Raw genomic sequence first — 55,883 nt, forward strand, 5'->3', positions numbered from 1 at the left:
ATCCGCTGGGACAGCTTCGAACATTTCGCCAACAACCCGAAAGTGAAGTGGGCGATCCCGATGTCCCTGGGTGATTCCCATCGCGGCTATCGTGTGATGGGCACCACCGAGGCCTATTTCGAGCACTACCAGTACGGCCGCCAGCAGCATCTGCAACTGGCCGATGGTCGCGCCTTCGCCACCGATCCGTTTGAAGTGGTGCTGGGTGCCGAAGTAGCCGAGGCCCTGCATTACAAGCTCGGCGACCAACTGGTGCTGGCTCACGGCGTGGCGGCGATCAGTCTGGTCAAGCACGACGACAAGCCGTTCACTGTGGTCGGCATTCTCAAGCGCACCGGCACCCCGGTGGATCGCACGCTGCACATCAGCCTCGGTGGCATGGAAGCAATTCACATTGACTGGCACAACGGCGTGCCGGCGCGGGGCAACGGCCGGATCACGGCGGATCAGGCACGCAACATGGACCTGACGCCGCAAGCGATCACCGCGTTCATGCTCGGCCTCAACAGCAAGATTTCCACCTTTGCCCTGCAACGCGAGATCAACGAGTTCCGTGGCGAACCGATGCTGGCGATCCTGCCGGGCGTGGCCCTGCAGGAATTGTGGAGCCTGATGAGCACTGCTGAAAAAGCCTTGTTCGTGGTCTCGCTGTTCGTGGTGCTGACCGGGTTGATCGGCATGCTCACGGCGATTCTCACCAGCCTCAACGAGCGGCGTCGAGAGATGGCGATCCTGCGTTCGGTCGGCGCACGGCCGTGGCACATCGCGAGCCTGCTGGTACTGGAAGCCTTTGCCTTGGCGTTGACCGGGGTGATCGCCGGGCTGGCGTTGCTGTACATCGGCATCGCCGCTGCGCAAAGTTATGTGCAGGCCAATTACGGCTTGTATCTGCCGCTGGCGTGGCCGAGCGAGTATGAATGGACGCTGCTCGGTGGCATTCTGGCGGCCGCGCTGCTGATGGGCAGCGTGCCGGCCTGGCGCGCGTATCGCCAATCTCTGGCCGATGGCCTGTCGATCCGTTTATGAGGATGTTCACCATGCCCCGCGCCGTGCTTGCGCTGTTATTGCTGGTCGCCCTGCCCGTTTGGGCGGCGGCGCCGAAAGACCTGACCTGGTCGGAAATGATCCCCCCGGACGCCGCGCCGGAAGTGCCGAACATGACCCCGCTGCACGACCTGTCGAAGATGAGCGATGCGCTGTCCGCTGAATCTGCGCCAGCGGCCAGACAGGACATGCCGAACGCGCCGGTGGTGCAATCACTCGACGGTCAGAACATTCGTTTGCCGGGCTACATCGTGCCGCTGGAAGTCAATGAAGAAGGGCGTACCACGGACTTCTTGCTGGTGCCGTACTTCGGCGCGTGCATCCATGTGCCGCCACCGCCGTCGAACCAGATCGTGCATGTGAAAAGCGAACTCGGCGTGAAGCTCGATGAGCTGTATCAGCCGTATTGGGTCGAGGGGCCGTTGCAGGTCAAGGCGTCGAGCAGTGAACTGGCGGATGCCGGGTATCAGATGGATGCCGACAAGATTTATGTGTATGAGCTGCCGGAGTGAGCCCGACAGGTCTGTTTTTTTCAAGGGCCCCATCGCTGGCAAGCCAGCTCCCACAAGTATCTCTGGTGACTACAAAATTTGTGAACGACTCGGTCACTGTGGGAGCTGGCTTGCCAGCGATAGGGCCGGCAAAGGTTCAACAGAAACCCTCTCCTTCACTGTTTCATTGAGCTGAGTCAAAAGACCGTATCAGTTGGCTTCGTACCATAGGACATCAAACATTTTTAACGTCCTTTCGGAGCCCCCATGAACAAGTCCTTGCTCAGCGCTTCGCTGTTTGCTCTCGCGCTCGCAGCCCCGCTCGCCCACGCTCACGATGCCGGTGACATCCTGATCCGTGCCGGTGCAATCACCGTCAATCCGAAGGCCGACAGCTCCAGCGTCAAGGTCGATCAGGGTCCGCTGAGCGGTACCAACCTGGGCGGCAAGGCGACCATGAGCAGCGACACTCAACTGGGCCTGAACTTCGCTTACATGCTCACCGACCACGTCGGCATCGAGTTGTTGGCGGCCACGCCGTTCGAGCATGACGTGAAGATCAAAGGCACTGCCCTGCCAGCCGCCAACGGCAAGCTGGGTACGCTGAAGCACCTGCCACCGACTCTCAGCGTCGTCTACTACCCACTGGATTCGAAGTCGCCGTTCCAACCGTATGTCGGCGGCGGCATCAACTACACTTGGATCTACGACGAGCACGTCGGCAGCGAAGCCAGCGCCAACGGTTTCAGCAACTTCAAGGCGAAAAACTCTTGGGGTCTGGCCTGGCAGGTCGGTGCTGACTACATGCTGACCGACAACATCATGCTCAACGCCCAGGTGCGCTACATCGACATCGATACCCGCGCGACTGTGGAGAACAACGCCGTTGCGCCGGGCACTCGTGCTCGGGTGAACGTAGACGTTGATCCATTTGTGTACATGGTCGGTCTGGGCTACAAGTTCTAAGGAACATTCGCGTGGTGGTGAATGCGGGCTAATGTGGCGAGGGAGCTTGCTCCCGCTGGGCTGCGAAGCGCCCCCAAAACAGGCACTAGCGGTGCTTCAGAAAAACCGCAGATTGGATTGTCGACTGCTACGCAGTCGAGCGGAAGCAAGCTCCCTCGCTACAGGGATCGCATCTGAGTCAAAGCGATACCCCGCCCACAAAAAAGGCGCCTGCAAAGGCGCCTTTTTTGTTTCTGCGTTTTATCTTCCCAGCAACCGCGCCAGACCCACGCTCATCGGCGTCTGCTCTGGCATCTTGAATCGCTCCAGCAGGCGCCCGTTGTTCGCACGCGAATGACGGATGTCGCCGGAGCGAGCCGGGGCGTAGCTGATCGCAGGCAGCTCGCCGACCACTTTCTGCAATTCGGCGAGCATCTGCTTCAGGCTCATCGCCTGATTCCAGCCGGCATTCACCGGACCGACTTCCACTTCAGGCTGCTCGAGCGCCTGCACCAGAAGAGCAACCAGATCCTCGACATAGAGAAAGTCGCGCGTCTGCTCGCCATCGCCGAACACGGTGATCGGCAAGCCTTTCTGCGCACGCTCGCTGAAAATGCTGATGACGCCGGAGTACGGCGAGGACGGATCCTGGCGCGGGCCGAAGATATTGAAGAAGCGGAAAATCGCCGGCTCCAGACCGTGCTGGCGGCGATAGAAGTCGAAGTAATACTCGCCCGCCAGTTTGTCTGACGCGTAGGGCGTCAGCGGCGCTTTGGGCGTGTCTTCATCAATCGATTCGCCCTCGCCATTGTTGCCGTAAACCGCCGCACTGGAGGCGTACACCACGCGTTTGACGCCGGCCAGACGCATGGCGTCGCAGACATTCAGCGTGCCGATGAAATTGCTCTGATGAGTCTTCACCGGATCGTCCACCGACGCCTGCACCGAGGCGACTGCTGCCAGGTGAACGACCGCGCTGCAACCTTGCACCGCCTGGGCAACCAGTGCCGCATCGGCGACATCGCCGACAATCAGCTCGACCCGAGGATTATCCAGCGGCAGATTGCTGCGTTTGCCGGTCGACAGATCGTCAAGGATTCGCACCGAGTGCCCCTTGGCGAGCAGGGCATCCGTCAGGTGCGAACCGATGAAACCGGCGCCGCCGGTGATTAAAACAGTACCTTCAGCCATGGCGATAAAACCTATCCAGTAAGCCCGGGAGAGCGGCACGCCAGGCGCGCGGCTTGATCCCGAAAGTGTGTAGAATTTTTTTGCAGGCGAGCACCGCGTGTTGCGGTTCCTCGGCTGCGTCAGGGCGCGCGGCGTGAGCCTGCGCGGTGGGTGCTTCGATGGCCAGCGCATGCAGGCTGCGGGCTTCGGTCAGAATCGCCTGGCCCAGCGCCAGCGGGGTGGTCGCCTCGTGGCCGGCGTAATGATACGTTCCCCACAGCGGCGCCGCGCAATCGAGTTGCTTGAGCACCGAGATAATCACCCGGGCGGCGTCGTCGACCGGGGTCGGATTGCCCCGGCGGTCGTCGGCCAGGAGCAATTCTTCCGGTTGTTCGGCACGGGCGAGGAAACGTCCGAGGGTGCCATCAGGGCTGTCATCGAGCAGCCAGCCGAAACGCAACAGAACGTGCTGCGGGCAGGTCGCGCGCACGCTTTGTTCGATCCGCCACAACGCCTGACCGCGCAGGCCCAGTGGCACCGGTTCGTCTTTTTCGCTGTATGCAGTGGCACGCGAACCGTCGAACACCCGATAACTGGACGGTTGCACGAGGACGATATTGTGGTGCTGGCACAGTTCGGCGAGCCGCTCGATGGCGCGTTCCTGCCCGGCCATGCGGCTTTCGCTGACCGTCTCGGCCTGAAACCAGTCGAAATAGTAGGCGAGATTGATCAACGCATCGGGACGAGTATCGTCGAGAAGTTGCGTCAGGCTCGCGGCATCCCAGCCGTCTTCGGGCGGGCGGGGGGCGAGGAAACCGATGTCTTCCTCCGCACCGAGGCGAATCAGCGCCTGCCCAAGGGCATTTCCGCCGCCCAGTAACATAAGGCGCATTCGCATAAAGTCAGCAGGCCCAGTCTGATAGGAACGATGGCTTTGGCGACGGGACTTGTGGAACCGTCGTCGATAATTGCCGGAATCGTTGCATTTTGCGGGTTTAGTGCGCAACCGTCATCCGTAAAGTGTAGATCCCCTGATTTATGCTGTGGCTATTGGCCCCATCGCTGGCAAGCCAGCTCCCACAGGATTTGTGTACAGCGCCAACCCTGTGGGAGCTGGCTTGCCAGCGATGAGGCTCTGATAGCCAGTGGAGATCCCAGCGGTACTTGCATCTTCCCGCCCTCACCCGCATAACTTGTCCCATGAATCTGCCCCTTCCCACGGACGCGGCGCTGGCAGGCTTTCACCCCGCCGTCAGCGCCTGGTTCAGCAGCACTTTCCCGACGGTCACCGCCGCCCAGGCCCGCGCATGGCCGCTGATCCGCCAGCGCCACTCAACGCTGATCGCCGCACCGACCGGTTCCGGCAAAACCCTCACCGCATTCCTCGCCGTGCTCGACGATCTCGTCCACCGGGGCCTGGCAAACCCTGACGGACTGCCCGATGAGACCCTGGTGGTCTATGTCTCGCCGCTCAAGGCGCTGTCCAACGACATTCGCATCAACTTGCAAAATCCGCTGGCCGGGATCACCGAGCAACTGCGCCAGATGAACCTGCCGGAACTGCACATCACTACCGCCGTGCGCACCGGCGACACCTCGCAAAAAGAACGCGCCGCCATGCGCAAGACCGCGCCGCACATTCTGGTGACCACCCCGGAATCGCTCTACGTGCTGCTTGGTTCAGAATCAGGCCGGAAAATGCTCGGCACCACGCGCACGGTGATCATCGACGAAATCCACGCGATGGCCGCCGGCAAGCGCGGCAGTCATCTGGCCCTGAGCCTGGAGCGGCTGCAAGCGCTGTGCGCCGAACCGCTGACCCGCATCGGCCTGTCCGCCACGCAGAAACCGGTCGCAGCCGTGGCGCAATTCCTCGTTGGCAGCGGTCGCCCCTGCGAAATCATCGACATCGGCCATGCGCGCCCCCGGGATCTGGGGATCGAAGTACCGCCCGTGCCGTTGTCGGCGGTCATGGCCAACGATGTCTGGGAGCTGGTTTACGAGCGCCTCGCCGAACTTGCCCGCGAACACCGCACCACACTGATTTTCGTCAACACCCGCCGCCTCGCCGAACGCCTGAGCCGCCACCTCAGCGAGCGTCTCGGCAAACACGCGGTGGCGGCGCACCACGGCAGTCTGGCCAAGGAATTTCGTCTCGACGCCGAACAGCGGCTCAAGCGTGGCGAACTGCAAGTGCTGATCGCCACCGCGTCACTGGAACTGGGTATCGATATCGGCGAAGTCGACCTGGTCTGCCAGATTGCCTCGCCGCGTTCCATCGCCGGATTTCTGCAACGGGTCGGGCGCTCCGGCCACCAGGTCGGCGGTACGCCCAAGGGGCGCTTGTTCGCCACCACCCGTGACGACCTGATCGAGTGCGCCGCCCTGCTCGACTGCGTGCGCCGTGGCGAACTCGACACCCTGCACATCCCCGAAGCACCGCTGGATGTACTGGCGCAGCAGATCATCGCCGAAGTCAGTTGCCAGGAATGGCCGGAAGACGCGCTGCTGGCGATGTTCCGTAAAGCTTCGCCCTATCGCGATCTCGATGAAAAACACTATCAGGCCCTACTGGCGATGCTCGCCGAGGGCTACAACGGCCGACAAGGTATTCGCAGCGCCTACCTGCATCGCGACGCGGTCAGCCGCACATTGCGTGGCCGGCGCGGCTCGCAACTGACGGCGGTGACCAGCGGCGGCACTATCCCGGACAACGCCGATTACAGCGTGATGCTCGAGCCCCAAGGCCTGAACATCGGCAGCGTCAACGAAGACTTCGCGGTGGAAAGCATCGCCGGCGATGTATTTCAGCTCGGCAACACCTCCTACCGAATCCTGCGGGTGGAAACCGGTAAGGTGCGGGTCGAGGATGCGCAAGGACAGCCACCGACCATTCCGTTCTGGCTCGGCGAAGCGCCGGGGCGCAGCGATGAACTGTCCTCCGCGGTGGCGCGCCTGCAAGCGACGCTCGACAAATTGCTCGGCGCCAGCCCCGGCAATCTGCAACCGGCGCTCGACTGGCTGACGCAAGCCCTCGGCCTCAACCTTGCCAGCGCCGAACAACTGGTCGAATACCTCGCTCGCGCACGCCAGACCCTTGGCGCCCTGCCCTCGCAAGACACGTTGTTGATGGAGCGGTTTTTCGACGAGTCCGGCGGTACCCAACTGATCATCCATTCGCCGTTCGGCAGCCGCATCAACCGTGCCTGGGGTCTGGCCCTGCGCAAGCGTTTCTGCCGCACCTTCAACTTCGAGTTGCAGGCGGCGGCCAGTGAAGATGCGATCGTGCTGTCGCTGTCCACCAGTCACAGTTTCGAGCTTGATGATGTCTGGCGTTATCTGCACAGCAAAAACGCCGAGCACACCCTGATTCAAGCGGTGCTTGATGCGCCGCTGTTCGGCGTGCGCTGGCGCTGGAATGCCGGCGTAGCGCTGGCGTTGCCGCGTTTTACCGGCGGACGCAAAGTCGCGCCGCAGTTGCAGCGCATGAAGAGCGAAGACCTGATCGCCAGCGTGTTTCCGGATCAGATCGCCTGCCTGGAAAACCTCGCCGGCGAGCGCGAGATTCCCGAGCATCCGCTGGTGGAGCAGACCCTCGACGATTGCCTGCACGAGGCGATGGACAGTGAAGGCTGGCTCCATCTGCTGCGGCGCATGGAAAGTGGCGAGGTGCGCCTGATCAGCCGCGATCTGCCGGCGCCGTCACCGCTGGCGGCAGAGATTCTCAGCGCCCGCCCCTACACCTTTCTCGATGACGCGCCGCTGGAAGAGCGCCGCACCCAAGCGGTGATCAACCGACGCTGGAGCGATCCGCAATCCACCGATGATCTGGGTGCGCTGGATACCGACGCGATCAACGCGGTGCGTGAAGAAGCCTGGCCGACGCCCGCGAACATCGATGAAATGCATGAAGCACTGATGAGCCTTGCCTGCATCAGCGACCGTGAAGTTCAGGCGGGCGAACACTGGCGCGAATGGCTCGACACGTTGACTGCGAGCGGTCGCGCCTGCCACTTGCAGATCGATTCACAGCGCTCGTTGTGGCTGGCCCGAGAGCGCCTGACGTGCCTGCAAGCGCTTTATCCACAGGCCACGCTGCAACCGCCGCAACAAGCACTGCCCGGTTTCGATGAGGTCTGGACGTTCGATGACGCATTGGTTGAAGTGATCCGCGCCCGACTCGGCGCCTTCGGTCCGCTGCCGTTAGCCGCCATTGCCGAACCACTCGCGTTGCCGACACCGCAGGTCAATCAGGCCCTCGCGCAACTGGAACGCGAGGGTTACGTATTACGCGGCCAATTCACGCCGGGATCGGCAGTGGAAGAATGGTGCGAGCGCCACTTGCTGGCGCGGATTCATCGCTACACGGTCAAGCGCCTGCGCCGGGAAATCGAGCCGGTGGCGTTGCAGGACTTCATGCGGTTTCTGTTCGACTGGCAGCATCTGTCCCCCGCCACGCAAGGCCAGGGCAGCGCCGTGCTGCCGGCAATTGTCGGTCAGTTCGAAGGCTATGCGGCGGCCGCATCGGCGTGGGACAGCGACATCCTCCCGGCGCGGCTGAAGGACTACTCGCCGAGCTGGCTGGATGATTTGTGCCGCAGCGGCAAACTGGTGTGGACGCGCCTCAGTGCCCGCCAGAAAGTCAGCGGCACGGCATTGCGCAGCACGCCGATTGTGCTGCTGCCGCGCAGCCAGGTCGGGTTATGGAGTGCACTGGCCGAACAGACGCCGGCCAGCGAACTGTCGCCGAAAACCCGGAAGGTGTTCGAAGCATTGAGTCAGCACGGCGCACTGTTTTTCGATGAGTTGATTCATGAGGCGCATCTGCTGCGCAGCGAACTGGAAATCGCCTTGCAGGAACTGGTCGGTGCCGGATTGGTGAATGCCGACAGCTTCGCCGGCCTGCGCGCGCTGATCCCCCCGGCCAGCAAACGCCAGCAGCGTAGCAGTCGTCGCGGACGCGGCGCGTTTGTCGGCGGCATGGACGATGCCGGGCGTTGGGCTTTGCTGCGGCGCGGGCAGGCTGTGGACAACAACCTAATTCTGGAACATGTCGCGATGACTTTGCTGCGCCGCTACGGCGTGGTGTTCTGGCGCCTGCTGGAACGTGAGGCCGATTGGTTGCCGAGTTGGCGTGAGTTGCTGCGTACCTTTCATCGACTGGAAGCACGCGGCGAGATTCGTGGCGGGCGGTTTGTCAGTGGCTTGGCCGGTGAACAGTTTGCCTTGCCCGAAGCGATTCCGTTGCTGCGTGAAGTACGGCGGCGGCCGCACGACGGGAGTTTGATTGCGGTGTGCGGGGTTGATCCGCTGAACCTGGCCGGGACGTTGTTGCCGGGGGTGAAAGTGCCGGCGCTGGCGAGCAATCGGTTGGTGTATCGGGATGGGTTGCCAGCGGCGGCGGTGATTGCCGGCAAGCAGCAGATCTGGCTGGAGCTGGATCAGATCTCGATGGAACAAATGCGCAGCAAACTGATCCGGAATTGAGGTTGGTGGTTCTGGCCTCATCGCTGGCAAGTCGAATCGTCGCACCGCATCTCCCACAGTGATTTGTGGTGTGCCTTCTATTCCAGCATCACCCGGTACCCTGTGGGAGCTGGCTTGCCAGCGATAGGGCCAGCACTCACACCACAAATCCCCCAGTCAAGTCCGCGACTCCTGCGGCAACTCGGTCGCGATTACCTCCTGCGGCTGCCGCTTCGGCAACAAAACCTGCTGTGGATAAGTCTGCGCAAAGTGCACCGTCGGGTTGTTATCCACAAGCTTCTTCAACCGCTGGTTGAACGCACGACTCACCGCATACTGCCCGCCCGACACCGTACGGAACTGCGCCGTCAGTACCACGCCGTTCAGATCCATCTTGTCCACGCCAAACACATCCAGCGGCCCTTGCAGGTTGTACTTGAGGAACGGGTCTTCGCGGATCGAATCACCGGTCTCGCGGATCAATTCGATAGCCTTGTCGACATCCGTGTCATAGGTGAACTGCACCGAGAAAAACGCATAGGCGAATTGCCGCGATTGGTTGGTGACAGCCTTGATCTGGCCGAACGGCACCGAGTGCACAAAACCCTTGCCGTCACGCAGGCGCAGGGTGCGGATGGTCAGCCCTTCCACTGTGCCGGCATGTCCGGAATCGAGCACCACCCAGTCGCCGATCGACAGAGTGTCTTCAATGATGATGAACAGACCGGTGATCACGTCCTGCACCAGTTGCTGTGAGCCGAAGCCGATGGCCAGACCGACCACCCCGGCACCGGCCAACAGCGGCGCGACGTTGATCCCCAGATTGGCCATGGTGGTGATCGCGCAGATCACCACGAGAATGATTTTGATCGCATTGCGCAGCAGCGGCAGGATGGTTTTCACCCGAGTGCTGGGCTGGCGTGCGGCGCGTTTACTGAGTGGCGGTTTCAGGGCTTCCTGAATCGCCGTGTCGAGCACCACCCACAACAACCACGTCACCAGAAAGATCAGGCCGATGCTGCTCAAGGCGTTACTGATTGCCCGCCCGACCGTGCTGCTCTGGGCGAAATCGAGCAGCGATACGCCCCAGATCCGCCCGAGGATATCGATGAAGGCAATCGCGATAACGATCCGCAGCAACGCGTGCAATAGGCTGAGAAAGCGCTCCTTGTAGGCGCTGCTGCGTTGTAACGCCTCGGCTTTTCGCGACTTGAACAGATGCTGCAGGATGGTGCTGAGAAACACCGTGCCGATCAACAGCACCGTGGTGAACAACGCGCAGCGCAGGGCCTTTTGATTGTCCTCGCCAATGCCGATCAGATTGACCGCCGAGACCAGCACCATCAATACAATCGGCCAGTACCAAAGCCCGGAAAAAATCCGCAGCGACTCCTGCAATGAGGGTTGTTTCAACCGCTGGTTCAGCGGCCGGTTGCGGATCAGATGCGCCACCGGACGGCGCAGGCGAATCACCAGCAAACCGAAGATGATTGAGGCGATCAGCCCGGTGAACACCGCGATGCTGCTGGTGATATTGCCGCCCAGTTGCCGGGCGATCTGCGGGCTGGTGAGCGCATCGCTGAGGGCGGCGAGGAAGCCGATCAGGAACAATGGGCGCGGGCAGTAGTCACGAATGATCTGCGCCGCCGGGCGTTTGTGGCCGACGTTGAACATCACCACCACGCACAACAACATCGAGGTGGAAAAGATGCCGCTGCTGGTGGCGTAGGCCAAGCATAGCGCCAGCGCACGCCCCACCGAAGCTTGCAGAAAATGGCTGACGTACAGGGTCAGCGGCAAGCAAATCAGCGCCGGCACGGTGTACGGCAGCAAATAACCGAGCAGATCCTGGCTGCGCTGACGGGTGCGAAACCAACGGCTCTCGCGCAGGCGTCTGGCCGACAGGCTGCCGAGCACGGTCAACAATGCAAAAGCGCCCAGCCATACGCCGGACAACGTCAGGAAATCACCGGCAACGCTCCAGCCCGAGCGGTTCGAGGGTTGATTGACCAGTTTGTCGACTTCGTCCGCCGCACGATCGGCACGCAGGCGCCAGGCGTCGACCAGATGCTCGTTGAGATCGAGTTTGTCCTGGACGTCGTCGATGCTCGAACTGATGGCGCCGAGCAGGCCGCCCTGCACGATGGGCTCGGGTTTGGCCGGCTCTTCAGCAGCGGCCGGAACGCCCGGCAGCGCGGCGGCTTCGAGTTCGTTGGCACCTAGAAACAACAATGCTCCCAGCAGAATGGCGATCCTGAACTTGATCAAAACTCCGATCTCCCGTTGGCTGAACGTGTAAGGAACTGATCGGTGAATGGCGGACAAGTTCGGTTTTTGCCTCAATAACCCACTGAACCCACAGTAAGCCCTCTGAATGCCATTTTTTTGAAACCTTCCCCTGTGGCGAGGGGATTTATCCCCGATAGGCTGCGAAGCGGCCCCAAGCCTGAATTCCCTTTTTCCAGCTAGAGCGAGTTGGCTGGTTTGCGACTGCTGCGCAGCCGATCGGGGATAAATCCCCTCGCCACAAAGGCTCTCTCCAAGATGATGATTTCAACAATGACAGTCATCTGGCATTGGGATATTTGCGCTCAAGACAAATATCAAATGCCCATCCCCGTATTTTTCCGCACAACCCATACCCCGACACTGCGCTCCATCGAAACCTCTACTGGATTGCCGTCATGCCCATTGCCTTGCTCGCGCTGACCCTCAGCGCTGGTCACTGATTCAAAAAAAATCCCATGTGCAGGGGCTTTTGCGGTGTTTTCAAGAATGCACCGTCCGTAACGCCGTCGAAACTTTCCCGAACCGTGCGCAGTCATCAGCAGACAGAGGCTGTACGAGGGCTTTCAACGGGAGGGTGGCATGGCAACGATTCACATCGGTATTTCCGGCTGGCGCTACGCTCCGTGGCGCGGGGATTTCTACCCGAAAGGACTGGCGCAAAAGCGCGAATTGCAGTTCGCCTCGCGGGCCGTCAACAGCATCGAAATCAATGGATCGTTCTACGCCCTGCAACGGCCCGAACGCTATGCGCAGTGGTACGTCGAAACGCCCGATGACTTCGTTTTCAGCGTCAAGGCGCCGCGTTTCATTACCCACATTCGCCGCTTGCGCGAGATCGAAAAACCGCTGGCGAATTTCTTCGCCTCCGGGGTGCTGGAGTTGAAGGAAAAGCTTGGCCCGATCCTTTGGCAATTCCCGCCCAACTTCAAATTCGACGCCGAACGCTTCGAGCATTTCCTCGCCCTGCTGCCCCACGACACCGAGGCGGCTGCCGCCCTCGCCCGTCAGCACGATTCCCATCTGCATGGCCACGCCAGCCTGAAGGCTTACGGCAAGAAACCGTTGCGCCACGCCGTGGAAATCCGTAACGACAGCTTCATCGACCCTGACTTCGTGCGCATGTTGAAACGCTACAACACCGCACTGGTGATCGCCGACACCGGCGGCAAGTGGCCGTACCGCGAGGACGTGACCAGCGATTTCGTCTACCTGCGCCTGCACGGTGCCGAAGAACTGTACGCCAGCGGCTACACCGCCCCCGCGCTGAAACGCTGGGAAGAGCGGATCGACGCCTGGCACCACGGCCAGCAACCGAAAGACGCGCACTTGATCGCACCACGGGTAAAACCCCGGGCGCGAAAATCCCGCGAAGTATTTTGCTATTTCGACAACGACATCAAAGTCCGCGCGCCGTATGACGCACGTGATCTGCTGCATCGTTTCGACCTCGATGGAGGACTCGCCACCACCCCCGGCGAACCCGCCGGCGAAGGGGTGCTGGCATGAGTATTCCAGAGCCGGTCGGTTTCACTGACGAAGGTGCCGAGGTCGCGTCATCCGTGCGCTGTTTCACCGTGCTGACGGTCAACACCCACAAGGGTTTCACTGCACTGAACCGGCGTTTCATTCTGCCGGAGTTGCGCGAAGCAGTGCGCAGCGTAGCCGCCGACGTGGTGTTTCTGCAGGAAGTCCATGGCACCCACGAGCACCATCCCCAGCGTTACGACAACTGGCCGAAGATGCCGCAATACGAATTCCTCGCCGACAGCCTCTGGCCGCAGTTCGCCTACGGGCGCAACGCGGTCTACCCGGAGGGTGATCACGGCAATGCGCTGCTGTCGAAATTCCAGATCATCCGTCACGACAACCTCGATGTGTCGATCAGCGGCCACGAGAATCGCGGCTTGCTGCATTGCGTGCTGCGCCTGCCCGGTGACGGCGTCGAGGTCCATGCGATCTGCGTGCATCTGGGCCTGCGTGAAAGCCACCGCAACGCGCAACTCGGCTTGCTCATGCAACGCCTCGCCGAACTGCCGGACGACGCGCCGGTGATTGTCGCCGGCGATTTCAATGATTGGCGCCAGCGGGCCAGCGAATTGCTCAAACCTTGTGGTCTGCGCGAAGTATTCGCCGAGCATCACGGCAAACCGGCGCGAAGTTTTCCGGCACGGCTGCCCGCGCTACGGCTGGACCGCATCTACGTGCGCAACCTCAAGGCCCGCCAGCCGAAAGTCCTGGCGAACCGGCCCTGGTCACACCTTTCCGACCACGTACCGCTATCGGTGGAGATCGAACTATGAGCAGCGCACCGCTGGAGAAGTCCGCCGTGGAACCGATCAGCATCAATCCGCCGATCCGCGAGCCCGGTCAGGTCGATGTCGAGTACCACTGGCAGGGCAACAACCGCGTCGAACTGTTGGAAAACGGCGAGGAATATTTCCCGCGAGTGTTCGAAGCGATGCGGGCGGCGAAGAGTGAAATCCTGCTCGAGACCTTCATCGTTTTCGAAGACAAGGTCGGCGCCGAACTACAGGAGATTCTGATCGATGCCGCGCAACGTGGTGTGCGCACCACCGTCAGCCTCGATGGCTTCGGTTGTGGCGAACTCACCAGCGGTTATCTCTCGGCGCTGAGCGATGCCGGCGTACACCTGCAAATCTTCGATCCGGCCCCCAAACACCTAGGCTTTCGCACCAACTGGTTCCGCCGTTTGCACCGCAAGATCGTGGTGGTCGACGGCTGGATCGCGTTCATTGGCGGGATCAATTTTTCCGGCGATCACTTGTTGGATTTTGGCCCGGAAGCCAAGCAGGATTACGCAGTCGAAATCCAGGGACCGGCGGTGGCCGACATCCATCATTTCGCCCTGCTGCAAAGCGGTCGTCCCGGACGAGCGCGGTTCTGGTGGCAGCGCCGGCGCCAGCGCCGCGCAGATATGGCCTTCACTGAACACGACGGCCAGGTACGACTGGTGTTTCGCGATAACGATCAGCACCACAGCGATATCGAAGAGGTGTATTTGCAGGTCCTGCGCCGGGCCAAACGCCGAGTGGTCATTGCCAACGCCTACTTTTTTCCCGGCTATCGCCTGCTGCGTGAAATCCGCAACGCCGCACGGCGCGGCGTCGAGGTGCGGCTGATCCTGCAAGGCCAGCCGGACATGCTGGTGGCGAAACTCGCGGCGCGCATGACCTACGACTATCTGCTCAAGGCCGGCGTGCAGATCCATGAATACTGCCAGCGGCCGTTACACGGCAAAGTCGCGTTGGTGGACGAGGAATGGAGCACCGTCGGCTCGAGCAATCTCGACCCGCTGAGCCTGTCGTTGAACCTCGAAGCCAACGTGCTGATCCGCGACCGCGCGTTCAATCAGGAACTGTTCCGACGCCTCGAAGACCTCAGCCAGAATCACTGCAAAGCCATGGACGCCAGCAAGTCGCCGCGCGGGCGGGTCTGGCACATGACCGTGGGTTTTCTGGTGTTCCACTTTTTGCGGCATTTTCCGGCGATGGCCGGTTGGCTGCCTGCGCACAAACCGAGGCTCAAGCCGTTTCGAGGTAATCGCTCATGAGCCGTTCCGCAGTTCATCCGCATCAGCAATCAGCGCCAGCCACTCACTCACGCTGGAGTAAATGGAAGCGTCCGCTGACGGTGCTGTTTTTTCTCGCATTGATCGTGCTGCTGACGATGTTCGCCCGCCGCATAGAATGGGCCGAAGTGTTGCAGACCCTCGCTGATTTCAAAGTGCGCACGCTGATCATCGCCGCCAGCGTGACGTTGCTGAGTTTTCTGACTTACGCCAGTTTCGACCTGATCGGCCGTACTTACATCCGCCAGGACCTGACCTGGAAACAGATCCTGCCGGTGGGGATCATCAGCTACGCGTTCAACCTCAATCTCAGCGCCTGGGTCGGCGGCATCGCCATGCGTTACCGGCTGTATTCGCGCCTCGGCGTAAGCAAAAGCAACATCGCCAAGATTCTCGGCCTGAGCCTGGCGACCAACTGGTTTGGCTACATGACCATCGCCGGCGTGGTGTTCAGCAGCGGATTGGTGAGCATGCCGCCGGGCTGGAAAATCAGCACCACGGCGTTGCAAGGCATCGGTGTGCTGTTGCTGCTGATCAGCGCCGGGTATCTCGCGGCGTGCCAATTTTCCAAGCGCCGTGAATGGTCGATTCGTGGCGTGGAAATCAACCTGCCATCGCTGCGCATGGCGGTGTTGCAGTTGCTGCTGGGCGCGTTGAACTGGTCGCTGATGGCCGCGGTGATCTTCACGTTGCTGCCGAGCAAACTCGACTATCCGTTGGTGCTTGGCGTGTTGTTGATCAGTGCGATTGCCGGGGTCATCACCCATATTCCGGCGGGGCTCGGGGTACTGGAAGCGGTGTTTGTGGCGCTGCTGCAACATGAGGCGTCGCGGGGCAGTCTGGTGGCGGGGTTACTGGCGTATCGGGCGATTTATTTTCTGTTGCCGTTACTGATTACGCTGGTGATGTATTTGCTGGTGGAGGCGAAGGCCAAGTCGCTGCGGATCGAAAAGAAACCTTCCTGACATTCCTGTAGAGGCCGATGGCCTCATCGCTGGCAAGCCAGCTCCCACAATGGAATGCATTTTCCTGTGGATTGTTGAGGCTGAAGGCACCATCGCTGGCAAGCCAGCTCCCACATTTGGAATGCATTTCCCTGTGGATTGTTGAGGCCGATGGCCTCATCGCTGGCAAGCCAGTTCCCATATTGGAATGCATTTCCCTGTGGGAGCTGGCTTGCCAGCGATAGCGTCAGGAAGAACAACACAACCTATGAAGACTGGATGATGCTCAACCGCTCACCCACGACCATCTCGGTAATCCAGTCCACCAGAATCGACGTATACGCCTGCTGCGAAACCGGGTCGCTCAACGCATGATCCGCGCCATCAATGATCCGGTGCGTCAACGAATGGGTCTGCTGACACGCGGCGCGGTAACTCATGATCGTCGCGTGGGGCACGTAGGCGTCGGTTTCCGACTCCACCAGCAACACGTCTCCGGTGAATTGCGAACATGCGTGCAGTGCCCGATTGCTGTCGGCACGTACCAGGGTGCCGCGATAATCACGCAAGTCAGCCTTGTCCAGATCACGCTTGGGTGTGTGCCATTGCTCGTCGCGGTACAGCGCCGGCACTCGCAGCGCCAGCCAGCGTACCGGGCGTAAGGAGGTGAGGATCGAAGCCAGATAGCCGCCGTAACTGGTACCAACCACGGCAATCGCGGAGGTATCCAGCGCCGGGTGCGAAAGCAAGCGATCGTACGCTGCCAGAAGATCGCGCAGATTGTCCTCACGCGTTACCCGCGTCAGTGGAATCCCGGTGCCGCCCGTGTGCCCGCGCAAATCGAAGGTCAGGCACACACAACCCAGGCCGGCAATCCCTTTGGCCCGCTCAAGATCGCGCTCCTGGCTACCGCCCCAACCGTGGACAAACAACACTCCCGGCACCTTGGATTTGGGACTGAGAAATGTCCCGCTCATCTGCTCGTCATCAATGTCGATTTGAATGCTTTCGCTTCTAGCCGTCATAGGATTTGACCGTTACGTACTTAAGGAGAAATTCGCTGTTCTCTGCCGGGCCGCGATACACCTCGATGGCGTCCGCCGGCAGCGGCTGATCAATATAGGTTTCCACCGAAGACACGCGTATCGCGCGCATAGTCGGGTCGTTGACGAAACTTTGCAGCGCAGCCACTTCGGCGCTGCTGGCGCCGCCCATGCGCCAGGATTGTTCGAGCACGCCGCTGCGGGTTTGGCCATTGCTGTCCAGCCCCTGAGCGATGTCGTAGTTGCGCCGCGAGGCGTAGAAGCGCGGGTAGGCTTCATCGGCGGCGCTGTCGAAAACCTGCGCCTGTTCGATGGCCAGGCGCACAGGATCAGGCAGCTCCAGTGTCAGCAAATCCTCGTAGCCGCCCTGCACCACCAGCAGATTCGAGCCGCCGTAGACGTCTTCACCGTGAGCGTCCTGGGTCAAGTATTGATCACCGCAGTAGCTCAGCACTTTATCGCCGATGAATGACTGGCCGACGCTGTGGGTGATGACCTCGCTCAAGTCCTGCTCCAGCACCACGCCTTCGCTGAACAGCGCTTGAGCTTCGGGGCGGGCGAGGATTTCATCGAAGGCATCGAGGCTTTTGATCACTTCCTGACCGCGACCGGCGCAGGCGTGAATCGGCTTCAATCGAATCGGTCCGTTGTACAACAAATGCTCGGCGGCAGGTCGCGCATCGTCGAGGGAAAACACACTGAGACCGTCGAGAACCACGTTACGCACGCGTTCGGAAAACAGTGGCGACCAGCCTTTCGGTGCGTGAGCCAAATGACTGCGCAAACCATGGCTGATGGCTTTGGTGCAGATGAAATCGTGTTCGACGTAACCGCCCCACAGATCATCCGGGCCTTTGATGCCTAGTTCGTGAGCCTTGGCGGCGCCGACAATGGTCTGCGTCGGCAACAGATAGAGGTCACGGCCACGATGTTTTTCAGCGTCGTAACTGCCGCCAAATTTGAGCCCGAGAATCTGCGCCAGCCAACGGGCCAGGGCCTTGTTGGTCTGCACTTCATGCTGGGGCGCGGTGGCGCGTACCGAATGGGCGACGACTTGTTTTTTGCTCGGTATCGGGGTCATGCGTTTCCCCTTACATCGACGCGTGAATGTAGTGGAAAGGGGTGCAGAGATCAGGCCAACGGTGCAGCTGGGGAAAATGCCGGTGAATCAACTGCTTGCCAAAATCGTGATGGCACCGCGCCCGTTTCAATCTGCACGACCCTCTATAAAATCCCGGCAAATTGCACGACCCACGGCATCACGCAAAACCCTGTGGGAGCTGGCTTGCCAGCGATATCGGTGGGTCAGCCACCGACCTGTCCATCTGAAAGGCCCGAATCGCTGGCAAGCCAGCTCCCACAGGTATTGAGGTGAGTCGGTTTACCGCGTTGAACCAAACCGTGCGCGATACTCACTCGGCGCCAGGCCCGTGACTTTCTTGAAGATTGCACGAAACGCCCCCGGGTCCTGATACCCCACCGTCCACGCAATGTGATCAATCGTGCCGTTGGTAAATTCGAGCATTTCCCGAGCCTTGCCCACGCGCAGATGTTGGCAGTATTCGGTCGGTTTCAACCCGGTTGCCGCGCGAAACCGGCGCAGGAATGTACGTTCCTCCAACCCAGCCCGCTCGGCCATCGTTGTCAGCGAGACCTCCGTGGCGCCGGTACCTTGCAACCAATGCTGAACCTTGAGAATCGGCGCATCGCCATGGCTGAGAATCGGCGCAAAGTTACTGCCGCAGGCACTGGCGCTGTCGCTGTGTTCGACCACGAGAAACCGCGCGGTGCCGGTGGCGATGCTCGGCCCGAGCAGACGATCGACCAGACGCAGCCCCAGTTCCGACCAGGCCATCAACCCGGCTGTGGTGATCAGATCCCCGTCATCGACAATCGGCGTATCGGCCTTGAGTCTGATCTTCGGATAGCGCTCGGCGAAGGCTTTGGCCGACGTCCAGTGCGTGGTGGCGCTGCGGCCGTCGAGCAAACCGCTTTCGGCCAGCAGCAGCGAACCCACGCAGACGCCACCGAGGGTGGCACCGCGAGCGTGTTGATCACGCAGCCACTGCAATAAACCGGTGGGCATCTGTGCTGCAGAAAACCCGCCGATCGACGGCGGAATCAGTACCGCCAGCAAAGCACCTTCACCACCCGGGCCGCTGTCGAAAACCCGCTGCGGCGCCTGATCGCCTTCAACCTGCCAGTGACTGACGCGTAGCAACGGCAACTGCGCCGACTGATGTTCGGCGGCGATCCGGTTGGCCACCGCGAACAGGTCGGTCAGGCCATGCACCGCCGCCATCTGCGCACCGGGATAGATCAACACGCCCAGTTCGCTAATGGCAGGTGCGCCGGCGGCCTTTTCTGCGACCATTGTCAGTTTTCCCCTGTCTATTGTCGGTGCGGCCAATCCTCGTATTAACCGGCAGCGCCAATACTGAAGCCACTTCCAGCCAACTCACGAGGACACACCCATGGCCCAGCAAGCGCTCATCGTAGTCGATATCCAGAACGACTACTTCCCCCAAGGCAAGTGGCCGCTGGTCGGTGCGGACGCCGCCGCCGACAACGCCGCGCGACTGATCGCGGCCTTCCGTGATGCGGGTGATTCGGTGATCCACATCCGCCACGAATTCACTTCAGCGGACGCACCGTTCTTCACCCCGGGCTCTGACGGCGCCAAGCTGCATCGCAAAGTGCTGAACCGCGCCGACGAGCCCGTGGTGCTCAAGCATTTCGTCAACGCGTTCCGCGAAACCGAATTGCAGTCGATCCTTGACGAAAAAGCCATCAAGGAACTGGTGGTGGTCGGCAGCATGAGCCACATGTGCGTCGACGGCATCACCCGTGCGGCGGCGGATCTGGGTTATGCCGTCACGGTGATTCACGATGCCTGCGCCAGCCGTGACTTGGAGTTCAACGGTTTGACCGTACCGGCAGACCATGTCCACGCGGCGTTCATGTCGGCACTGGGATTCGCCTATGCCAACGTGGTCTCCACCGACGAGTTTCTCCAGCGCTAAGCGCCCCGCAAATACTTTGCAAAACCCTGCGCCCGCGACCTCGCGGGCGTTTTTGCGTGGGACGAAAAAATCTCACGCGTGAGCCATTGATGGCATTTTGAATTGGTTGTAGTGTGCCTCACGCGTGAGATGTTCATAACGGAGTCACTGCCATGAAAAGCCCCTCCCCCGCGACTAAGTCTGGGAGCCCGAAGGGAGAGCGCTCGAAACCGTCCGCGAAAAAACCATCGAGCTTTTATATGAAGCAGATGCGCGCGGGCCTGGCCGCCGCCGGTTATGTGAAACACGAAACTTGGGTGCTTCCGGAAAACCGAAGCGTGCTCAAGCAAATGGAGCAACAGCTACGCCAACCGATTCTGGCTGGCTCATTCATGTCGGAGAATTACATGAGCGCAGGCAACAACTGGAACATCGATAGCCTCTTCAACGCCCTCAAGGCACTGGACGAGGTGGCTTCGCAGGAGATCACGCTGTCGCTGATCCAGAGCTCCGAACCCAGCCTCAAGCTGGAAATGAACGAATTCGGCGGTCTGCCGATTCACATCGCCCTGGCCGGCGCGCAGATCATCGTCGACACCGTGCTGGTGGACATCGAATCGATCACCGACGTGCACGCCTTCAACGACGCAGTGCTGCGCAGCCGGGAAATGTTCCCGCTGTCGTCCATTGGCATCGAGTCGATGCCCAACGGGCAGACCGTCTACAACATGTTTGGCGCCCTCAGCGCCGGCTCAAGCCTGACCAACGTCGTCACCGAGGTGAAAACCCTGGTCGACAACGTGCAGCGCGCCAGCGAAGCCTTCGAACACTTCTTCAAGTAATCCACAGGGAATATCCAATGACTCAGTCCATCTGGAGCAAGTTGTTCACAGCGCTGCGCGGCGGCGCCAGCGAAGTCGGCGAAGCCATCGTCGATCAACAGGCCCTGCGCATCCTCGACCAGGAAATCCGTGACGCCGACACCGCGCTGTCGAACGCCCGTCGCGAACTGGTCACCATCATGGCCAAGCACAAACTGGCCGCCGATCGCGTGAGCGAGTACGACGCCAAGATCAAGGATCTGGAAGCCAAGGCTGTTGCCGCCCTGAACGCCGGCCGTGAAGACCTGGCGCTGGAAGTCGCCGAAGCGATTTCGACCCTGACCATCGATCTCGATGCCGAGAAAAAGCTGAGCGACGAATTTGGCACTTACGCCGAAAACATGCGCAAGGACATCAACAAGGCCGAAGCGCGGATCAAGAGCCTGCGCCAGCAAGTGGACATGGCCAAGGCCCGCGACAGCGTGCAGAAAGCTCAGGTCAGCGCCTCCATCGCCAGCGGCGGCGCCAACGGCAAACTGGAAACGGCAGTCAGCACCCTCAACCGTCTGCAAGCCAAACAACAGCAACGAGCTGCCGAGCTGAGCGCGGCGGATGAGTTGGCGGATGCGTCGACCGGTAACGACCTGGAGCGCAAACTGCGCGACGCCGGGATCACGCCGAACGAAGGCAGCGCGAATGCGATCCTTGAGCGCCTGAAGCAGAAGTCCGCTCAGTAAGCGTTTACGCAAAACCCCTGTAGGAGTGAGCCTGCTCGCGATGAGGCCGGAACATTCAACAAACGTGTTGTCTGAACCGCCGCCATCGCGAGCAGGCTCACTCCTACATGGTTTGCGGCGTGCAATTGCTTCTGCTCGTTCACGCGTAGCCCGGTACACTAGCGGCGCTTTTTTACGACGACTACTCCACCCGCCTCAAGGAATGTACCCATGGGATGGTTTAAAGACTTGCTGGGCACCACCGCTGCGCCAGCGCCACCCGTCGCCGATGGACCACTCGGCATGGCGCAAGGCAAAGGGGTCAGGTTCGATTCGACCCTGACGTTGTTGCTCGATGGCTCAAGCTCCGTACGCGTACCTGTCGATCAGGCGATCTGGAGCGCCGGCTGGGTCGACCTCGGCCAATCCAACAAGCTGCGTCGCTACTACATGAATGACGAAGATTTCTGGTTGCAAATCCACGTCACCGGCGACGATCAGATCGAATCGGTCATCCTGTTCAATTACCTCAGTTACGTGACCGTCAACACCGACGCCGAACTGCAGCGCCTCGCCGGCCCCAACAGTTTGATCGGCCTGCCGACCTACACCCACGAGGGGATCGAATACACCCGTGAGTGGGGCACCGAACAAGGCCAGACCGAGCTGGTGCCATTGACCGAGCAGGTGGTCAATCCGGACGAGAGCTACACCATCCGGCACCATTCGATGCTCTACGCCCGCGAGACCGGCCTGACCGATCGCCGCGAGCTGTTGCTGTTCTCCGTTGAACAGGACGAAGAAGGCACCGTCAGCCTGAGCACTTCGCTGGGCATTTCGCTGTATACGACTGACCTGAGCGCCATTTAACAAAGGAAGTTTTTCATGCTGGAAGTGCTGGCCGTTTCCCTGAACAAAACCGCTTTGACCGGTTTCGTCGTTTACCTGATCGGCGCCGTGCTGCTGTTCATGCTGTTTCAGTTTGTCTACACGCGCATCACCCCGCACAAAGAGTTCGAGCTGATCCGCGCCGGCAACACCGCCGCCGCGATCGCACTGGCCGGCGCAATCATTGGTTTCGCCATTCCCGCCAGCAACGTGATCGCCTTTTCGGTCAACGTCCTCGACTTCGTGCTCTGGGCGGTGATTGCAGCGGTTGTGCAACTGTTGGCGTTTCTCGCCACGACTCTGGTGCTCAAGGGCACATCCCAGCGCATCGCCAACGGTGAAATTGCCTCCGGCATCTACGTGGCCGCTGTGGCGATCAGCGTCGGCATGCTCAACGCGGCGTGCATGACACCGTCCAACTGATCGGCAGGAAGCCTTAGATGAAACGAAGCAAATACGTTCAGTTGTCCCTCGCGGCGTCGGTGGCCATGGCCATTACCGGCGAAGCGGCGGCGGTGGATCAGCCGCGTAACTTCCAGAGCGTCGAACAATGCGTCGATGCCGAAGTGGCCGCCGAGGTCTGCTCGAACGCCTATGTGGCGGCACTCACCGAACACCGGCGCATCGCCCCGGCGTACGACGACAAGACCAAATGCGACGAGGATTTCGCCGCCAACTGGTGTCAGAAAAATTCTGATGGTCGCTTCGTGCCGAAACTCGGCGGTTTCAAAGTGCCGCAGAAAGGCGATGCGGTGCAGAACCTCGACGCCATTGCCGATGCGCCAATGCCGGCCGATGACACGACAACGACCCACGCGACCCAGACCACCACACACTACTCCGGCGGTGGCGGTGGTAATGGCTGGCTGAGCGGCTGGTTGTTCGGCAATGCGACGAGCAACAACGCGAACCGCACGGTTTACCGCGACCGCGATACGCGGCAGACCTACGACACCTCGACCCAGTACCGCAAAATCGAATCGGCGCCACGCAGTCAACCGGACTACGACAGCAGTAAAAGCAAACCGGTAAACGTTGCCTCCTCGACATCCCGCGGCGGCTTCGGCAGCCAGTCCAGCGCCCGCAGCGGTTGGGGTGGCTGGGGCAGCAGTTCCGGTCGATCGAGCAGCTGACGATGAAGAAGATCCACTGCGCCGAGCGCCACGACTGGAAACAGACAGCGGAAAGCCTCGGCTTCATGTTCCACACCATCGACGACGAACCCTACTGGGACGAGCGCGCGTACTACCAGTTCACGCTCGCGCAGATCGAAAACGATCTGGAGGACCCGACCACCGAACTGCATGAGATGTGCATGGACTTGGTCGACCGCGTCGTGCACAGCGAGGAGCTGCTGGATCGCCTGAGCATCCCGGCGTCGTACTACGACATGATCCGCACTTCCTGGCTGGAAGGTCATCCGCATCTGTACGGACGCATGGACTTTTCCTACAGCGGCAACGGTCCGGCAAAACTGCTGGAGCTCAACTACGACACCCCGACCAGCCTTTACGAAGCAGCGGCGTTCCAGTGGGGCTGGCTGGAGCAGTGCATCGAGCGCGGTGCCCTGCCGCGCCATGCCGACCAGTTCAACAGCATCGACACCAAGTTGCATCAGGCCTTCGCCGAGTTGCAGCTCAAGCGACCATTCTATTTCGCCTCGATGAAAGACTCGGTTGAAGACAAAGGCACCACGGACTACCTGCGCCTGATCGCGGAAAAGGTCGGCATCGAATCACGGCACATCGACATCGAAGACATTGGCCTGACGGCTGCCGGGCGCTTTGTCGACCTTGAGGATCGCTGGATCCCGCACTTGTTCAAGTTGCACGCCTGGGAGTTCATCTTCCACGAACCGTTCGGCGCGGCGATTGCCGAGTGCGATACGCAGTTTTTCGAGCCGCCGTGGAAGGCGATCCTCTCAAACAAAGGCGCGCTGCCGTTGCTGTGGGAGCTGCACAAGGGCCATCCGAATCTGCTCGCGGCGCACCTCGACCCGAACCCGACCAGCGCTGTGCCCAAGGGTTGGGTGCGCAAACCTTACTTTTCCCGGGAAGGCGCCAACATCGAGTTGCAAACCGCTGACGGACTGATCGTCAAAGAGGACGGGCCGTACACCGATGCGCCGTTCATCCTGCAGGAATTTGCACCGCTGCCGAAGTTCGATGACAGCTACACGCTGATCGGCTCCTGGGTGATCGGCGATCAGGCGGCGGGGATTGGCGTGCGCGAAGACAACAGTTTGATCACCAAGGATTCGAGCCGGTTTCTGCCGCATCTGATCCTCGACTGATCGTCCAGGCGCAGCAACTGGCTCCCATGAAAAAGCCGTAGCGTTGAGGCGCTACGGCTTTTTTGTGCTTGCCTGGACTACGACAGTTCAGTGGTGCGCGATGGCACCTGTGCCGGGGCTTCTTGCCTGGCGGATTCCGGCGAGGCGACCCCGGCCATTCGGCGACGGGAGATCTCCGCCCCCCGACGACGCAACGGAGTTTCGACAAAGCGATAGTTCAGTTCGCTGCACACCACCATGATCAACAACGACGTGAGCGCGAGCTCAAGCGTATATCCCGGGCCTAGCGTCGTGCCACTGGCAGCAGCAACGCGAGTCCAGATTTCGGTACTCAGGTGATACGCGAAGATGTGCACGACGTACAACGCGTAGGAACGTGAGCCCAGCCATTCGAACAGTCCACGCAACAGCACCGGGCAATAGATGTAGCCCTTCTGATAACTGGCCAGCCACACCGTGATCGCGGTTGTCATCGCCACCAGACCAAATGCGATCGGCACATTGATCATTTGACCGGAGATAGCGCCTAGCATGTACAGCAGGAACAACGTGATCCCCAAGCGCTTGAGCAGGCTGCCGCCGAGCGCGACCGGTTCAATCTCCTTGTACAGCGAGGTGCGCGAAAACAGACAGAGCACGATCCCCCACATCATGGCGTCCATACGGAACGAGAACAGCAGAGGCGCTGGCGGCGCACCGAAACCGTTTCGATCAAAGCCGAACTGCAGGGCAATCAGCGCCAGCAAGATGATCAGCCGCCAGCGCGTCGACGTCACCAACAGCAGAAACAACGGAAATATGAAGTAGAACTGCTCTTCCAGCGCCAGGCTCCAGTACACCGAGTTAGGTCCCAGAAGCGTGCCGTGCAGGTTCGCCAGGTTGCCGGTGAATGTGGCGACCGCGGTAAAACTGCGCAGATTGTCGAACCAGGACTGAAAGGCGTTCGACTGGTTGAAAAATATCGAGAAAACCAGCGGTATCAGCACCCACAGCCAGGCTGTCGGCAGAAGACGATAGGCGCGTCTGATCCAGAACGAGGTGGCGGCAAGGCCGAACCGGTTCTGCTCACGATTTTTGTCGAAGTAATCGAGGTAAGCCTTGCTGACGACATAACCCGAGATGCAGAAGAACAGATCCACCCCGGTCCATGGCGAATAGATGCTGAACACCTTCAGGATGTACATATCGTAAAACGGCAGCAGTTGGGGCAGATGGGTGAAGATCGTCATGACGATGGCCGCGCCACGCAGATACTCGATTTCCTTATTCTTGATACTGCTCATCGGATTCTCTTGTTGTTAAAGACCAGGCGGCTGATCTGAGTTTCTTTTCCGGGAGAATTGCACGGGTATGCCTATTTCCGGGACGGATCATGGAACGGCTGGTCCTCGCCTTCAAGAGCCTCCCCGAAACTTTAATGCCAACGGTTTGCACGGCGTACGCACATTCTTCGGGAGGTGGCGTCGGTGTCAGCAGCTTTTTCAGTCCAGCAAAACGACAAAACCCCCGCAATGCGGGGGGTTTGCACTCAAGCCAGACAGTGGCTCAAGCGGGTATCAGAACGGGATATCGTCATCAAAGCTGTCGAAATCCGGAGCCGGTTGTGGTGCGGCCTGCTGTGGAGCCGGGGCCGAACGCTGTTGCGGAGCCGATTGCTGCGGACGCGGAGCCTGCTGGCGTGGAGCCGGAGCGGACTGCTGGTAGTTGTTGCCACCGCCTTGTTGGTCGCCCTGTTGTGGACGGCCGCCGAGCAGTTGCATGGTGCCTTGCATGTCGACCACGATTTCGGTGGTGTAACGCTTGATACCGTCTTTTTCCCACTCGCGGGTCTGCAGCTTGCCTTCGATGTACACCTGCGAACCTTTACGCAGGTATTCGCCGGCGATTTCGGCGACTTTGCCGAACATCGACACACGGTGCCATTCGGTCTTCTCGACCTTCTGACCGGTTTGTTTGTCGGTCCATTGTTCGCTGGTGGCCAGACTCAGGTTGGTCACGGCGTTACCGTTAGGCAAGTAGCGAACTTCGGGATCCTGGCCGCAAGTGCCGACCAATATGACTTTGTTAACCCCACGGGCCATAACGTTCTCCTAGGCTTCGCAAGCAGCCCCGGCCGGGTTGTTCACCAGGCGTTCGAGGGTGTCGCGATCCACTAATTCTTTGTCCAGTTTGATGTAAACAGCCGCTTCGTCAGCGACTATTACTGCATCGGTTACCCCTACGAGGGCCTTGAGGCGCTCGACCAGACCCGCTTCGCGGATCGCCTCAGGCGACAACGGCAAGCGCAGACTCGTCACGTAGGGAGGTTCGCGCATGGTAACAGCAAAGGCCAGCCAAAGTGCAGCCAGCGCGGCGCATCCGAGGAACACAACCGACAGACCGCCATGCTGAAACAACCAGCCGCCGAGTATCCCGCCGAGTGCCGAACCGAGGAACTGGCTGGTGGAATACACGCCCATGGCCGTGCCCTTCCCGCCCGCCGGTGAAACCTTGCTGATCAGCGACGGCAATGAAGCTTCCAGCAGATTGAACGCGGTGAAAAATACCACCGTGCCGATCACCAGAGCCCGCAAGCTGTCACCGAACTGCCAGAAGAATAGCTCAGTGAGCATCAGCGTCATGACGGCGCCGAGCAAAACTCGTTTCATTTTGCGTTTCTTCTCGCCATAGATGATGAACGGGATCATGGCGAAGAACGAAATCAGCAATGCGGTGAGATAGACCCACCAGTGCTGCTCCTTGGGCAACCCGGCTTTTTCCACCAGCGCCAGAGGCAGCGCGACGAAGCTCGACATCAACATGGCATGTAACACAAATATGCCCAGATCGAGGCGCAGCAGGTCTGGATGCTTGAGCGTCGGCATCAACGCCTGACGCGCCACGCCGGACTCACGATGCTGCAGCGGCCCGGTGGATTTGGGCACCATGAACATGATGATCAGGATACCGACCAGCGCCATGCCGCCGGTGGCCAGGAACAGGCCGGACAAACCGAATGCACGGGTCAGCAAAGGCCCGACAACCATGGCGACCGCGAACGACAGGCCAATGGTCATGCCGATCATCGCCATCGCTTTGGTGCGGTGCTGTTCACGGGTCAGGTCGGAGAGCAGCGCCATGACCGCTGCGGAAATCGCCCCGGCGCCCTGCAGGATCCGGCCGGCAATCACGCCCCAGATCGAGTCGGCCTGTGAGGCCAGCACACTGCCGAGGGCGAAGACGATCAGCCCCAGGTAAATCACCGGGCGCCGGCCTATGCGGTCGGAAATGATCCCGAACGGAATCTGAAAAATCGCCTGGGTCAGGCCGTAAGCACCAATGGCCAACCCGATCAGGGCCGGCGTCGCGCCCGCCAGATCCATGCCATAGGTCGCCAGTACCGGCAACACCATGAACATGCCCAGCATACGGAAGGCGAACACCAGGGCCAGACCGCTCGCCGCGCGGGTCTCGCTGCCACTCATGCGTTCGCTGTGGGGATCGTGCATGGAAAAACCTCATGTGAACCGGCGGCGATTCTACCAGTCCCATCGAAAGACGGGGTATATCGCGACGCTTTGCCACGCATAGATGAAACTCTCTTCATGCAGGGCAAAAAACGCTGTGCTTGATAGTGTGCATCCATCCAGTATTTGCCCGTATACTCCTACGTTTTCGACGCCCGCCGAGCGAGGCCACTTTGGACAAGATCCTGATACGTGGGGCCCGTACCCACAACCTGAAGAACATCGACCTGACCCTGCCACGGGACAAACTGATCGTCATCACCGGCTTGTCCGGATCCGGCAAGTCATCCCTGGCGTTCGACACGCTGTACGCCGAAGGCCAGCGCCGCTATGTCGAATCGCTGTCGGCCTACGCCCGGCAGTTCCTTTCCATGATGGAAAAGCCCGACGTCGACACCATCGAAGGGCTGTCGCCGGCCATCTCCATCGAACAGAAGTCGACCTCGCACAACCCGCGCTCCACGGTCGGCACCATCACCGAAATCTACGATTACCTGCGCCTGCTTTATGCACGCGTCGGGACGCCGCGCTGCCCGGATCACGACATTCCACTGGAAGCGCAGACCGTCAGCCAGATGGTCGATCTGGTGCTGGCTCAGCCGGAAGGCAGCAAACTGATGCTGCTGGCGCCGGTGATCCGTGAGCGCAAAGGCGAGCACCTGTCGGTGTTTGAAGAGCTGCGTGCGCAGGGCTTCGTCCGCGCCCGGGTCAACGGCCGGATCTGCGAGCTTGACGAGCTGCCGAAACTGGATAAACAGAAGAAGCATTCGATCGATGTGATCGTCGACCGCTTCAAGGTTCGCGCCGACCTGCAGCAACGTCTGGCCGAGTCCTTCGAGACCGCACTGAAACTGGCCGACGGTATCGCCCTGGTGGCACCGATGGACGACGAGCCGGGCGAAGAAATGATCTTCTCCGCGCGTTTCGCCTGCCCGATCTGTGGTCATGCGATCAGCGAACTGGAGCCGAAGCTGTTCTCCTTCAACAACCCGGCCGGCGCCTGCCCGACTTGCGATGGTCTGGGGGTGAAGCAGTTCTTCGACATCAAACGACTGGTCAATGGTGACCTGACGCTGGCTGAAGGCGCGATTCGCGGCTGGGACAGGCGCAACGTCTATTACTTCCAGATGCTAGGCTCACTGGCCGCGCATTACGGCTTCAGTCTGGAAGTGCCGTTCAACGAACTGCCGGCCGATCAGCAGAAATTCATCCTGCACGGCAGCGGCTCGCAGAACGTCGACTTCAAATACCTCAACGACCGTGGCGATATCGTCAAGCGCTCGCATCCGTTCGAAGGCATCGTCCCCAACCTCGAACGCCGCTACCGCGAAACCGAATCGGCGAGCGTGCGTGAAGAGCTGGCGAAGTTCCTCAGCACCCAGTCTTGCCCGGACTGCCGCGGTACCCGTCTGCGTCGTGAGGCACGTCACGTGTGGGTAGGCGAGAAAACGCTGCCAGCGGTCACCAACCTGCCAATCGGCGATGCTTGCGAGTACTTCGGCGAGCTGAAGATGACCGGCCGTCGCGGCGAGATCGCCGACAAGATCCTCAAGGAAATCCGCGAGCGCCTGCAGTTCCTGGTCAACGTCGGCCTCGATTATCTGTCGCTGGATCGCAGTGCCGACACGTTGTCCGGGGGTGAGGCACAACGGATTCGTCTGGCCAGCCAGATCGGCGCCGGCCTCGTAGGCGTGCTGTACATCCTCGACGAACCGTCCATTGGTCTGCATCAGCGCGATAACGACCGACTGCTCGGCACGCTCAAGCATCTTCGCGACATCGGCAACACGGTGATCGTGGTCGAGCACGACGAAGACGCGATTCGTCTGGCCGACTACGTTGTGGATATCGGTCCGGGCGCCGGTGTACATGGCGGGCAGATTGTCGCCGAAGGTACGCCGGCCGAAGTCATGGCGCACCCGGACTCCCTTACCGGCAAATACCTGTCGGGGCGGGTGAAGATCGAAGTGCCGGCCAAGCGCACACCGCGCAACAAGAAGCAGGTTCTGGCACTCAAGGGCGCGCGCGGCAACAACTTGCGCAACGTGGACCTCGAGATTCCGATTGGCTTGCTCACTTGCGTGACTGGCGTATCCGGTTCGGGCAAATCGACGCTGATCAACAACACGCTATTCCCGCTGAGTGCCACTGCTCTCAATGGCGCGACTACGCTGGAAGCCGCGGCGCACGACAGCATCAAAGGTCTGGAACATCTCGACAAAGTCGTCGATATCGACCAGAGCCCGATTGGCCGTACCCCGCGTTCCAACCCGGCGACTTACACCGGCCTGTTCACACCGATTCGCGAACTGTTCGCCGGCGTACCGGAATCGCGCTCCCGCGGTTACGGCCCGGGGCGTTTCTCGTTCAACGTCAAGGGTGGTCGCTGCGAGGCGTGCCAGGGCGATGGCTTGATCAAAGTGGAAATGCACTTCCTGCCGGACATCTACGTGCCGTGCGACGTGTGCAAGAGCAAGCGCTACAACCGCGAAACCCTTGAGATCAAGTACAAGGGCAAGAGCATCCACGAAACCCTCGAGATGACCATCGAGGAAGCCCGGGTGTTCTTTGACGCGGTGCCGGCGCTGGCGCGCAAGCTGCAAACGTTGATGGATGTCGGCCTGTCCTACATCAAGCTCGGGCAATCGGCGACGACCCTGTCCGGCGGTGAGGCGCAGCGGGTCAAGCTGTCTCGCGAGCTGTCGAAACGCGACACCGGCAAGACGCTGTACATCCTCGATGAGCCGACCACCGGTCTGCACTTCGCCGATATTCAGCAATTGCTCGACGTACTGCACCGTCTGCGCGATCACGGCAACACTGTAGTGGTGATCGAGCACAATCTGGATGTGATCAAAACCGCCGACTGGCTGGTCGACCTCGGGCCAGAAGGTGGCTCCAAAGGTGGACAGATCATTGCCACCGGTACGCCGGAGCAAGTGGCCGAGATGAAGCAGTCTCACACCGGCCATTACCTCAAGCCGTTGCTGATCCGCGATCGGGCTTAAACGCCGAGCATGAAAAAGCCCCTGTCACTTCATCAGTGACAGGGGCTTTTTTGTATCTGTGGCAATCAGGTGTGGGATTGCAGGTAGTTCTCGAGACCGATCAGCTTGATCAGACCCAACTGCTTTTCCAGCCAGTAGGTGTGATCTTCTTCAGTGTCGTTGAGCTGAACCCGCAGAATCTCACGGCTGACGTAGTCTTTGTGCAGTTCGCAAAGCTCAATACCTTTGCACAGCGCGGCGCGGACTTTGTATTCGAGACGCAGATCCGCTTCGAGCATCTCCGGCACGGTGGTGCCGACATCCAGATCATCTGGACGCATGCGCGGGGTGCCTTCAAGCATCAGAATGCGGCGCATCAACGCATCAGCGTGACCAGCCTCTTCTTCCATTTCATGGTTGATTCGCTCGTAGAGCTTGGTGAACCCCCAGTCCTCATACATCCGCGAATGAACGAAATATTGGTCACGCGCGGCCAGTTCGCCGGTCAGCAACGTGTTGAGGTAATCGATAACGTCTGGGTGGCCTTGCATCGCCCTACATCTCCCTGCTTGAAAGTCTGTAGTTTGAACCAAGCTGACTGGAAGGTCACCCACTTCGCGCAATAAAAGCGAAGATATTCTTAGAAAAGCAGCCTAAATAACGCAAAAACCGCCCAAATGAGGGCGGTTCTGCTTCTCGTTTAGACTTCGTTAAGCTGTACGTTGAGCAGCTTTGCGATTGCTTCTCCATACGCCGGATCGGCTTTGTAGAAATGCTGCAACTGGCGATCAACGACATCACTGGAAACACTGGCCATCGCACCGGCAATGTTGCTCACCAACAGCGCTTTCTGATCGTCGCTCATCAGACGGAACAGCGCGCCGGCATGGCTGTAGTAATCGGTATCTTCACGGTGATCGTAACGATCCGCTGCACCGCTCAGGGCCAATGCCGGCTCAGCGTAATGCGGCGCCTGCTTCGGCGACTCGATGTAGCTGTTCGGCTCGTAGTTAGGCGCTGCCCCACCGTTGCTGCCGAAAGCCATCGAACCATCGCGCTGGTAGGTATTCACCGGGCTGCGGGGTGCGTTGACCGGCAGTTGCTGGTGATTGGTACCGACGCGGTAGCGATGGGCATCGGCGTATGCGAACACGCGGCCCTGAAGCATGCGATCCGGCGACAGACCGACGCCCGGCACCATGTTGCTCGGGCCGAATGCCGCTTGCTCGACCTCGGCGAAATAGTTGAGCGGATTACGGTTCAGTTCAAGCTCACCCACTTCGATCAGCGGAAACTCTTTCTGCGACCAGGTCTTGGTTACGTCGAACGGATTCTCGTAATGCGCCGCTGCTTGAGCTTCGGTCATGATCTGGATGCACACGCGCCATTTTGGGAAGTCCCCGCGCTCAATGGCTTCGAAAAGATCACGTTGTGCGTAGTCAGGATCGGTGCCCGCCAGGCGAGCAGCATCTGCAGGCGCGAGGTTCTTGATCCCTTGTTTGGTTTTGTAGTGCCACTTGACCCAATGACGCTCACCTTTGGCGCTGATCAGGCTGTAAGTGTGACTGCCGAAGCCGTGCATGTGACGGTAGCCGTCCGGGATGCCGCGATCGGAAAACAGAATGGTGACCTGATGCAGCGCCTCGGGCGAATGCGACCAGAAATCCCACATCATTTGCGCACTTTTCAGATTGCTCTGCGGGAGGCGTTTCTGTGTATGGATGAAATCCGGGAATTTCAGCGGGTCACGAATGAAGAACACCGGCGTGTTGTTACCAACGATGTCCCAGTTGCCTTCTTCGGTATAGAACTTCAGTGCAAAGCCGCGTGGATCACGCTCAGTGTCGGCCGAACCGCGCTCGCCACCTACGGTTGAAAAACGCAGGAACGTCGGAGTTTGTTTGCCGACAGCTTCGAACAGCTTGGCGCTGGTGTACTCGGTGATGTCACGAGTCACGGTGAACGTGCCGTAAGCACCCGAGCCTTTGGCGTGCACACGACGCTCAGGAATGTTTTCACGGTTGAAGTGGGCGAGCTTCTCGATCAGATGAAAATCGTCGAGCAGCAGCGGGCCACGAGGGCCGGCGGAGCGAGAATTCTGGTTATCAGCGACAGGTGCGCCACTGGCGGTCGTAAGCGTTTTGATCTGGCTCATACGGTCTTCTTCCTCTGTCAGTCTTGGAACTGCCGGCTAATCGGCTTGCTGAGAAGTATTGATCATCCATGTGACACCTACAAATTCATTAACTTGTAGACATCGATAGATAATTACTAATCATGTTTCTCAGTACATAGTGACAACAGAACAGTGTCAGAAGCTTGTACGAACAGCGCATTTTCTAGCGGACACAAAAAACCGGGCACTAGGCCCGGTTTTTCGTTTCAGACTGACGTCTTACTCGGCGGATACAGCTTCGCCAGCAGTAGCACGATCAACCAACTCGACGTACGCCATAGGCGCGTTGTCGCCAGCGCGGAAACCGCACTTGAGGATGCGCAGGTAGCCACCCTCACGGGTAGCGTAACGCTTGCCCAGGTCGTTGAAGAGCTTACCAACGATAGCTTTCGAACGAGTACGGTCGAAAGCCAGACGGCGGTTAGCCAGGCTGTCTGTCTTGGCCAGAGTGATCAGCGGCTCGGCAACGCGGCGCAGTTCTTTGGCTTTTGGCAGAGTAGTTTTGATCAGCTCGTGCTCGAACAGCGACACCGCCATGTTTTGGAACATGGCCTTGCGGTGCGAGCTGGTGCGGCTCAGGTGACGACCACTTTTACGATGACGCATGGTTCATTCCTTACCAAACACTACGTTCGGTGATTACGACGATCAGGCAGTCGCCTTGTCGTCCTTCTTAAGACTTGCAGGCGGCCAGTTGTCGAGGCGCATGCCGAGGGACAGACCGCGGGAGGCCAGAACGTCCTTGATTTCAGTCAAGGATTTCTTGCCCAGGTTCGGAGTCTTCAACAGCTCTACTTCGGTACGCTGAATCAGGTCGCCGATGTAGTAGATGTTTTCCGCCTTAAGGCAGTTAGCCGAACGTACAGTCAGTTCCAGATCGTCAACCGGGCGAAGCAGGATCGGATCGATCTCGTCTTCCTGCTCGACAACCACTGGCTCACTGTCACCTTTGAGGTCGACGAACGCAGCCAACTGCTGTTGCAGGATGGTTGCAGCGCGGCGAATAGCCTCTTCAGGATCCAGAGTACCGTTGGTTTCCAGATCAATAACCAGCTTGTCCAGGTTGGTACGCTGCTCGACACGGGCGTTTTCCACCACGTATGCGATACGGCGAACCGGGCTGAACGAAGAGTCGAGCTGCAAGCGACCGATGCTGCGGCTTTCATCTTCATCGCTCTGACGCGAGTCGGCTGGTTCATAACCACGACCACGAGCTACGGTGAGCTTCATGTTCAGGGCGCCGTTAGACGCCAGGTTAGCGATTACGTGATCGGGATTAACGATCTCGACATCATGATCCAGCTGAATATCGGCAGCGGTAACCACCCCCGAACCCTTCTTCGACAAGGTCAGCGTAACTTCGTCACGACCGTGCAGCTTGATGGCCAGACCTTTAAGGTTCAACAGGATTTCAATTACGTCTTCCTGTACACCTTCGATGGCGCTGTACTCGTGGAGCACACCGTCAATCTCGGCCTCGACTACTGCGCAGCCGGGCATTGAGGACAACAGGATGCGTCGCAGCGCGTTGCCCAGGGTGTGGCCAAAACCACGCTCGAGAGGCTCGAGAGTGATCTTGGCGCGGGTTGGACTGACAACCTGCACATCAATATGGCGGGGTGTCAGGAACTCATTTACCGAAATCTGCATGGATGCACCTATTTTCTAGCCCTTACTTGGAGTAGAGCTCGACAATCAGGCTTTCGTTGATGTCGGCGGACAGATCACTGCGAGCAGGAACGTTCTTGAAAACGCCCGACTTCTTCTCAGTGTCTACTTCTACCCATTCTACGCGGCCACGTTGGGCACACAGATCGAGAGCTTGGACAATGCGAAGTTGGTTTTTTGCTTTCTCGCGAACTGCAACCACGTCACCAGCACGAACCTGATACGACGGAACGTTTACGGTCTGACCGTTAACGCTGATCGACTTGTGCGATACCAGCTGACGGGATTCGGCACGAGTCGAACCAAAGCCCATACGGTATACAACGTTGTCCAGACGGCATTCGAGCAGTTGCAGCAGGTTTTCACCGGTTGCACCTTTCTTGCCAGCAGCTTCTTTGTAGTAGCCACTGAACTGACGCTCGAGAACGCCGTAGATACGACGGACCTTCTGCTTTTCACGCAGTTGGGTGCCGTAATCGGACTGGCGACCGCGGCGTTGGCCGTGGATACCAGGTGCTGCTTCAATGTTGCACTTCGATTCGATCGCGCGCACGCCGCTCTTCAGGAAGAGATCGGTGCCTTCGCGACGAGCGAGTTTGCATTTTGGACCAATGTAACGAGCCATTCTTTACAATCTCCTGGATTACACGCGGCGCTTCTTCGGCGGACGGCACCCGTTGTGCGGGATTGGCGTCACGTCGGTGATGCTGGCGATCTTGTAGCCACAGCCGTTCAAAGCGCGGACTGCGGATTCACGACCTGGACCTGGACCCTTGACGTTAACGTCGAGGTTTTTCAGGCCGTATTCCAGCGCAGCTTGACCAGCACGTTCAGCAGCTACTTGAGCAGCAAACGGGGTGGACTTGCGGGAACCGCGGAAACCCGAACCACCGGAGGTAGCCCAGGAAAGAGCGTTACCTTGACGGTCGGTAATGGTCACGATGGTGTTGTTAAAAGATGCATGGATGTGGGCGATGCCATCAACCACTGTCTTTTTAACTTTTTTACGAGGACGAGCAGCAGGTTTTGCCATGATTAAATTCCTGTCGATTCGCTGGGGCGATTACTTGCGGATCGGCTTACGCGGACCTTTACGGGTACGCGCGTTGGTCTTGGTACGCTGACCGCGTACTGGCAGACCACGACGATGACGCAGACCGCGATAGCAACCGAGGTCCATCAAGCGCTTGATTTTCATGTTGATTTCGCGACGCAGGTCACCTTCAGTGGTGAACTTCGCCACTTCGCCACGCAGCTGTTCAATTTGCTCGTCGCTCAGATCTTTGATCTTTGCTGCTGGGTTTACCCCAGTCACTGCACAGATCTTCTGCGCAGTAGTGCGACCAACACCATAGATGTAGGTCAGCGAGATAACAGTATGCTTGTTATCTGGAATGTTAACGCCTGCAATACGGGCCATTCAGTGGGACTCCAATTGACAGCTACCTACGCCCCGGAAGCCAAGAAATAGGGCGCGAGATAATATCGCTGTAATAACAAATAATCAACCCGGTAGCGCACTAGCTACCGGGCTTGAAGCACAATCACACTCAGCCTTGGCGCTGTTTGTGACGCGGTTCCGCGCTGCAAATTACTCGAACAACACCTTCGCGGCGAATAATCTTGCAGTTACGGCACAGCTTTTTCACCGATGCACGAACTTTCATCACCAACTCCTCGAACCTTATGGGTACTCAGCGCAACATGCCGCTGCCGTAACCCTTCAGGTTGGCTTTCTTCATCAGGGATTCGTACTGGTGCGAAACGAGGTGCGATTGTACTTGGGACATGAAGTCCATCACAACCACGACCACGATCAGCAACGAGGTCCCGCCAAGGTAGAACGGAACGTTTGCTGCAACCACCAGGAACTGGGGCAACAGGCACACGGCCGTCATGTAAAGAGCACCGAACATGGTCAAGCGAGTCAGAACGCCATCAATGTAGCGCGCAGACTGCTCACCTGGACGGATGCCCGGAATAAAGGCACCGGACTTCTTCAGGTTTTCCGCTACGTCTTTCGGATTGAACATCAACGCCGTATAGAAGAAGCAGAAGAAAATAATCCCTGCACTAAACAGCAGAATATTCAACGGCTGACCAGGAGCGATCGACTGCGAGATGTCCTGCAACCAGCCCATACCTTCAGACTGACCAAACCAGGCACCCAACGAAGCCGGGAACAGCAAAATGCTGCTCGCGAAAATAGCCGGAATAACACCGGCCATGTTCACCTTCAGCGGCAAGTGGCTTGTCTGCGCAGCAAAAACCTTGCGGCCCTGCTGACGCTTGGCGTAGTGAACAGCAATACGACGCTGACCACGCTCAATGAACACCACGAAACCGATAATCGCTACTGCCAGCAAACCGATGGCAACCAAGGCGAAGATGTTGATATCACCCTGACGCGCAGACTCGAAAGACTGCCCGATTGCTCTCGGAAGACCGGCGACGATACCCGAAAAAATCAACATCGAGATACCGTTGCCTACACCACGCTCAGTAATCTGCTCACCCAGCCACATCATGAACATCGCACCAGCCACAAATGTGGATACCGCGACGAAATGGAAGCCAAAGTCACCAGTGAACGCAACGCCCTGCCCCGCCAGACCAATGGACATACCAATAGCCTGAACGAGAGCGAGGACGACGGTGCCGTAGCGGGTGTACTGGCTAATCTTGCGACGGCCAGCTTCACCTTCCTTCTTCAACTGCTCCAGCTGCGGGCTGACGGCGGTCATCAGTTGCATGATGATCGATGCCGAAATGTACGGCATGATCCCCAGTGCAAAGATGCTCATCCGTTCCAGCGCGCCGCCGGAGAACATGTTGAACAAGCTAAGAATGGTCCCCTCATTCTGTCGAAACAGGTCTGCGAGTCGGTCCGGGTTGATACCTGGAACCGGGATGTGTGCGCCTATTCGGTAGACGATAATCGCCAGGAACAGAAAACGCAGACGAGCCCAGAGTTCAGACATACCGCCTTTGCCGAGCGCAGAGAGAGCACCTTGCTTAGCCATTTATTCCTCGAACTTGCCGCCAGCTGCTTCGATAGCCGCACGCGCACCTTTGGTGGCGCCGATTCCCTTGCCGATAGTGACAGCGCGAGTCACTTCACCGGACAGCATGATTTTCACACGCTGTACGTTGACGTTAATCACGTTGGCATCTTTCAGGGACTGCACAGTGACGATGTCGCCTTCCACTTTAGCCAGCTCGGACAGACGCACTTCTGCGCGGTCCATGGCTTTCAGGGAAACGAAACCGAACTTAGGCAGGCGACGATGCAGCGGCTGTTGACCGCCTTCAAAGCCTGGAGCAATGGTGCCACCGGAGCGGGAGGTCTGACCTTTGTGACCACGGCCACCAGTCTTACCCAAACCGCTACCGATACCACGGCCCGGACGATGCTTTTCGCGACGGGAACCCGGCGCTGGACTCAGATCATTGAGTTTCATCGATTAACCCTCGACACGCAGCATGTAGTAAGCCTTGTTGATCATCCCGCGATTCTCGGGAGTATCCTGGACTTCTACAGTGTGACCGATGCGACGCAGACCCAGACCCTTAACGCACAGTTTGTGGTTAGGGATGCGGCCGGTCATGCTTTTGATCAGCGTTACTTTAACGGTAGCCATGATCAGAAGATCTCCTTGACGCTTTTGCCACGCTTGGCGGCAATGGATTCAGGAGACTGCATAGCCTTCAAACCTTTGAAAGTGGCGTGAACCACGTTTACCGGGTTAGTCGAGCCGTAGCACTTGGCCAGAACGTTCTGAACACCAGCAACTTCGAGGACAGCACGCATAGCGCCACCAGCGATGATACCGGTACCTTCAGAAGCAGGCTGCATGTACACCTTCGAAGCGCCGTGAGCGGACTTCATTGCGTACTGCAGAGTGGTGCCGTTCAGGTCAACTTGAATCATGTTGCGGCGAGCAGCTTCCATTGCCTTCTGGATCGCAGCAGGCACTTCACGCGACTTGCCACGGCCGAAGCCAACACGCCCTTTACCATCACCAACCACGGTCAACGCGGTGAAAGTGAAGATACGGCCGCCTTTAACGGTTTTGGCTACGCGGTTAACTTGAACCAGCTTCTCGATGTAGCCTTCGTCGCGCTTTTGGTCGTTATTTGACATAACTTAGAACTCCAGCCCAGCTTCACGAGCAGCATCAGCCAGCGCTTTAACGCGGCCGTGATACTTGAAGCCAGAGCGGTCGAAAGCCACTTGCGAGACGCCAGCGGCCTTAGCACGCGTAGCGACCAGCTGGCCAACCTTTGTGGCCGCGTCGATGTTGCCAGTGGCGCCATCACGCAGTTCTTTATCCAAAGTCGAGGCGCTTGCCAGGACTTTGTTGCCGTCGGCCGAGATGACCTGGGCGTAGATGTGCTGCGACGAGCGGAACACGCAGAGACGCACGACTTCGAGTTCGTGCATTTTCAGGCGTGCTTTGCGAGCGCGACGCAGTCGAGTAACTTTTTTGTCGGTCATTTGCTATGCCCTACTTCTTCTTGGCTTCTTTACGACGGACAACTTCGTCCGCGTAGCGCACACCTTTGCCTTTGTACGGCTCTGGTGGACGGAAGTCGCGGATCTCAGCAGCCACTTGACCTACCAGTTGCTTGTCGATGCCCTTGATCAGGATATCGGTCTGGCTAGGAGTCTCAGCGGTGATGCCTTCCGGCAGTTCGTAATCCACTGGGTGCGAGAAGCCAAGGGCCAGGTTCAAAACCGTGCCTTTTGCTTGCGCTTTGTAACCAACACCGACCAGCTGGAGCTTGCGCTCGAAGCCTTGGCTTACGCCTTGGACCATGTTGTTTACCAACGCACGCGTGGTACCGGCCATTGCGCGAGTTTGTTGATCGCCATTGCGAGCAGCGAAACGCAGCTCACCAGCTTCTTCAACGATCTCAACGGACGAATGGATGTTCAGTTCAAGAGTACCCTTGGCACCCTTCACCGAAAGCTGTTGGCCTGCGAATTTTACTTCGACACCGGCTGGCAGCTTAACGGGGTTCTTAGCGACGCGAGACATGCTTATCCCCCCTTAGAACACAGTGCAAAGAACTTCGCCGCCGACACCGGCAGCGCGCGCAGCACGATCCGTCATCACACCTTTGTTGGTGGAGACGATAGACACGCCAAGACCGCCACGAACTTTCGGCAGATCTTCAACGGACTTGTACTGACGCAGGCCTGGACGACTAACGCGCTTCACTTCTTCGATAACCGGACGGCCTTCGAAGTACTTCAGCGAGATGGACAGCGACGGCTTAGCGTCGGTGGTGATCTGAAAATCCGCGATGTAACCTTCGTCCTTCAGGACTTTTGCTACAGCCACCTTCAGCGTGGAAGACGGCATGCTTACGACAGACTTTTCAGCCATCTGGGCATTACGGATTCGAGTTAGCATGTCCGCTAACGGGTCCTGCATACTCATGGGCTAGACGCTCCTAATACAGAAAAATTAGCCTTGCGGCTACTACTTGTCGCCGAGAACTTCCGGGCATGAAAAACACGGGCTCAGGCGAGCCGGTCATTCTAGACACACCCCAGAAATGAATCAAGCCCCAAAAGGGGCTTGATTCAGATTCAAGGCCACCGATGGTCAGGTTCTTGCGAACCCGACCATCAAGGCTTTGACAACGATTACCAGCTGGCTTTAACCAGACCTGGAACGTCACCACGCATTGCAGCTTCACGCAGCTTGTTACGGCCAAGGCCGAACTTGCGGTAAACGCCGTGCGGACGACCAGTCAGGCGGCAACGGTTACGCATGCGCGAAGCGCTTGCGTCACGTGGTTGCTTCTGCAGAGCTACGGTAGCTTCCCAACGTGCTTCTGGACTTGCGTTCAGATCGACGATGATAGCTTTCAGCGCTGCACGCTTTGTGGCGTACTTGGCAACAGTGAGCTGACGCTTCAGCTCACGGTTTTTCATGCTCTTCTTGGCCATTTTCCTACTCCAATCAGTTGCGGAACGGGAATTTGAAAGCACGCAGCAGAGCGCGGCCTTCATCATCGTTCTTGGCAGTGGTGGTCAGGGTAATGTCCAGACCGCGGAGAGCATCGATCTTGTCGTAGTCGATTTCCGGGAAAATGATCTGCTCTTTCACGCCCATGCTGTAGTTACCACGACCATCGAAGGACTTGGCATTCAGGCCGCGGAAGTCGCGAACCCGAGGCAGGGAGATCGACAGCAGACGATCCAGGAACTCATACATACGCTCACGGCGCAGGGTCACTTTGACGCCGATCGGCCATCCTTCGCGGACTTTAAAGCCAGCGATGGATTTACGAGCGTAGGTCACAACGACTTTCTGGCCGGTGATCTTTTCCAGGTCAGCAACAGCGTGCTCGATGACTTTTTTGTCACCAACAGCTTCGCCCAAACCCATGTTCAAGGTGATTTTTGTAACGCGTGGAACTTCCATCACGTTCGAAAGCTTAAGTTCTTCCTTAAGCTTCGGTGCGATTTCCTTCCAGTAAATCTCTTTTAGTCGTGCCATGGTCTTCTACCTAGCAGTGTTCAAGCATCAACCGCTTTTTGGGTCGACTTGAAGACACGAATTTTCTTGCCGTCTTCTACTTTAAAACCAACGCGGTCAGCCTTGTTGGTTTCGCCGTTGAAAATGGCGACGTTAGAAGCGTCCAGTGGAGCTTCTTTTTCGACGATACCGCCTTGTACGCCCGACATCGGGTTAGGCTTGGTATGACGCTTAACCAGGTTCAGACCGCTAATAACCAGACGGTTATTAGCAAGAACCTTAAGCACCTTACCGCGCTTACCTTTGTCTTTGCCGGCGATCACGATGATCTCGTCGTCACGACGAATCTTTTGCATGTCGGATCTCCTTACAGCACTTCTGGGGCGAGCGAGACGATCTTCATGAACTTCTCAGTACGAAGCTCACGGGTCACTGGCCCAAAGATACGGGTGCCGATCGGCTCTTGCTTGTTGTTCAGAAGAACAGCAGCGTTGCCATCAAAGCGGATAATGGAGCCATCAGCACGACGTACGCCGTGACGAGTGCGGACTACAACAGCAGTCATCACTTGGCCTTTTTTCACTTTACCGCGAGGAATTGCTTCCTTCACGGTAACTTTGATGATGTCACCGATACCAGCGTAACGACGATGGGAGCCACCCAGCACCTTGATGCACATAACGCGGCGAGCGCCGCTGTTATCGGCCACATCGAGCATGGATTGAGTCTGAATCATATAATTTCTCCGACCCCTAGCCCTTAGACTTCCACAGCGCGTTCGAGAACATCAACCAGCGCCCAAGACTTGGTCTTGGCCATCGGACGAGTTTCACGAATAGTGACTTTGTCGCCGATGTGGCACTGATTGGTTTCGTCGTGCGCGTGCAGCTTAGTCGAACGCTTAACGTATTTACCGTAGATCGGGTGCTTTACGCGACGCTCGATCAGAACGGTGATGGTTTTGTCCATCTTGTCGCTGACAACACGGCCAGTCAGCGTACGGACAGTTTTTTCGGCTTCAGCCATGATCACTTACCTGCCTGCTGGTTGAGCACAGTCTTCACGCGAGCGATGTCACGCTTAACTTGCGAGAGCAGATGAGACTGCCCCAACTGGCCAGTTGCTTTCTGCATACGCAGATTGAACTGGTCGCGCAGCAAGCCGAGCAGTTGCTCGTTCAGCTGCTGTGCGGATTTTTCACGAAGTTCATTCGCTTTCATCACATCACCGTCCGTTTAACAAAGGCGGTGGCGAGCGGCAGCTTTGCAGCAGCCAGGGCAAAAGCCTCACGCGCCAGCTCTTCAGAAACACCCTCGATTTCATACAGGACTTTGCCTGGCTGAATCTGGGCTACCCAGTATTCGACACTACCCTTACCTTTACCCATCCGAACTTCGAGGGGCTTTTTGGAAATCGGCTTGTCCGGGAATACACGGATCCAGATCTTGCCGCCACGTTTAACGTGACGGGTCAGAGCACGACGCGCTGACTCGATCTGACGAGCGGTGAGACGACCACGAGCTACAGACTTCAACGCGAACTCGCCGAAGCTGACTTTGCTACCGCGCTGAGCCAGACCACGGTTGTGGCCTGTCATCTGCTTGCGGAACTTCGTACGCTTAGGTTGCAACATTTGGCGTACCCCTTACTTAGCAGCTTTTTTACGAGGCGCTGGTGCTTGTGGTTTCAGCTCTTCTTGGCGACCACCAATTACTTCGCCTTTGAAGATCCAAACCTTTACACCGATCACACCGTAAGTGGTGTGAGCTTCGTAGTTGGCATAGTCGATGTCGGCACGCAGGGTGTGCAATGGCACACGACCTTCGCGATACCATTCAGTACGTGCGATTTCAGCACCGCCGAGACGACCGCTCACTTGGATTTTGATGCCTTTGGCACCAATGCGCATGGCGTTCTGAACTGCGCGCTTCATAGCGCGACGGAACATTACACGACGCTCCAGCTGCTGAGCTACGCTCTGCGCAACCAGCATACCGTCGAGCTCCGGCTTGCGGATCTCTTCGATATTGATGTGCACAGGCACACCCATTTGCTTGGTCAGGTCCTGACGCAGTTTCTCAACATCCTCACCTTTCTTCCCGATAACGATACCTGGACGAGCGGTGTGGATGGTGATACGTGCAGTTTGGGCCGGACGATGGATATCGATACGGCTTACGGACGCGCTTTTTAGTTTGTCTTGGAGATACTCACGCACTTTCAGATCTGCGAACAAGTAGTCCGCATAAGTCCGACCGTCTGCGTACCAGACGGAGGTGTGCTCCTTGACGATTCCCAGGCGAATGCCAATGGGATGTACTTTCTGACCCATCTCTTCGACTCCGTTACTTGTCAGCAACCTTGACAGTGATATGGCAAGACCGCTTGACGATGCGATCAGCACGGCCTTTGGCACGTGGCATGATGCGCTTCAGCGAACGCCCTTCGTTGACGAAAACAGTGCTGACCTTCAGGTCATCAACGTCTGCGCCTTCGTTATGCTCGGCGTTGGCTACGGCCGACTCCAGCACTTTCTTCATGATCTCGGCGGCTTTCTTACTGCTGAAAGCCAACAAGTTGAGCGCTTCGCCCACCTTCTTCCCGCGGATCTGGTCGGCGACCAAGCGGGCTTTCTGGGCGGAGATTCGAGCGCCCGACAACTTAGCGGCTACTTCCATTTCCTAACCCCTTAACGCTTGGCTTTCTTGTCTGCCACGTGCCCACGATAAGTGCGGGTACCGGCGAACTCGCCCAGTTTATGGCCGACCATGTCTTCGTTCACGAGAACTGGGACGTGCTGACGACCGTTATGTACGGCGATGGTCAGACCGACCATCTGTGGCAGGATCATCGAACGACGCGACCAAGTCTTAATTGGTTTGCGATCGTTCTTTTCCGCCGCCACTTCGATCTTCTTCAGTAGGTGAAGATCAATAAAAGGACCTTTTTTCAGAGAACGTGGCACTGTCGTATCCCTCTATTTACTTGCGACGACGGACGATCATTTTGTCGGTACGCTTATTACCACGAGTCTTCGCGCCCTTAGTCGGGAAGCCCCATGGCGATACCGGATGACGACCACCAGAGGTACGACCTTCACCACCACCATGTGGGTGGTCAACCGGGTTCATGGCAACACCACGAACGGTTGGGCGAACGCCACGCCAGCGTTTGGCACCAGCTTTACCTAGCGAACGCAGGCTGTGCTCGGAGTTCGAGACTTCGCCCAGGGTCGCACGGCATTCAGCCAGGACTTTACGCATTTCACCGGAACGCAGACGCAGGGTAACGTAAACGCCTTCACGAGCGATCAGCTGAGCCGAAGCACCAGCGGAACGAGCGATCTGAGCGCCTTTACCTGGCTTCAGTTCGATGCCGTGTACGGTAGAACCGACTGGAATGTTGCGCAGTTGCAAAGCGTTGCCTGGCTTGATTGGAGCCAGAGCGCCTGCGATCAGCTGGTCGCCAGCACTCACGCCTTTAGGGGCAATGATGTAGCGACGCTCGCCGTCTGCGTAGCAGAGCAGTGCGATGTGAGCAGTACGGTTTGGATCGTATTCAATACGCTCGACAGTGGCGACGATGCCATCTTTGTCGTTGCGACGGAAATCGACCATACGATAATGCTGCTTATGACCACCACCGATGTGACGAGTGGTAATACGGCCATTGTTGTTACGACCACCAGTCTTCGATTTTTTCTCGAGCAGCGGTGCGTGAGGAGCGCCTTTATGCAGCTCCTGGTTGACCACCTTGACCACAAAACGGCGGCCAGGGGAAGTCGGTTTGCATTTAACGATTGCCATGATGCACCCCTTCCTTACTCAGCACTGCTGCTGAAATCGAGATCTTGGCCTGGTTGAAGGGAGATAACTGCCTTCTTCCAGTCATTACGCTTGCCCAGACCGCGAGCAGTGCGCTTGCTCTTACCCAGAACATTCAGGGTAGTGACGCGCTCTACTTTCACGCTGAACAGGCTTTCGACGGCCTTCTTGATTTCCAGCTTGGTTGCGTCAGTTGCAACCTTGAAAACGAACTGGCCTTTCTTGTCTGCCAGAACCGTAGCCTTCTCGGAAACGTGCGGGCCAAGCAGAACTTTAAATACGCGTTCCTGGTTCATCCCAGCAGCTCCTCGAATTTCTTCACGGCCGACACGGTGATCAACACCTTGTCGTATGCGATCAGACTAACTGGATCGGAACCTTGAACGTCACGTACATCTACGTGCGGCAGGTTACGAGCAGCCAGGTACAGGTTCTGATCAACAGCGTCCGACACGATCAGAACGTCGGTCAGGCTCATGTTGGTCAGCTTGCCCAGCAGATCTTTGGTTTTCGGAGTTTCAACAGCGAAATCCTGAACCACAACCAGACGATCAGTACGCACCAGCTCAGCAAGGATGGAACGCATTGCTGCGCGATACATCTTCTTGTTCAGCTTCTGAGAGTGATCCTGTGGACGAGCTGCAAAAGTGGTACCGCCGCCACGCCAGATTGGGCTACGGATAGTACCGGCACGAGCACGGCCAGTACCTTTCTGACGCCATGGGCGCTTACCGCCACCACGAACGTCGGAACGGGTCTTTTGCTGCTTGGTACCTTGACGGCCGCCGGCCATGTAGGCCACGACTGCTTGGTGAACCAGCGTCTCGTTGAACTCGCCGCCAAATGTCAGTTCGGAAACTTCGATCGCTTGAGCGTCATTTACATTTAATTGCATGTCAGCTTCCCCTTAACCGCGAGCCTTGGCTGCTGGACGTACAACCAGGTTGCCGCCAGTAGCGCCAGGAACAGCACCCTTGACCAACAACAGATTGCGTTCAGCGTCCACGCGCACTACTTCCAGGGACTGCACGGTCACGCGCTCAGCGCCCATATGACCGGACATTTTTTTGCCCTTGAATACACGACCAGGAGTCTGGCACTGGCCGATAGAGCCTGGGACGCGGTGGGATACGGAGTTACCGTGGGTGTTATCTTGCCCGCGGAAATTCCAACGCTTGATCGTACCCTGGAAGCCTTTACCCTTGGACTGACCGGTTACATCAACCAGTTGACCAGCGGCGAAGATTTCAGCGTTGATCAGATCGCCAGCCTGGTACTCGCCTTCTTCAAGACGGAATTCCATGGTGGTGCGACCAGCGGCAACGTTCGCTTTAGCGAAGTGGCCAGCTTGAGCTGCTGTTACACGCGAAGCACGACGCTCGCCGACAGTGACTTGCACTGCACGATAGCCATCGGTCTCTTCAGTTTTGAACTGGGTGACGCGATTCGGCTCGATCTCAATGACCGTGACCGGAATGGAGACACCTTCTTCGGTGAAAATACGGGTCATACCGCATTTACGACCGACTACACCAATAGTCATGTTGTAAACCTCATGAGTGTACGGGGCTTTCACCCGCTATGGCCGCCCATTTCAGAGCGTTACACGACTAAGACCGAGTCTTAGCCGAGGCTGATCTGCACTTCCACACCGGCCGCAAGATCAAGCTTCATAAGAGCATCAACGGTTTTATCCGTTGGCTGGACGATGTCCAGAACGCGCTTATGAGTGCGGATTTCGTACTGGTCACGCGCGTCTTTGTTGACGTGCGGGGAAACCAGAACGGTGAACCGCTCTTTACGGGTAGGCAGTGGAATTGGACCACGCACTTGAGCACCAGTACGTTTCGCGGTTTCCACGATTTCCTGGGTTGATTGGTCGATCAGGCGATGGTCAAAAGCCTTCAACCTGATACGGATTTGCTGATTTTGCATTGGATTTCAGACTCCGGCTGCTATTCCCACCGGGCGCAATACGCCCGTTAAAAGGAGGCGCAATTCTATAGACGCCCCAGATAGGTGTCAACCCAATAAAAAAGCCCCCGCTGAGCGGGGGCTTTTTCAATCCATCAAGCTAACTCTATAAAAGAGATTACTCGATGATTTTGGCTACGACGCCAGCGCCGACGGTACGACCGCCTTCACGGATAGCGAAACGCAGACCGTCTTCCATCGCGATGGTTTTGATCAGGGTAACAGTCATCTGAATGTTGTCACCTGGCATTACCATTTCAACGCCTTCTGGCAGCTCGCAGTTACCAGTCACGTCAGTAGTACGGAAGTAGAACTGTGGACGGTAGCCTTTGAAGAACGGAGTGTGACGACCGCCTTCTTCCTTGCTCAGAACATAAACTTCTGCAGTGAACTTGGTGTGCGGCTTAACCGAACCCGGCTTAACCAGAACCTGACCACGCTCAACGTCGTCACGCTTGGTACCACGCAGCAGAACGCCGCAGTTCTCGCCAGCACGACCTTCGTCGAGCAGTTTGCGGAACATTTCAACGCCGGTGCAAGTGGTAACAGTAGTGTCACGCAGACCAACGATTTCCAGCGGATCCTGAACGCGAACGATACCGCGCTCGATACGACCAGTCACAACAGTACCGCGACCCGAGATCGAGAATACGTCTTCGATTGGCATCAGGAATGGCTTGTCGATCATACGAACTGGTTCTGGGATATAGGTATCCAGAGTTTCAACCAGTTTACGAACGGCAGTGGTGCCCATTTCGTTGTCGTCTTTGCCTTCCAGAGCCATACGAGCCGAACCGATGATGATCGGAGTGTCGTCGCCTGGGAAGTCATAGGTGGACAGCAGGTCGCGAACTTCCATCTCAACCAGTTCCAGCAGCTCAGCGTCGTCTACCAGGTCAGCCTTGTTCAGGAAAACCACGATGTACGGAACGCCTACCTGACGGGACAGCAGGATGTGCTCACGGGTTTGCGGCATCGGACCATCAGCGGCCGAGCAAACCAGGATCGCGCCGTCCATCTGGGCAGCACCGGTGATCATGTTCTTCACGTAGTCAGCGTGACCTGGGCAGTCAACGTGAGCGTAGTGACGAATAGTCGAGTTGTACTCAACGTGAGCGGTGTTGATGGTGATACCGCGAGCTTTTTCTTCTGGAGCGCTGTCGATCTTGTCGAATTCTACTACGGCCGAACCGAAAACTTCGGAGCAGACGCGAGTCAGAGCAGCGGTCAGAGTGGTTTTACCGTGGTCAACGTGACCGATAGTGCCAACGTTGACGTGCGGTAGGGAACGATCAAATTTTTCTTTAGCCACGACAATTAACTCCTAGCCTAAAGGGGCTGAATCAGCCTTGTTTTTTGGTTACGGATTCGACGATGTGCGACGGAGCCGTATCGTATTTTTTGAATTCCATAGAGTAGCTTGCGCGACCCTGAGACATGGAACGAACGTCGGTCGCATAACCGAACATTTCACCCAGTGGAACTTCGGCACGGATAACCTTGCCGGACACTGTGTCTTCCATACCCTGGATCATGCCGCGACGACGGTTAAGGTCGCCCATTACATCACCCATATAGTCTTCAGGCGTAACAACCTCTACTGCCATGATCGGCTCGAGCAACTCACCACCACCCTTCTGGGCCAGTTGCTTGGTCGCCATGGAAGCAGCCACCTTAAACGCCATCTCGTTGGAGTCGACGTCGTGGTAAGAACCATCGAACACGGTAGCCTTCAGGCCGATCAGCGGATAGCCGGCAACAACGCCGTTCTTCATCTGCTCTTCGATACCCTTCTGGATAGCCGGGATGTATTCCTTAGGAACCACACCACCTACAACTTCGTTCACGAATTGCAGACCTTCCTGACCTTCGTCAGCAGGAGCAAAACGGATCCAGCAGTGACCAAACTGGCCGCGACCACCGGATTGACGAACGAACTTGCCTTCGATTTCACAGTTCTTCGTGATGCGCTCACGATACGAAACCTGAGGCTTGCCGATGTTGGCTTCGACGTTGAACTCACGGCGCATCCGGTCAACCAGGATGTCCAGGTGCAGCTCGCCCATGCCGGAGATGATCGTCTGACCAGTCTCTTCATCAGTTTTAACGCGGAAAGACGGGTCTTCCTGAGCAAGCTTGCCCAGAGCGATACCCATTTTTTCCTGGTCATCCTTGGTCTTAGGCTCTACGGCAACCGAAATAACCGGCTCCGGGAAGTCCATACGAACCAGGATGATTGGCTTGTCAGCGTTGCAGAGGGTTTCACCAGTGGTGACGTCCTTCATGCCGATCAGGGCCGCGATGTCACCAGCGCGTACTTCCTTGATCTCTTCACGGGCGTTTGCGTGCATTTGCACCATACGACCCACGCGCTCTTTCTTGCCTTTAACCGAGTTGATCACGCCGTCGCCGGAGTTCAACACGCCCGAGTAAACGCGGACGAAGGTCAAAGTACCCACGAATGGGTCGGTAGCGATCTTGAACGCCAGAGCCGCGAAAGGCTCGTTGTCGTCTGCATGACGCTCCATCTCTTCTTCCTCGTTATCAGGGTTAGTACCCTTGATAGCTGGAATGTCAGTTGGTGCAGGCAGGTAGTCGATAACGGCGTCGAGAACCAGGGGAACACCCTTGTTCTTGAAGGAAGAACCGCAAACGGCCAGAACGATTTCACCGGCGATAGTACGCTGACGCAGAGCAGCTTTGATCTCTTCGATCGACAGCTCTTCGCCTTCCAGGTACTTGTTCATCAGCTCTTCGTTGGCTTCAGCAGCAGCTTCAACCATGTTGTTGCGCCACTCTTCAGCCAGCTCTTGGAGCTCAGCAGGAATATCCTTGCGAACAGGGACCATACCTTTGTCAGAGTCGTTCCAGTAGACAGCTTGCATATTGATCAGATCGATCTGACCCTGGAAGTTGTCTTCGGAACCGATGGCCAACTGAATCGGCACCGGAGTGTGACCCAGACGCTGCTTGATCTGACCGATCACGCGCAGGAAGTTGGCGCCAGCACGGTCCATCTTGTTTACATAAACAAGACGTGGAACGCCGTACTTGTTGGCTTGACGCCATACGGTTTCCGACTGAGGCTCAACACCCGAAGTACCGCAGAACACAACGACAGCGCCGTCGAGTACACGCAGGGAACGCTCAACTTCAATGGTGAAGTCTACGTGGCCCGGGGTATCGATTACGTTGAAACGGTGCTCGTGCGAGTACTGCTTCTCGGAACCTTTCCAGAAGGCGGTGATAGCAGCAGAAGTAATGGTAATACCACGCTCCTGCTCCTGCACCATCCAGTCTGTGGTCGCGGCGCCATCATGCACCTCGCCCATTTTGTGACTTTTGCCGGTGTAAAAAAGGACGCGCTCGGTGGTGGTGGTTTTACCAGCATCCACGTGAGCGACGATACCGATGTTACGGTAGCGGCTAATCGGAGTAGTACGAGCCATAAAGCCCTCGCAAAATTAGTGAAGCTAAAATTAGAAGCGGTAGTGCGAGAAAGCTTTGTTGGCTTCAGCCATACGGTGCACGTCTTCACGCTTCTTAACAGCAGCACCTTTACCTTCAGCAGCATCCAGCAGTTCGCCAGCCAAACGCAGAGCCATAGACTTCTCGCCACGCTTACGGGCGAAGTCTACCAACCAGCGCATTGCCAGAGCGTTACGACGGGAAGGACGAACCTCGACCGGAACCTGGTAAGTAGCACCACCAACGCGGCGCGACTTCACTTCGACCAGCGGAGCGATGGCGTCGAGTGCTTTTTCGAAGAGTTCCAGGGGATCGGTGCCAGCCTTACGGGTCGCAACGGTTTCCAGGGCACCATAAACGATACGCTCGGCAACGGCTTTCTTGCCGCTCTCCATAACGTGGTTCATGAATTTGGCGAGGATCTGGCTTCCGTATTTCGGATCGTCCAGAATCTCACGCTTTGCTGCTACGCGACGTCTTGGCATGATAAGCCCTCAAGCGGTCTTCAGGTTAGCTCGGGACAGATCCGATGGATGCGTGCCCGACCTTACTCTTATCGACTCAATAAAATGAAAATCTGCAAAACGGCCGATTACTTCGGACGCTTGGTACCGTACTTCGAACGACCCTGATTACGACCTTTAACGCCGGAAGTATCCAAGGAGCCGCGAACGGTGTGGTAACGAACACCTGGCAAGTCTTTTACACGACCGCCGCGGATCAGTACCACGCTGTGCTCTTGCAGGTTGTGACCTTCACCACCGATGTACGAGGAAACCTCGAAACCGTTGGTCAGGCGCACACGGCATACTTTACGCAGTGCCGAGTTAGGTTTTTTCGGCGTAGTGGTGTACACACGAGTGCACACGCCACGACGTTGCGGGCAGTTCTGCAGCGCAGGTACGTCGGATTTTTCGACGATACGCTTACGCGGCTGACGTACCAGCTGGTTGATAGTTGCCATCTACTAGCTCCACTGTTGTCTTGCGACGCTATTGTCTTGCAAGAAAAGCAAAATGGCAGGAACGAATTCCCGCCAAATTTAGGGGATCAAGAGTCTAAAGAGGATCTTGTCCCCAGTCAAGGCGAGGCCCCGACCTCCCCGCTCGTCGAACCTTGACAATTTGTCTCGATTCGACGAACGGAGCGATCAGGGCCTCAGCTCATGTATCGCAGAACTCAGTTACCGCTCGAGTTCAGCGCTTCGGTCAGTGCCGCTTCCACTTCACTGGCGCTTACGCGCAACGGCTTGTCAGCATCACGACGACGCTTGCGCTCGCTGTGATATGCCAGACCGGTACCAGCCGGGATCAGACGACCCACGACCACGTTTTCTTTCAGGCCGCGCAAGTAATCGCGCTTGCCGGTGACTGCCGCTTCGGTCAGTACACGGGTGGTTTCCTGGAAGGAAGCCGCCGAGATGAACGATTCGGTGGACAACGACGCCTTGGTGATACCCAGCAGAACGCGAGTGAACTTGGAGACAAACTTGTCTTCCGCGCCCAGACGCTCGTTCTCTACCAGTACGTGAGTCAGTTCCATCTGGTCGCCCTTGATGAAGCTGGAATCGCCGGACTCGGAGATCTCAACCTTACGCAGCATCTGACGCAGAATGGTCTCGATGTGCTTGTCGTTGATCTTCACGCCTTGCAGACGGTAAACGTCCTGGATCTCGTTCACGATGTACTTGGCCAGCGCGCTCACACCCAGCAGACGCAGGATGTCGTGCGGATCGCTAGGACCGTCAGAGATAACTTCGCCGCGGTTTACCTGTTCGCCTTCGAACACGTTCAGGTGACGCCACTTCGGAATCAGCTCTTCGTACGGATCGCTACCGTCGTTCGGGGTAATGACCAGACGGCGCTTGCCTTTGGTCTCTTTACCGAACGCGATGGTGCCGCTGACTTCAGCCAGAATCGACGCTTCTTTCGGACGACGAGCTTCGAACAAGTCGGCAACACGCGGCAGACCACCGGTGATGTCACGGGTTTTCGAAGTTTCTTGCGGGATACGAGCGATAACATCACCGATCGCAATCTTCGCGCCGTCAGCTACACCGACCAAGGCGTTGGCTGGCAGGAAGTACTGAGCGATAACGTCAGTGCCTGGCAGCAACAGATCCTTGCCGTTGTCGTCGACCATCTTCACTGCCGGACGAATTTCTTTGCCCGCAGCTGGACGATCTTTCGCGTCGAGTACTTCAATGTTGGTCATACCGGTCAATTCGTCAGTCTGACGCTTGATCGTGATGCCTTCTTCCATGCCCACGTAGGTCACGGTACCTTTCATTTCGGTAACGATTGGGTGAGTGTGCGGATCCCACTTGGCCACGATTGCGCCAGCGTCGACCTTGTCACCTTCTTTAACCGAAATCACAGCACCGTACGGCAGCTTGTAACGCTCGCGCTCACGACCGAAGTCATCAGCGATTGCCAGCTCACCGGAACGGGACACAGCAACCAGGTGACCATCCACTCGCTCAACGTGCTTCAGGTTGTGCAGACGGACAGTACCGCCATTCTTCACCTGAACGCTGTCGGCTGCGGAAGTACGGCTTGCCGCACCACCGATGTGGAACGTACGCATCGTCAGCTGGGTACCCGGCTCACCGATGGACTGGGCAGCAATAACGCCGACCGCTTCACCGATGTTCACCTGGTGACCACGAGCCAGATCACGGCCGTAGCACTTGGCGCAAATGCCATAGCGGGTTTCGCAGCTGATCGGTGAACGCACGATCACTTCATCGATGCTGTTCAGCTCGATGAACTCGACCCACTTCTCGTCTACCAGAGTGCCGGCAGGAACGATAACGTCCTCGGTACCTGGCTTGAATACGTCACGGGCAATGACACGACCCAATACGCGCTCACCCAACGGCTCTACAACGTCACCGCCTTCAATGTGCGGAGTCATCAGCAGACCGTGTTCGGTGCCGCAATCGATCTCGGTCACAACCAGATCCTGCGCCACGTCTACCAGACGACGAGTCAGGTAACCGGAGTTCGCAGTTTTCAACGCGGTATCCGCCAGACCTTTACGAGCACCGTGAGTGGAGATGAAGTACTGAAGTACGCTCAAACCTTCACGGAAGTTCGCAGTAATCGGCGTTTCAATGATGGAACCGTCCGGCTTGGCCATCAGACCACGCATACCGGCCAGCTGACGAATCTGTGCTGCGGAACCCCGCGCACCCGAGTCAGCCATCATGTACATCGAGTTAAACGACTCTTGGTCGACTTCAACGCCGTGACGGTCGATAACCTTCTCTTTCGAGAGGTTGGCCATCATCGCCTTGGAGACTTCGTCGTTCGCTTTCGACCAAAGGTCGATCACTTTGTTGTACTTCTCGCCCTGGGTTACCAGGCCGGAGGCGTACTGGCTCTCGATCTCTTTCACTTCGTCGGTGGCTGCACCGATGATGCGGGCTTTTTCGTCCGGGATAACGAAGTCGTTAACACCGATGGAAACGCCGGAGATGGTCGAGTAAGCGAAACCGGTGTACATCAACTGGTCAGCGAAGATCACGGTCTCTTTCAGACCAACCACGCGGTAGCACTGGTTGATCAGCTTGGAGATCGCCTTTTTCTTCATCGGCAGGTTGACGACGTCGTACGACAGACCTTTTGGCACAACCTGGAACAGCAGCGCACGGCCGACGGTGGTGTCGACGATACGGGTACCGCTCACGCTGTTGCCGTCACGGTCGTTGACGGTTTCGTTGATACGTACTTTAACCTTGGCGTGCAGTGCGGCTTCGCCAGCACGGAACACACGGTCAACTTCCTGCAGATCCGCGAATACACGACCTTCGCCTTTGGCGTTGATCGCTTCACGAGTCATGTAGTACAGACCCAATACAACGTCCTGCGACGGAACGATGATTGGCTCACCGTTGGCTGGCGACAGAATGTTGTTGGTCGACATCATCAACGCACGCGCTTCGAGCTGGGCTTCCAGCGTCAGCGGTACGTGCACGGCCATTTGGTCGCCGTCGAAGTCGGCGTTGTACGCGGCGCAGACCAGAGGGTGCAGCTGGATAGCCTTACCTTCGATCAGTACCGGTTCAAACGCCTGGATACCCAGACGGTGAAGGGTCGGTGCACGGTTGAGAAGAACTGGGTGTTCGCGAATCACTTCAGCGAGAACGTCCCAAACCTCTGGCAGTTCGCGCTCGACCATTTTCTTGGCCGCTTTGATGGTGGTCGCGAGACCACGCATTTCCAGCTTGCCGAAAATGAACGGTTTGAACAGCTCGAGAGCCATCTTCTTCGGCAGACCGCACTGGTGCAGACGCAGGGTCGGACCTACGGTAATTACCGAACGACCGGAGTAGTCAACACGCTTACCGAGCAAGTTCTGACGGAAACGACCTTGCTTACCCTTGATCATGTCAGCCAGGGATTTCAGAGGACGCTTGTTCGAACCGGTGATAGCGCGGCCACGACGACCGTTGTCGAGCAGTGCATCGACAGCTTCCTGCAACATACGCTTTTCGTTGCGCACGATGATGTCCGGAGCGGACAGATCCAGCAGGCGCTTCAAACGGTTGTTACGGTTGATCACTCGACGATACAGATCGTTGAGGTCGGAAGTCGCGAAACGACCGCCATCCAGCGGGACCAGTGGACGCAGATCTGGCGGCAGAACCGGCAGAACGGTCAGCACCATCCACTCTGGCAGGTTGCCGGAACCCTGGAAGGCTTCCATCAACTTCAGACGCTTGGACAGTTTCTTGATCTTGGTTTCCGAGTTGGTTTGCGGAATTTCTTCACGCAGGCGGCCAATCTCGTGTTCCAGGTCGATAGCGTGCAGCAGTTCACGGACAGCTTCAGCACCCATGCGGGCGTCGAAGTCATCACCGAACTCTTCCAGCGCTTCGAAGTACTGCTCGTCATTCAGCAGCTGACCTTTCTCAAGGGTGGTCATGCCTGGATCGATAACGACGTAGCTCTCGAAGTAGAGAACGCGCTCGATATCACGCAGGGTCATGTCCATCAGCAAGCCGATACGGGACGGCAGCGATTTCAGGAACCAGATGTGAGCAACCGGCGAAGCCAGTTCGATGTGCGCCATGCGCTCACG

At 58.0% G+C, this 55,883-nt stretch carries 60 protein-coding genes (2 of these 60 only partly in view); 16 read left to right on the forward strand and 44 right to left on the reverse strand.

Annotated elements, in window-relative coordinates; genetic code table 11:
• The 3 genes from AC3WMT_RS09520 to AC3WMT_RS09530 all read left to right on the forward strand — a co-directional run.
• Positions 1-1,026, forward strand: partial view of an ABC transporter permease gene (locus tag AC3WMT_RS09520; protein ID WP_103303740.1) — the 3' portion only. Its footprint begins 240 nt before the window's first position; 1,026 of the gene's 1,266 nt are visible here — the last part of the coding sequence; the start codon falls outside the window, past its left edge; it ends in the stop codon at positions 1,024-1,026.
• An 11-nt stretch (positions 1,027-1,037) separates the two neighbouring features.
• Positions 1,038-1,556, forward strand: a complete 519-nt coding sequence (locus AC3WMT_RS09525; protein ID WP_103303778.1) for a DUF3299 domain-containing protein — start codon at positions 1,038-1,040, stop codon at positions 1,554-1,556.
• A 246-nt stretch (positions 1,557-1,802) separates the two neighbouring features.
• Positions 1,803-2,501, forward strand: a complete 699-nt coding sequence (locus tag AC3WMT_RS09530) for an OmpW/AlkL family protein (RefSeq protein WP_103303741.1) — start codon at positions 1,803-1,805, stop codon at positions 2,499-2,501.
• 240 nt (positions 2,502-2,741) lie between these two features.
• Here the strand turns inward: AC3WMT_RS09530 and AC3WMT_RS09535 are convergent, their stop codons facing one another.
• Together AC3WMT_RS09535 and AC3WMT_RS09540 are read right to left on the reverse strand one after the other, a co-directional pair.
• Positions 2,742-3,671, reverse strand: coding sequence for an NAD-dependent epimerase/dehydratase family protein (locus AC3WMT_RS09535; protein ID WP_103303742.1), 930 nt, complete (start codon positions 3,669-3,671; stop codon positions 2,742-2,744).
• Positions 3,664-4,548 carry a sugar nucleotide-binding protein gene (locus tag AC3WMT_RS09540; RefSeq protein WP_103303743.1) on the reverse strand — a complete coding sequence of 295 codons (885 nt, stop codon included), beginning with the start codon at positions 4,546-4,548 and terminating at the stop codon, positions 3,664-3,666. Before AC3WMT_RS09540 ends, AC3WMT_RS09535 begins: the two co-directional genes overlap by 8 nt.
• 302 nt (positions 4,549-4,850) lie before the next feature.
• Between AC3WMT_RS09540 and AC3WMT_RS09545 the strand changes: the two genes are divergently transcribed.
• On the forward strand, positions 4,851-9,137 hold the full coding sequence (locus tag AC3WMT_RS09545; protein ID WP_103303744.1) for a DEAD/DEAH box helicase: 4,287 nt from the start codon (positions 4,851-4,853) through the stop codon (positions 9,135-9,137).
• Between the two features lie 156 nt (positions 9,138-9,293).
• Here AC3WMT_RS09545 and AC3WMT_RS09550 read toward each other — a convergent pair whose 3' ends face one another.
• On the reverse strand, positions 9,294-11,384 hold the full coding sequence (locus AC3WMT_RS09550) for a mechanosensitive ion channel family protein (RefSeq protein WP_103303745.1): 2,091 nt from the start codon (positions 11,382-11,384) through the stop codon (positions 9,294-9,296).
• Between the two features lie 600 nt (positions 11,385-11,984).
• Between AC3WMT_RS09550 and AC3WMT_RS09555 the strand changes: the two genes are divergently transcribed.
• Genes AC3WMT_RS09555 through AC3WMT_RS09570 form a run of 4 tightly spaced genes read left to right on the forward strand, consistent with a single transcriptional unit; the run spans position 11,985 to position 15,959 of the window.
• Complete coding sequence (locus tag AC3WMT_RS09555) at positions 11,985-12,911, forward strand: DUF72 domain-containing protein (protein ID WP_103303746.1); 927 nt, start codon at positions 11,985-11,987, stop codon at positions 12,909-12,911.
• The gene (locus AC3WMT_RS09560; RefSeq protein ID WP_103303747.1) at positions 12,908-13,705 is read left to right on the forward strand and encodes an endonuclease/exonuclease/phosphatase family protein; all 798 of its coding nucleotides are present in this window, start codon (positions 12,908-12,910) and stop codon (positions 13,703-13,705) included. Before AC3WMT_RS09555 ends, AC3WMT_RS09560 begins: the two co-directional genes overlap by 4 nt.
• On the forward strand, positions 13,702-14,976 hold the full coding sequence (gene clsB, locus AC3WMT_RS09565) for a cardiolipin synthase ClsB (protein ID WP_103303748.1): 1,275 nt from the start codon (positions 13,702-13,704) through the stop codon (positions 14,974-14,976). Before AC3WMT_RS09560 ends, clsB begins: the two co-directional genes overlap by 4 nt.
• A complete protein-coding gene (locus AC3WMT_RS09570) occupies positions 14,973-15,959 on the forward strand; it encodes a lysylphosphatidylglycerol synthase domain-containing protein (protein WP_103303749.1) in 987 nt (328 codons plus the stop codon). Before clsB ends, AC3WMT_RS09570 begins: the two co-directional genes overlap by 4 nt.
• A gap of 245 nt (positions 15,960-16,204) precedes the next feature.
• On the opposite strand, the gene AC3WMT_RS09575 is transcribed toward AC3WMT_RS09570, so the two are convergent.
• The 3 genes from AC3WMT_RS09575 to AC3WMT_RS09585 form a co-directional block, all read right to left on the reverse strand.
• Positions 16,205-16,963 carry an alpha/beta hydrolase family protein gene (locus tag AC3WMT_RS09575; protein ID WP_103303750.1) on the reverse strand — a complete coding sequence of 253 codons (759 nt, stop codon included), beginning with the start codon at positions 16,961-16,963 and terminating at the stop codon, positions 16,205-16,207.
• Complete coding sequence (locus AC3WMT_RS09580) at positions 16,953-18,062, reverse strand: DUF3182 family protein (protein ID WP_103303751.1); 1,110 nt, start codon at positions 18,060-18,062, stop codon at positions 16,953-16,955. Before AC3WMT_RS09580 ends, AC3WMT_RS09575 begins: the two co-directional genes overlap by 11 nt.
• Before the next feature lie 300 nt (positions 18,063-18,362).
• The gene (locus AC3WMT_RS09585) at positions 18,363-19,355 is read right to left on the reverse strand and encodes a GlxA family transcriptional regulator (RefSeq protein WP_103303752.1); all 993 of its coding nucleotides are present in this window, start codon (positions 19,353-19,355) and stop codon (positions 18,363-18,365) included.
• A gap of 100 nt (positions 19,356-19,455) precedes the next feature.
• Between AC3WMT_RS09585 and AC3WMT_RS09590 the strand changes: the two genes are divergently transcribed.
• The 7 genes from AC3WMT_RS09590 (at position 19,456) to AC3WMT_RS09620 (ending at position 24,701) form a co-directional block, all read left to right on the forward strand.
• On the forward strand, positions 19,456-20,004 hold the full coding sequence (locus tag AC3WMT_RS09590; RefSeq protein WP_103303753.1) for a cysteine hydrolase family protein: 549 nt from the start codon (positions 19,456-19,458) through the stop codon (positions 20,002-20,004).
• 152 nt (positions 20,005-20,156) lie between these two features.
• Positions 20,157-20,825, forward strand: a complete 669-nt coding sequence (locus AC3WMT_RS09595; protein ID WP_103303754.1) for a YjfI family protein — start codon at positions 20,157-20,159, stop codon at positions 20,823-20,825.
• Positions 20,826-20,842: 17 nt separating this feature from the next.
• The gene (locus AC3WMT_RS09600) at positions 20,843-21,541 is read left to right on the forward strand and encodes a PspA/IM30 family protein (protein WP_103303755.1); all 699 of its coding nucleotides are present in this window, start codon (positions 20,843-20,845) and stop codon (positions 21,539-21,541) included.
• A gap of 210 nt (positions 21,542-21,751) precedes the next feature.
• On the forward strand, positions 21,752-22,390 hold the full coding sequence (locus tag AC3WMT_RS09605) for a DUF2491 family protein (RefSeq protein WP_103303756.1): 639 nt from the start codon (positions 21,752-21,754) through the stop codon (positions 22,388-22,390).
• A 15-nt stretch (positions 22,391-22,405) separates the two neighbouring features.
• Positions 22,406-22,831, forward strand: a complete 426-nt coding sequence (locus tag AC3WMT_RS09610; protein WP_103303757.1) for a DUF350 domain-containing protein — start codon at positions 22,406-22,408, stop codon at positions 22,829-22,831.
• Positions 22,832-22,848: 17 nt separating this feature from the next.
• Positions 22,849-23,541: a DUF1190 domain-containing protein gene (locus tag AC3WMT_RS09615; protein ID WP_103303758.1), complete on the forward strand. Its 693-nt coding sequence runs from the start codon at positions 22,849-22,851 to the stop codon at positions 23,539-23,541.
• Between the two features lie 2 nt (positions 23,542-23,543).
• Positions 23,544-24,701: a glutathionylspermidine synthase family protein gene (locus tag AC3WMT_RS09620; RefSeq protein ID WP_103303759.1), complete on the forward strand. Its 1,158-nt coding sequence runs from the start codon at positions 23,544-23,546 to the stop codon at positions 24,699-24,701.
• 77 nt (positions 24,702-24,778) lie between these two features.
• Here AC3WMT_RS09620 and AC3WMT_RS09625 read toward each other — a convergent pair whose 3' ends face one another.
• The 3 genes from AC3WMT_RS09625 to AC3WMT_RS09635 form a co-directional block, all read right to left on the reverse strand.
• On the reverse strand, positions 24,779-25,984 hold the full coding sequence (locus tag AC3WMT_RS09625) for an acyltransferase family protein (RefSeq protein WP_103303760.1): 1,206 nt from the start codon (positions 25,982-25,984) through the stop codon (positions 24,779-24,781).
• 273 nt (positions 25,985-26,257) lie between these two features.
• Positions 26,258-26,782, reverse strand: a complete 525-nt coding sequence (locus tag AC3WMT_RS09630; protein WP_008081898.1) for a single-stranded DNA-binding protein — start codon at positions 26,780-26,782, stop codon at positions 26,258-26,260.
• Positions 26,783-26,791: 9 nt separating this feature from the next.
• Positions 26,792-28,189, reverse strand: coding sequence for an MFS transporter (locus AC3WMT_RS09635; protein ID WP_103303761.1), 1,398 nt, complete (start codon positions 28,187-28,189; stop codon positions 26,792-26,794).
• A gap of 191 nt (positions 28,190-28,380) precedes the next feature.
• Between AC3WMT_RS09635 and uvrA the strand changes: the two genes are divergently transcribed.
• Positions 28,381-31,215, forward strand: a complete 2,835-nt coding sequence (uvrA, locus tag AC3WMT_RS09640) for an excinuclease ABC subunit UvrA (RefSeq protein WP_103303762.1) — start codon at positions 28,381-28,383, stop codon at positions 31,213-31,215.
• Positions 31,216-31,280: 65 nt separating this feature from the next.
• Here uvrA and bfr read toward each other — a convergent pair whose 3' ends face one another.
• From bfr to rpoC, 35 genes are all read right to left on the reverse strand, one after another.
• Positions 31,281-31,745 carry a bacterioferritin gene (gene bfr, locus AC3WMT_RS09645; RefSeq protein WP_103303763.1) on the reverse strand — a complete coding sequence of 155 codons (465 nt, stop codon included), beginning with the start codon at positions 31,743-31,745 and terminating at the stop codon, positions 31,281-31,283.
• Between the two features lie 149 nt (positions 31,746-31,894).
• Entirely contained in the window at positions 31,895-33,349 is a 1,455-nt protein-coding gene (locus tag AC3WMT_RS09650) for a catalase (RefSeq protein WP_103303764.1), read from the reverse strand.
• A 240-nt stretch (positions 33,350-33,589) separates the two neighbouring features.
• On the reverse strand, positions 33,590-33,976 hold the full coding sequence (gene rplQ, locus AC3WMT_RS09655; RefSeq protein WP_003176402.1) for a 50S ribosomal protein L17: 387 nt from the start codon (positions 33,974-33,976) through the stop codon (positions 33,590-33,592).
• A gap of 42 nt (positions 33,977-34,018) precedes the next feature.
• Complete coding sequence (locus AC3WMT_RS09660) at positions 34,019-35,020, reverse strand: DNA-directed RNA polymerase subunit alpha (RefSeq protein ID WP_003186012.1); 1,002 nt, start codon at positions 35,018-35,020, stop codon at positions 34,019-34,021.
• 22 nt (positions 35,021-35,042) lie between these two features.
• Positions 35,043-35,663, reverse strand: a complete 621-nt coding sequence (rpsD, locus tag AC3WMT_RS09665; protein ID WP_003176404.1) for a 30S ribosomal protein S4 — start codon at positions 35,661-35,663, stop codon at positions 35,043-35,045.
• A gap of 18 nt (positions 35,664-35,681) precedes the next feature.
• Complete coding sequence (rpsK, locus tag AC3WMT_RS09670; protein ID WP_002555466.1) at positions 35,682-36,071, reverse strand: 30S ribosomal protein S11; 390 nt, start codon at positions 36,069-36,071, stop codon at positions 35,682-35,684.
• A gap of 30 nt (positions 36,072-36,101) precedes the next feature.
• Positions 36,102-36,458, reverse strand: coding sequence for a 30S ribosomal protein S13 (rpsM, locus tag AC3WMT_RS09675; protein ID WP_003186020.1), 357 nt, complete (start codon positions 36,456-36,458; stop codon positions 36,102-36,104).
• A 130-nt stretch (positions 36,459-36,588) separates the two neighbouring features.
• Positions 36,589-36,705: a 50S ribosomal protein L36 gene (rpmJ, locus tag AC3WMT_RS09680; RefSeq protein ID WP_002555468.1), complete on the reverse strand. Its 117-nt coding sequence runs from the start codon at positions 36,703-36,705 to the stop codon at positions 36,589-36,591.
• 27 nt (positions 36,706-36,732) lie between these two features.
• Positions 36,733-38,061, reverse strand: a complete 1,329-nt coding sequence (gene secY, locus AC3WMT_RS09685; protein ID WP_003228718.1) for a preprotein translocase subunit SecY — start codon at positions 38,059-38,061, stop codon at positions 36,733-36,735.
• A complete protein-coding gene (gene rplO / locus AC3WMT_RS09690; RefSeq protein WP_003228720.1) occupies positions 38,062-38,499 on the reverse strand; it encodes a 50S ribosomal protein L15 in 438 nt (145 codons plus the stop codon).
• Between the two features lie 3 nt (positions 38,500-38,502).
• Positions 38,503-38,679, reverse strand: coding sequence for a 50S ribosomal protein L30 (rpmD, locus tag AC3WMT_RS09695; protein ID WP_003176408.1), 177 nt, complete (start codon positions 38,677-38,679; stop codon positions 38,503-38,505).
• 2 nt (positions 38,680-38,681) lie between these two features.
• Complete coding sequence (gene rpsE / locus AC3WMT_RS09700) at positions 38,682-39,182, reverse strand: 30S ribosomal protein S5 (RefSeq protein WP_003186035.1); 501 nt, start codon at positions 39,180-39,182, stop codon at positions 38,682-38,684.
• A gap of 3 nt (positions 39,183-39,185) precedes the next feature.
• Positions 39,186-39,536, reverse strand: a complete 351-nt coding sequence (gene rplR, locus AC3WMT_RS09705; protein WP_003186037.1) for a 50S ribosomal protein L18 — start codon at positions 39,534-39,536, stop codon at positions 39,186-39,188.
• 10 nt (positions 39,537-39,546) lie between these two features.
• Positions 39,547-40,080 carry a 50S ribosomal protein L6 gene (gene rplF, locus AC3WMT_RS09710; RefSeq protein ID WP_003176412.1) on the reverse strand — a complete coding sequence of 178 codons (534 nt, stop codon included), beginning with the start codon at positions 40,078-40,080 and terminating at the stop codon, positions 39,547-39,549.
• Between the two features lie 12 nt (positions 40,081-40,092).
• Positions 40,093-40,485, reverse strand: coding sequence for a 30S ribosomal protein S8 (rpsH, locus tag AC3WMT_RS09715; protein ID WP_007966178.1), 393 nt, complete (start codon positions 40,483-40,485; stop codon positions 40,093-40,095).
• 209 nt (positions 40,486-40,694) lie between these two features.
• Positions 40,695-41,000, reverse strand: a complete 306-nt coding sequence (rpsN, locus tag AC3WMT_RS09720; protein ID WP_003228726.1) for a 30S ribosomal protein S14 — start codon at positions 40,998-41,000, stop codon at positions 40,695-40,697.
• 13 nt (positions 41,001-41,013) lie between these two features.
• Positions 41,014-41,553 (reverse strand): 50S ribosomal protein L5, encoded by a 540-nt coding sequence (rplE, locus tag AC3WMT_RS09725; protein WP_003176415.1) that lies wholly within the window; start codon positions 41,551-41,553, stop codon positions 41,014-41,016.
• A 20-nt stretch (positions 41,554-41,573) separates the two neighbouring features.
• On the reverse strand, positions 41,574-41,888 hold the full coding sequence (gene rplX, locus AC3WMT_RS09730) for a 50S ribosomal protein L24 (RefSeq protein WP_008081905.1): 315 nt from the start codon (positions 41,886-41,888) through the stop codon (positions 41,574-41,576).
• An 11-nt stretch (positions 41,889-41,899) separates the two neighbouring features.
• The gene (rplN, locus tag AC3WMT_RS09735) at positions 41,900-42,268 is read right to left on the reverse strand and encodes a 50S ribosomal protein L14 (RefSeq protein ID WP_002555479.1); all 369 of its coding nucleotides are present in this window, start codon (positions 42,266-42,268) and stop codon (positions 41,900-41,902) included.
• Between the two features lie 23 nt (positions 42,269-42,291).
• Positions 42,292-42,558 carry a 30S ribosomal protein S17 gene (rpsQ, locus tag AC3WMT_RS09740; RefSeq protein WP_003194644.1) on the reverse strand — a complete coding sequence of 89 codons (267 nt, stop codon included), beginning with the start codon at positions 42,556-42,558 and terminating at the stop codon, positions 42,292-42,294.
• A gap of 2 nt (positions 42,559-42,560) precedes the next feature.
• A complete protein-coding gene (gene rpmC / locus AC3WMT_RS09745) occupies positions 42,561-42,752 on the reverse strand; it encodes a 50S ribosomal protein L29 (protein WP_002555481.1) in 192 nt (63 codons plus the stop codon).
• Positions 42,752-43,165: a 50S ribosomal protein L16 gene (gene rplP / locus AC3WMT_RS09750; protein WP_007896757.1), complete on the reverse strand. Its 414-nt coding sequence runs from the start codon at positions 43,163-43,165 to the stop codon at positions 42,752-42,754. Before rplP ends, rpmC begins: the two co-directional genes overlap by 1 nt.
• Before the next feature lie 12 nt (positions 43,166-43,177).
• Positions 43,178-43,864 (reverse strand): 30S ribosomal protein S3, encoded by a 687-nt coding sequence (rpsC, locus tag AC3WMT_RS09755; RefSeq protein WP_003176422.1) that lies wholly within the window; start codon positions 43,862-43,864, stop codon positions 43,178-43,180.
• 13 nt (positions 43,865-43,877) lie between these two features.
• Positions 43,878-44,210 carry a 50S ribosomal protein L22 gene (gene rplV, locus AC3WMT_RS09760; protein WP_003103908.1) on the reverse strand — a complete coding sequence of 111 codons (333 nt, stop codon included), beginning with the start codon at positions 44,208-44,210 and terminating at the stop codon, positions 43,878-43,880.
• A gap of 11 nt (positions 44,211-44,221) precedes the next feature.
• The gene (rpsS, locus tag AC3WMT_RS09765) at positions 44,222-44,497 is read right to left on the reverse strand and encodes a 30S ribosomal protein S19 (protein ID WP_003228731.1); all 276 of its coding nucleotides are present in this window, start codon (positions 44,495-44,497) and stop codon (positions 44,222-44,224) included.
• Positions 44,498-44,513: 16 nt separating this feature from the next.
• Positions 44,514-45,338, reverse strand: a complete 825-nt coding sequence (gene rplB, locus AC3WMT_RS09770) for a 50S ribosomal protein L2 (RefSeq protein WP_003228734.1) — start codon at positions 45,336-45,338, stop codon at positions 44,514-44,516.
• A gap of 14 nt (positions 45,339-45,352) precedes the next feature.
• Entirely contained in the window at positions 45,353-45,652 is a 300-nt protein-coding gene (gene rplW, locus AC3WMT_RS09775; protein ID WP_002555488.1) for a 50S ribosomal protein L23, read from the reverse strand.
• On the reverse strand, positions 45,649-46,251 hold the full coding sequence (gene rplD / locus AC3WMT_RS09780; RefSeq protein ID WP_103303765.1) for a 50S ribosomal protein L4: 603 nt from the start codon (positions 46,249-46,251) through the stop codon (positions 45,649-45,651). The genes rplW and rplD overlap by 4 nt, the downstream gene beginning before the upstream one ends.
• 12 nt (positions 46,252-46,263) lie before the next feature.
• The gene (rplC, locus tag AC3WMT_RS09785; RefSeq protein ID WP_003228738.1) at positions 46,264-46,899 is read right to left on the reverse strand and encodes a 50S ribosomal protein L3; all 636 of its coding nucleotides are present in this window, start codon (positions 46,897-46,899) and stop codon (positions 46,264-46,266) included.
• Between the two features lie 80 nt (positions 46,900-46,979).
• A complete protein-coding gene (gene rpsJ / locus AC3WMT_RS09790) occupies positions 46,980-47,291 on the reverse strand; it encodes a 30S ribosomal protein S10 (RefSeq protein WP_003186070.1) in 312 nt (103 codons plus the stop codon).
• A 157-nt stretch (positions 47,292-47,448) separates the two neighbouring features.
• Positions 47,449-48,642, reverse strand: coding sequence for an elongation factor Tu (gene tuf, locus AC3WMT_RS09795; RefSeq protein ID WP_103303766.1), 1,194 nt, complete (start codon positions 48,640-48,642; stop codon positions 47,449-47,451).
• Between the two features lie 31 nt (positions 48,643-48,673).
• A complete protein-coding gene (fusA, locus tag AC3WMT_RS09800) occupies positions 48,674-50,779 on the reverse strand; it encodes an elongation factor G (protein ID WP_103303767.1) in 2,106 nt (701 codons plus the stop codon).
• Between the two features lie 30 nt (positions 50,780-50,809).
• Entirely contained in the window at positions 50,810-51,283 is a 474-nt protein-coding gene (rpsG, locus tag AC3WMT_RS09805; RefSeq protein WP_007916467.1) for a 30S ribosomal protein S7, read from the reverse strand.
• 107 nt (positions 51,284-51,390) lie between these two features.
• Positions 51,391-51,762 carry a 30S ribosomal protein S12 gene (gene rpsL / locus AC3WMT_RS09810; RefSeq protein ID WP_003186084.1) on the reverse strand — a complete coding sequence of 124 codons (372 nt, stop codon included), beginning with the start codon at positions 51,760-51,762 and terminating at the stop codon, positions 51,391-51,393.
• A 215-nt stretch (positions 51,763-51,977) separates the two neighbouring features.
• A protein-coding gene (rpoC, locus tag AC3WMT_RS09815; protein ID WP_025113548.1) for a DNA-directed RNA polymerase subunit beta' crosses the window boundary here: on the reverse strand, positions 51,978-55,883 show its 3' portion. It continues 294 nt past the right edge of the window; the window shows 3,906 of its 4,200 coding nt (coding positions 295-4,200); its start codon lies beyond the right edge, outside the window — the gene reads right to left on this strand; its stop codon occupies positions 51,978-51,980.

This window comes from Pseudomonas sp. FW305-7, from assembly GCF_058786735.1.

What these genes read in the sequence shown, in the direction of transcription:
- AC3WMT_RS09575 (WP_103303750.1), bottom strand. Translation starts at nt 16,963, where the DNA reads ATGACGGCTAGAAGCGAAAGCATTCAAATCGACATTGATGACGAGCAG.
- rpmJ (WP_002555468.1), bottom strand. Translation starts at nt 36,705, where the DNA reads ATGAAAGTTCGTGCATCGGTGAAAAAGCTGTGCCGTAACTGCAAGATT.
- AC3WMT_RS09545 (WP_103303744.1), top strand. Translation starts at nt 4,851, where the DNA reads ATGAATCTGCCCCTTCCCACGGACGCGGCGCTGGCAGGCTTTCACCCC.
- rplX (WP_008081905.1), bottom strand. Translation starts at nt 41,888, where the DNA reads ATGCAAAAGATTCGTCGTGACGACGAGATCATCGTGATCGCCGGCAAA.
- rplF (WP_003176412.1), bottom strand. Translation starts at nt 40,080, where the DNA reads ATGTCTCGCGTCGCTAAGAACCCCGTTAAGCTGCCAGCCGGTGTCGAA.
- bfr (WP_103303763.1), bottom strand. Translation starts at nt 31,745, where the DNA reads ATGCAAGGCCACCCAGACGTTATCGATTACCTCAACACGTTGCTGACC.
- rpsK (WP_002555466.1), bottom strand. Translation starts at nt 36,071, where the DNA reads ATGGCAAAACCTGCTGCTCGTCCTCGTAAAAAAGTTAAAAAGACAGTG.
- rplR (WP_003186037.1), bottom strand. Translation starts at nt 39,536, where the DNA reads ATGACCGACAAAAAAGTTACTCGACTGCGTCGCGCTCGCAAAGCACGC.
- AC3WMT_RS09555 (WP_103303746.1), top strand. Translation starts at nt 11,985, where the DNA reads ATGGCAACGATTCACATCGGTATTTCCGGCTGGCGCTACGCTCCGTGG.
- rpsG (WP_007916467.1), bottom strand. Translation starts at nt 51,283, where the DNA reads ATGCCAAGACGTCGCGTAGCAGCAAAGCGTGAGATTCTGGACGATCCG.
- AC3WMT_RS09530 (WP_103303741.1), top strand. Translation starts at nt 1,803, where the DNA reads ATGAACAAGTCCTTGCTCAGCGCTTCGCTGTTTGCTCTCGCGCTCGCA.
- AC3WMT_RS09595 (WP_103303754.1), top strand. Translation starts at nt 20,157, where the DNA reads ATGAAAAGCCCCTCCCCCGCGACTAAGTCTGGGAGCCCGAAGGGAGAG.
- rplN (WP_002555479.1), bottom strand. Translation starts at nt 42,268, where the DNA reads ATGATTCAGACTCAATCCATGCTCGATGTGGCCGATAACAGCGGCGCT.
- rpsL (WP_003186084.1), bottom strand. Translation starts at nt 51,762, where the DNA reads ATGGCAACTATCAACCAGCTGGTACGTCAGCCGCGTAAGCGTATCGTC.
- AC3WMT_RS09560 (WP_103303747.1), top strand. Translation starts at nt 12,908, where the DNA reads ATGAGTATTCCAGAGCCGGTCGGTTTCACTGACGAAGGTGCCGAGGTC.
- rpsM (WP_003186020.1), bottom strand. Translation starts at nt 36,458, where the DNA reads ATGGCCCGTATTGCAGGCGTTAACATTCCAGATAACAAGCATACTGTT.
- rplB (WP_003228734.1), bottom strand. Translation starts at nt 45,338, where the DNA reads ATGGCAATCGTTAAATGCAAACCGACTTCCCCTGGCCGCCGTTTTGTG.
- AC3WMT_RS09635 (WP_103303761.1), bottom strand. Translation starts at nt 28,189, where the DNA reads ATGCACGATCCCCACAGCGAACGCATGAGTGGCAGCGAGACCCGCGCG.
- rplO (WP_003228720.1), bottom strand. Translation starts at nt 38,499, where the DNA reads ATGAAACTCAATGATCTGAGTCCAGCGCCGGGTTCCCGTCGCGAAAAG.
- rpsE (WP_003186035.1), bottom strand. Translation starts at nt 39,182, where the DNA reads ATGTCAAATAACGACCAAAAGCGCGACGAAGGCTACATCGAGAAGCTG.
- rplP (WP_007896757.1), bottom strand. Translation starts at nt 43,165, where the DNA reads ATGTTGCAACCTAAGCGTACGAAGTTCCGCAAGCAGATGACAGGCCAC.
- rpsQ (WP_003194644.1), bottom strand. Translation starts at nt 42,558, where the DNA reads ATGGCTGAAGCCGAAAAAACTGTCCGTACGCTGACTGGCCGTGTTGTC.
- rpmC (WP_002555481.1), bottom strand. Translation starts at nt 42,752, where the DNA reads ATGAAAGCGAATGAACTTCGTGAAAAATCCGCACAGCAGCTGAACGAG.
- clsB (WP_103303748.1), top strand. Translation starts at nt 13,702, where the DNA reads ATGAGCAGCGCACCGCTGGAGAAGTCCGCCGTGGAACCGATCAGCATC.
- rplQ (WP_003176402.1), bottom strand. Translation starts at nt 33,976, where the DNA reads ATGCGTCATCGTAAAAGTGGTCGTCACCTGAGCCGCACCAGCTCGCAC.
- rplV (WP_003103908.1), bottom strand. Translation starts at nt 44,210, where the DNA reads ATGGAAGTAGCCGCTAAGTTGTCGGGCGCTCGAATCTCCGCCCAGAAA.
- AC3WMT_RS09600 (WP_103303755.1), top strand. Translation starts at nt 20,843, where the DNA reads ATGACTCAGTCCATCTGGAGCAAGTTGTTCACAGCGCTGCGCGGCGGC.
- AC3WMT_RS09570 (WP_103303749.1), top strand. Translation starts at nt 14,973, where the DNA reads ATGAGCCGTTCCGCAGTTCATCCGCATCAGCAATCAGCGCCAGCCACT.
- rpsD (WP_003176404.1), bottom strand. Translation starts at nt 35,663, where the DNA reads ATGGCTCGTTACATTGGTCCAAAATGCAAACTCGCTCGTCGCGAAGGC.
- AC3WMT_RS09660 (WP_003186012.1), bottom strand. Translation starts at nt 35,020, where the DNA reads ATGCAGATTTCGGTAAATGAGTTCCTGACACCCCGCCATATTGATGTG.
- AC3WMT_RS09630 (WP_008081898.1), bottom strand. Translation starts at nt 26,782, where the DNA reads ATGGCCCGTGGGGTTAACAAAGTCATATTGGTCGGCACTTGCGGCCAG.
- AC3WMT_RS09625 (WP_103303760.1), bottom strand. Translation starts at nt 25,984, where the DNA reads ATGAGCAGTATCAAGAATAAGGAAATCGAGTATCTGCGTGGCGCGGCC.
- AC3WMT_RS09535 (WP_103303742.1), bottom strand. Translation starts at nt 3,671, where the DNA reads ATGGCTGAAGGTACTGTTTTAATCACCGGCGGCGCCGGTTTCATCGGT.
- AC3WMT_RS09590 (WP_103303753.1), top strand. Translation starts at nt 19,456, where the DNA reads ATGGCCCAGCAAGCGCTCATCGTAGTCGATATCCAGAACGACTACTTC.
- rpsN (WP_003228726.1), bottom strand. Translation starts at nt 41,000, where the DNA reads ATGGCCAAGAAGAGCATGAAAAACCGTGAGCTGAAGCGTCAGCTCACT.
- rplE (WP_003176415.1), bottom strand. Translation starts at nt 41,553, where the DNA reads ATGGCACGACTAAAAGAGATTTACTGGAAGGAAATCGCACCGAAGCTT.
- AC3WMT_RS09615 (WP_103303758.1), top strand. Translation starts at nt 22,849, where the DNA reads ATGAAACGAAGCAAATACGTTCAGTTGTCCCTCGCGGCGTCGGTGGCC.
- AC3WMT_RS09605 (WP_103303756.1), top strand. Translation starts at nt 21,752, where the DNA reads ATGGGATGGTTTAAAGACTTGCTGGGCACCACCGCTGCGCCAGCGCCA.
- rpsC (WP_003176422.1), bottom strand. Translation starts at nt 43,864, where the DNA reads ATGGGTCAGAAAGTACATCCCATTGGCATTCGCCTGGGAATCGTCAAG.
- rpmD (WP_003176408.1), bottom strand. Translation starts at nt 38,679, where the DNA reads ATGGCTACCGTTAAAGTAACGCTGATCAAAAGCATGACCGGCCGCATC.
- rplC (WP_003228738.1), bottom strand. Translation starts at nt 46,899, where the DNA reads ATGACTATTGGTGTAGTCGGTCGTAAATGCGGTATGACCCGTATTTTC.
- AC3WMT_RS09525 (WP_103303778.1), top strand. Translation starts at nt 1,038, where the DNA reads ATGCCCCGCGCCGTGCTTGCGCTGTTATTGCTGGTCGCCCTGCCCGTT.
- rplW (WP_002555488.1), bottom strand. Translation starts at nt 45,652, where the DNA reads ATGAACCAGGAACGCGTATTTAAAGTTCTGCTTGGCCCGCACGTTTCC.
- rplD (WP_103303765.1), bottom strand. Translation starts at nt 46,251, where the DNA reads ATGCAATTAAATGTAAATGACGCTCAAGCGATCGAAGTTTCCGAACTG.
- fusA (WP_103303767.1), bottom strand. Translation starts at nt 50,779, where the DNA reads ATGGCTCGTACTACTCCGATTAGCCGCTACCGTAACATCGGTATCGTC.
- rpsJ (WP_003186070.1), bottom strand. Translation starts at nt 47,291, where the DNA reads ATGCAAAATCAGCAAATCCGTATCAGGTTGAAGGCTTTTGACCATCGC.
- rpsH (WP_007966178.1), bottom strand. Translation starts at nt 40,485, where the DNA reads ATGAGTATGCAGGACCCGTTAGCGGACATGCTAACTCGAATCCGTAAT.
- AC3WMT_RS09620 (WP_103303759.1), top strand. Translation starts at nt 23,544, where the DNA reads ATGAAGAAGATCCACTGCGCCGAGCGCCACGACTGGAAACAGACAGCG.
- AC3WMT_RS09540 (WP_103303743.1), bottom strand. Translation starts at nt 4,548, where the DNA reads ATGCGAATGCGCCTTATGTTACTGGGCGGCGGAAATGCCCTTGGGCAG.
- AC3WMT_RS09650 (WP_103303764.1), bottom strand. Translation starts at nt 33,349, where the DNA reads ATGAGCCAGATCAAAACGCTTACGACCGCCAGTGGCGCACCTGTCGCT.
- AC3WMT_RS09580 (WP_103303751.1), bottom strand. Translation starts at nt 18,062, where the DNA reads ATGACCCCGATACCGAGCAAAAAACAAGTCGTCGCCCATTCGGTACGC.
- secY (WP_003228718.1), bottom strand. Translation starts at nt 38,061, where the DNA reads ATGGCTAAGCAAGGTGCTCTCTCTGCGCTCGGCAAAGGCGGTATGTCT.
- AC3WMT_RS09585 (WP_103303752.1), bottom strand. Translation starts at nt 19,355, where the DNA reads ATGGTCGCAGAAAAGGCCGCCGGCGCACCTGCCATTAGCGAACTGGGC.
- AC3WMT_RS09610 (WP_103303757.1), top strand. Translation starts at nt 22,406, where the DNA reads ATGCTGGAAGTGCTGGCCGTTTCCCTGAACAAAACCGCTTTGACCGGT.